This window comes from Lysinibacillus sp. CTST325 (genome assembly GCF_054665055.1).
Genome location: NZ_BAAFHO010000001.1, coordinates 865,072 through 921,402, shown reverse-complemented (window position 1 = coordinate 921,402; position 56,331 = coordinate 865,072). Strand labels below are relative to the sequence as shown.

At 36.8% G+C, this 56,331-nt stretch carries 73 protein-coding genes (2 of these 73 cut by a window edge); 65 read left to right on the top strand and 8 right to left on the bottom strand.

Annotated features, from left to right (window positions below):
* The 44 genes from ACYQ73_RS04670 to ACYQ73_RS04455 form a co-directional block, all read left to right on the top strand.
* Positions 1 to 203: the 3' end of a YopX family protein gene (locus ACYQ73_RS04670; protein WP_460011368.1), read on the top strand. 229 nt of this gene lie to the left of the window's left edge; 203 of the gene's 432 nt are visible here — the last part of the coding sequence; the start codon falls outside the window, past its left edge; it ends in the stop codon at positions 201 to 203.
* Entirely contained in the window at positions 200 to 706 is a 507-nt protein-coding gene (gene ssb, locus ACYQ73_RS04665; RefSeq protein WP_460011367.1) for a single-stranded DNA-binding protein, read from the top strand. Before ACYQ73_RS04670 ends, ssb begins: the two co-directional genes overlap by 4 nt.
* A gap of 193 nt (positions 707 to 899) precedes the next feature.
* Positions 900 to 1,025 (top strand): hypothetical protein, encoded by a 126-nt coding sequence (locus ACYQ73_RS04660; RefSeq protein WP_460011366.1) that lies wholly within the window; start codon positions 900 to 902, stop codon positions 1,023 to 1,025.
* Positions 1,025 to 1,633: a dUTP diphosphatase gene (locus ACYQ73_RS04655; protein WP_460011365.1), complete on the top strand. Its 609-nt coding sequence runs from the start codon at positions 1,025 to 1,027 to the stop codon at positions 1,631 to 1,633. Before ACYQ73_RS04660 ends, ACYQ73_RS04655 begins: the two co-directional genes overlap by 1 nt.
* Before the next feature lie 8 nt (positions 1,634 to 1,641).
* Positions 1,642 to 1,821: a hypothetical protein gene (locus ACYQ73_RS04650; RefSeq protein ID WP_460011364.1), complete on the top strand. Its 180-nt coding sequence runs from the start codon at positions 1,642 to 1,644 to the stop codon at positions 1,819 to 1,821.
* Positions 1,822 to 1,891: 70 nt separating this feature from the next.
* Positions 1,892 to 2,173 (top strand): hypothetical protein, encoded by a 282-nt coding sequence (locus ACYQ73_RS04645; RefSeq protein WP_460011363.1) that lies wholly within the window; start codon positions 1,892 to 1,894, stop codon positions 2,171 to 2,173.
* Positions 2,174 to 2,183: 10 nt separating this feature from the next.
* Positions 2,184 to 2,606, top strand: a complete 423-nt coding sequence (locus ACYQ73_RS04640; RefSeq protein WP_460011362.1) for a RusA family crossover junction endodeoxyribonuclease — start codon at positions 2,184 to 2,186, stop codon at positions 2,604 to 2,606.
* A 239-nt stretch (positions 2,607 to 2,845) separates the two neighbouring features.
* On the top strand, positions 2,846 to 3,016 hold the full coding sequence (locus ACYQ73_RS04635) for a hypothetical protein (RefSeq protein WP_460011361.1): 171 nt from the start codon (positions 2,846 to 2,848) through the stop codon (positions 3,014 to 3,016).
* A gap of 1 nt (position 3,017) precedes the next feature.
* Entirely contained in the window at positions 3,018 to 3,350 is a 333-nt protein-coding gene (locus ACYQ73_RS04630; protein ID WP_460011360.1) for a hypothetical protein, read from the top strand.
* Positions 3,351 to 3,549: 199 nt separating this feature from the next.
* Positions 3,550 to 4,038: a sigma-70 family RNA polymerase sigma factor gene (locus ACYQ73_RS04625; protein ID WP_460011359.1), complete on the top strand. Its 489-nt coding sequence runs from the start codon at positions 3,550 to 3,552 to the stop codon at positions 4,036 to 4,038.
* A gap of 560 nt (positions 4,039 to 4,598) precedes the next feature.
* On the top strand, positions 4,599 to 5,174 hold the full coding sequence (locus tag ACYQ73_RS04620) for a hypothetical protein (RefSeq protein ID WP_460011358.1): 576 nt from the start codon (positions 4,599 to 4,601) through the stop codon (positions 5,172 to 5,174).
* Positions 5,175 to 5,311: 137 nt separating this feature from the next.
* Positions 5,312 to 6,211 carry a terminase small subunit gene (locus ACYQ73_RS04615; RefSeq protein ID WP_460011357.1) on the top strand — a complete coding sequence of 300 codons (900 nt, stop codon included), beginning with the start codon at positions 5,312 to 5,314 and terminating at the stop codon, positions 6,209 to 6,211.
* The gene (gene terL / locus ACYQ73_RS04610; protein WP_460011356.1) at positions 6,208 to 7,638 is read left to right on the top strand and encodes a phage terminase large subunit; all 1,431 of its coding nucleotides are present in this window, start codon (positions 6,208 to 6,210) and stop codon (positions 7,636 to 7,638) included. The genes ACYQ73_RS04615 and terL overlap by 4 nt, the downstream gene beginning before the upstream one ends.
* A 19-nt stretch (positions 7,639 to 7,657) precedes the next feature.
* Complete coding sequence (locus tag ACYQ73_RS04605) at positions 7,658 to 9,163, top strand: phage portal protein (protein ID WP_460011355.1); 1,506 nt, start codon at positions 7,658 to 7,660, stop codon at positions 9,161 to 9,163.
* A complete protein-coding gene (locus ACYQ73_RS04600; RefSeq protein WP_460011354.1) occupies positions 9,150 to 10,178 on the top strand; it encodes a minor capsid protein in 1,029 nt (342 codons plus the stop codon). The genes ACYQ73_RS04605 and ACYQ73_RS04600 overlap by 14 nt, the downstream gene beginning before the upstream one ends.
* Positions 10,178 to 10,516 carry a hypothetical protein gene (locus ACYQ73_RS04595; RefSeq protein ID WP_460011353.1) on the top strand — a complete coding sequence of 113 codons (339 nt, stop codon included), beginning with the start codon at positions 10,178 to 10,180 and terminating at the stop codon, positions 10,514 to 10,516. The genes ACYQ73_RS04600 and ACYQ73_RS04595 overlap by 1 nt, the downstream gene beginning before the upstream one ends.
* 93 nt (positions 10,517 to 10,609) lie before the next feature.
* A complete protein-coding gene (locus ACYQ73_RS04590; protein WP_460011352.1) occupies positions 10,610 to 11,218 on the top strand; it encodes a phage scaffolding protein in 609 nt (202 codons plus the stop codon).
* 21 nt (positions 11,219 to 11,239) lie between these two features.
* The gene (locus ACYQ73_RS04585; protein WP_460011351.1) at positions 11,240 to 12,325 is read left to right on the top strand and encodes a phage coat protein; all 1,086 of its coding nucleotides are present in this window, start codon (positions 11,240 to 11,242) and stop codon (positions 12,323 to 12,325) included.
* Between the two features lie 15 nt (positions 12,326 to 12,340).
* Positions 12,341 to 12,736, top strand: a complete 396-nt coding sequence (locus ACYQ73_RS04580; protein WP_460011350.1) for a hypothetical protein — start codon at positions 12,341 to 12,343, stop codon at positions 12,734 to 12,736.
* The gene (locus ACYQ73_RS04575) at positions 12,730 to 13,092 is read left to right on the top strand and encodes a hypothetical protein (RefSeq protein ID WP_460011349.1); all 363 of its coding nucleotides are present in this window, start codon (positions 12,730 to 12,732) and stop codon (positions 13,090 to 13,092) included. Before ACYQ73_RS04580 ends, ACYQ73_RS04575 begins: the two co-directional genes overlap by 7 nt.
* Positions 13,092 to 13,595, top strand: a complete 504-nt coding sequence (locus ACYQ73_RS04570; RefSeq protein ID WP_460011348.1) for an HK97 gp10 family phage protein — start codon at positions 13,092 to 13,094, stop codon at positions 13,593 to 13,595. The genes ACYQ73_RS04575 and ACYQ73_RS04570 overlap by 1 nt, the downstream gene beginning before the upstream one ends.
* Complete coding sequence (locus ACYQ73_RS04565) at positions 13,585 to 14,007, top strand: phage tail terminator family protein (protein ID WP_460011347.1); 423 nt, start codon at positions 13,585 to 13,587, stop codon at positions 14,005 to 14,007. The genes ACYQ73_RS04570 and ACYQ73_RS04565 overlap by 11 nt, the downstream gene beginning before the upstream one ends.
* Before the next feature lie 5 nt (positions 14,008 to 14,012).
* Positions 14,013 to 14,204, top strand: coding sequence for a hypothetical protein (locus ACYQ73_RS04560; RefSeq protein ID WP_460011346.1), 192 nt, complete (start codon positions 14,013 to 14,015; stop codon positions 14,202 to 14,204).
* Between the two features lies 1 nt (position 14,205).
* On the top strand, positions 14,206 to 15,528 hold the full coding sequence (locus tag ACYQ73_RS04555; RefSeq protein WP_460011345.1) for a phage tail sheath family protein: 1,323 nt from the start codon (positions 14,206 to 14,208) through the stop codon (positions 15,526 to 15,528).
* 14 nt (positions 15,529 to 15,542) lie between these two features.
* Positions 15,543 to 16,058, top strand: a complete 516-nt coding sequence (locus ACYQ73_RS04550; RefSeq protein WP_460011344.1) for a phage tail tube protein — start codon at positions 15,543 to 15,545, stop codon at positions 16,056 to 16,058.
* Positions 16,059 to 16,111: 53 nt separating this feature from the next.
* Positions 16,112 to 16,342 carry a hypothetical protein gene (locus tag ACYQ73_RS04545; protein WP_460011343.1) on the top strand — a complete coding sequence of 77 codons (231 nt, stop codon included), beginning with the start codon at positions 16,112 to 16,114 and terminating at the stop codon, positions 16,340 to 16,342.
* A gap of 4 nt (positions 16,343 to 16,346) precedes the next feature.
* Complete coding sequence (locus ACYQ73_RS04540; RefSeq protein WP_460011342.1) at positions 16,347 to 16,778, top strand: phage tail assembly chaperone; 432 nt, start codon at positions 16,347 to 16,349, stop codon at positions 16,776 to 16,778.
* Between the two features lie 41 nt (positions 16,779 to 16,819).
* Positions 16,820 to 16,978: a hypothetical protein gene (locus ACYQ73_RS04535; RefSeq protein ID WP_460011341.1), complete on the top strand. Its 159-nt coding sequence runs from the start codon at positions 16,820 to 16,822 to the stop codon at positions 16,976 to 16,978.
* A 74-nt stretch (positions 16,979 to 17,052) separates the two neighbouring features.
* A complete protein-coding gene (locus tag ACYQ73_RS04530; RefSeq protein ID WP_460011340.1) occupies positions 17,053 to 17,616 on the top strand; it encodes a DUF4352 domain-containing protein in 564 nt (187 codons plus the stop codon).
* A 57-nt stretch (positions 17,617 to 17,673) separates the two neighbouring features.
* Entirely contained in the window at positions 17,674 to 19,932 is a 2,259-nt protein-coding gene (locus ACYQ73_RS04525; RefSeq protein ID WP_460011339.1) for a tape measure protein, read from the top strand.
* Complete coding sequence (locus ACYQ73_RS04520; RefSeq protein ID WP_460011338.1) at positions 19,925 to 20,605, top strand: LysM peptidoglycan-binding domain-containing protein; 681 nt, start codon at positions 19,925 to 19,927, stop codon at positions 20,603 to 20,605. Before ACYQ73_RS04525 ends, ACYQ73_RS04520 begins: the two co-directional genes overlap by 8 nt.
* The gene (locus tag ACYQ73_RS04515; RefSeq protein ID WP_460011337.1) at positions 20,598 to 21,560 is read left to right on the top strand and encodes an XkdQ/YqbQ family protein; all 963 of its coding nucleotides are present in this window, start codon (positions 20,598 to 20,600) and stop codon (positions 21,558 to 21,560) included. Before ACYQ73_RS04520 ends, ACYQ73_RS04515 begins: the two co-directional genes overlap by 8 nt.
* Position 21,561: 1 nt before the next feature.
* Positions 21,562 to 21,822: a DUF2577 domain-containing protein gene (locus ACYQ73_RS04510; protein ID WP_460011336.1), complete on the top strand. Its 261-nt coding sequence runs from the start codon at positions 21,562 to 21,564 to the stop codon at positions 21,820 to 21,822.
* A complete protein-coding gene (locus ACYQ73_RS04505) occupies positions 21,822 to 22,229 on the top strand; it encodes a DUF2634 domain-containing protein (RefSeq protein WP_460011335.1) in 408 nt (135 codons plus the stop codon). The genes ACYQ73_RS04510 and ACYQ73_RS04505 overlap by 1 nt, the downstream gene beginning before the upstream one ends.
* Positions 22,229 to 23,284: a baseplate J/gp47 family protein gene (locus ACYQ73_RS04500; protein ID WP_460011334.1), complete on the top strand. Its 1,056-nt coding sequence runs from the start codon at positions 22,229 to 22,231 to the stop codon at positions 23,282 to 23,284. The genes ACYQ73_RS04505 and ACYQ73_RS04500 overlap by 1 nt, the downstream gene beginning before the upstream one ends.
* Positions 23,277 to 23,933, top strand: coding sequence for a putative phage tail protein (locus ACYQ73_RS04495; protein WP_460011333.1), 657 nt, complete (start codon positions 23,277 to 23,279; stop codon positions 23,931 to 23,933). Before ACYQ73_RS04500 ends, ACYQ73_RS04495 begins: the two co-directional genes overlap by 8 nt.
* Positions 23,934 to 23,944: 11 nt before the next feature.
* Positions 23,945 to 24,247 carry a hypothetical protein gene (locus ACYQ73_RS04490; protein WP_460011332.1) on the top strand — a complete coding sequence of 101 codons (303 nt, stop codon included), beginning with the start codon at positions 23,945 to 23,947 and terminating at the stop codon, positions 24,245 to 24,247.
* Positions 24,248 to 24,886 carry a hypothetical protein gene (locus tag ACYQ73_RS04485; protein ID WP_460011331.1) on the top strand — a complete coding sequence of 213 codons (639 nt, stop codon included), beginning with the start codon at positions 24,248 to 24,250 and terminating at the stop codon, positions 24,884 to 24,886.
* 1 nt (position 24,887) lies between these two features.
* Positions 24,888 to 27,320, top strand: a complete 2,433-nt coding sequence (locus ACYQ73_RS04480; RefSeq protein ID WP_460011330.1) for an Ig-like domain-containing protein — start codon at positions 24,888 to 24,890, stop codon at positions 27,318 to 27,320.
* A complete protein-coding gene (locus ACYQ73_RS04475) occupies positions 27,320 to 27,535 on the top strand; it encodes a hypothetical protein (RefSeq protein ID WP_460011329.1) in 216 nt (71 codons plus the stop codon). Before ACYQ73_RS04480 ends, ACYQ73_RS04475 begins: the two co-directional genes overlap by 1 nt.
* Positions 27,535 to 27,690 (top strand): XkdX family protein, encoded by a 156-nt coding sequence (locus ACYQ73_RS04470; protein ID WP_460011328.1) that lies wholly within the window; start codon positions 27,535 to 27,537, stop codon positions 27,688 to 27,690. The genes ACYQ73_RS04475 and ACYQ73_RS04470 overlap by 1 nt, the downstream gene beginning before the upstream one ends.
* 128 nt (positions 27,691 to 27,818) lie before the next feature.
* Positions 27,819 to 28,142 carry a hypothetical protein gene (locus ACYQ73_RS04465; RefSeq protein WP_460011327.1) on the top strand — a complete coding sequence of 108 codons (324 nt, stop codon included), beginning with the start codon at positions 27,819 to 27,821 and terminating at the stop codon, positions 28,140 to 28,142.
* Positions 28,142 to 28,408: a hypothetical protein gene (locus ACYQ73_RS04460; RefSeq protein WP_460011326.1), complete on the top strand. Its 267-nt coding sequence runs from the start codon at positions 28,142 to 28,144 to the stop codon at positions 28,406 to 28,408. The genes ACYQ73_RS04465 and ACYQ73_RS04460 overlap by 1 nt, the downstream gene beginning before the upstream one ends.
* Positions 28,409 to 28,410: 2 nt before the next feature.
* The gene (locus ACYQ73_RS04455) at positions 28,411 to 29,142 is read left to right on the top strand and encodes a M15 family metallopeptidase (RefSeq protein ID WP_460011325.1); all 732 of its coding nucleotides are present in this window, start codon (positions 28,411 to 28,413) and stop codon (positions 29,140 to 29,142) included.
* Between the two features lie 18 nt (positions 29,143 to 29,160).
* On the opposite strand, the gene ACYQ73_RS04450 is transcribed toward ACYQ73_RS04455, so the two are convergent.
* Complete coding sequence (locus ACYQ73_RS04450; protein ID WP_460011324.1) at positions 29,161 to 29,364, bottom strand: hypothetical protein; 204 nt, start codon at positions 29,362 to 29,364, stop codon at positions 29,161 to 29,163.
* 232 nt (positions 29,365 to 29,596) lie between these two features.
* Positions 29,597 to 29,743: a hypothetical protein gene (locus ACYQ73_RS04445; protein ID WP_460011323.1), complete on the bottom strand. Its 147-nt coding sequence runs from the start codon at positions 29,741 to 29,743 to the stop codon at positions 29,597 to 29,599.
* Positions 29,744 to 29,908: 165 nt separating this feature from the next.
* On the opposite strand from ACYQ73_RS04445, the gene ACYQ73_RS04440 reads away from it, so the two are divergent.
* Positions 29,909 to 30,184 (top strand): YolD-like family protein, encoded by a 276-nt coding sequence (locus ACYQ73_RS04440; RefSeq protein ID WP_460011322.1) that lies wholly within the window; start codon positions 29,909 to 29,911, stop codon positions 30,182 to 30,184.
* Positions 30,174 to 30,542, top strand: a complete 369-nt coding sequence (locus ACYQ73_RS04435; protein ID WP_460011321.1) for a DUF1827 family protein — start codon at positions 30,174 to 30,176, stop codon at positions 30,540 to 30,542. Before ACYQ73_RS04440 ends, ACYQ73_RS04435 begins: the two co-directional genes overlap by 11 nt.
* Before the next feature lie 712 nt (positions 30,543 to 31,254).
* Here ACYQ73_RS04435 and ACYQ73_RS04430 read toward each other — a convergent pair.
* Positions 31,255 to 32,994, bottom strand: a complete 1,740-nt coding sequence (locus ACYQ73_RS04430; protein WP_460011320.1) for a B12-binding domain-containing radical SAM protein — start codon at positions 32,992 to 32,994, stop codon at positions 31,255 to 31,257.
* Positions 32,995 to 33,205: 211 nt separating this feature from the next.
* Between ACYQ73_RS04430 and ACYQ73_RS04425 the strand changes: the two genes are divergently transcribed.
* Entirely contained in the window at positions 33,206 to 34,672 is a 1,467-nt protein-coding gene (locus tag ACYQ73_RS04425) for a PAS domain-containing sensor histidine kinase (protein WP_460011319.1), read from the top strand.
* Between the two features lie 122 nt (positions 34,673 to 34,794).
* Entirely contained in the window at positions 34,795 to 35,241 is a 447-nt protein-coding gene (locus ACYQ73_RS04420; protein WP_460011318.1) for a MarR family winged helix-turn-helix transcriptional regulator, read from the top strand.
* Between the two features lie 354 nt (positions 35,242 to 35,595).
* On the opposite strand, the gene ACYQ73_RS04415 is transcribed toward ACYQ73_RS04420, so the two are convergent.
* The 3 genes from ACYQ73_RS04415 to ACYQ73_RS04405 form a co-directional block, all read right to left on the bottom strand.
* Positions 35,596 to 36,282 (bottom strand): hypothetical protein, encoded by a 687-nt coding sequence (locus ACYQ73_RS04415; protein WP_460011317.1) that lies wholly within the window; start codon positions 36,280 to 36,282, stop codon positions 35,596 to 35,598.
* Between the two features lie 64 nt (positions 36,283 to 36,346).
* On the bottom strand, positions 36,347 to 36,961 hold the full coding sequence (locus ACYQ73_RS04410) for a CPBP family intramembrane glutamic endopeptidase (protein WP_460011316.1): 615 nt from the start codon (positions 36,959 to 36,961) through the stop codon (positions 36,347 to 36,349).
* Positions 36,962 to 37,042: 81 nt separating this feature from the next.
* Positions 37,043 to 37,231 carry a YkvS family protein gene (locus ACYQ73_RS04405; RefSeq protein ID WP_460011315.1) on the bottom strand — a complete coding sequence of 63 codons (189 nt, stop codon included), beginning with the start codon at positions 37,229 to 37,231 and terminating at the stop codon, positions 37,043 to 37,045.
* A gap of 121 nt (positions 37,232 to 37,352) precedes the next feature.
* On the opposite strand from ACYQ73_RS04405, the gene ACYQ73_RS04400 reads away from it, so the two are divergent.
* From ACYQ73_RS04400 to ACYQ73_RS04390, 3 genes are all read left to right on the top strand, one after another.
* On the top strand, positions 37,353 to 37,541 hold the full coding sequence (locus ACYQ73_RS04400; protein WP_460011314.1) for a hypothetical protein: 189 nt from the start codon (positions 37,353 to 37,355) through the stop codon (positions 37,539 to 37,541).
* Between the two features lie 92 nt (positions 37,542 to 37,633).
* Entirely contained in the window at positions 37,634 to 37,810 is a 177-nt protein-coding gene (locus ACYQ73_RS04395; protein WP_132357797.1) for an aspartyl-phosphate phosphatase Spo0E family protein, read from the top strand.
* A 323-nt stretch (positions 37,811 to 38,133) separates the two neighbouring features.
* Complete coding sequence (locus tag ACYQ73_RS04390; protein WP_460011313.1) at positions 38,134 to 39,000, top strand: NAD(P)-dependent oxidoreductase; 867 nt, start codon at positions 38,134 to 38,136, stop codon at positions 38,998 to 39,000.
* Positions 39,001 to 39,138: 138 nt separating this feature from the next.
* Here ACYQ73_RS04390 and ACYQ73_RS04385 read toward each other — a convergent pair whose 3' ends face one another.
* Complete coding sequence (locus ACYQ73_RS04385) at positions 39,139 to 39,531, bottom strand: DoxX family protein (RefSeq protein WP_460011312.1); 393 nt, start codon at positions 39,529 to 39,531, stop codon at positions 39,139 to 39,141.
* 161 nt (positions 39,532 to 39,692) lie between these two features.
* On the opposite strand from ACYQ73_RS04385, the gene ACYQ73_RS04380 reads away from it, so the two are divergent.
* From ACYQ73_RS04380 to ACYQ73_RS04345, 8 genes are all read left to right on the top strand, one after another.
* Positions 39,693 to 40,010, top strand: a complete 318-nt coding sequence (locus ACYQ73_RS04380) for a winged helix-turn-helix transcriptional regulator (protein WP_460011311.1) — start codon at positions 39,693 to 39,695, stop codon at positions 40,008 to 40,010.
* Between the two features lie 180 nt (positions 40,011 to 40,190).
* Positions 40,191 to 40,367, top strand: coding sequence for a hypothetical protein (locus tag ACYQ73_RS04375; RefSeq protein WP_460011310.1), 177 nt, complete (start codon positions 40,191 to 40,193; stop codon positions 40,365 to 40,367).
* A gap of 604 nt (positions 40,368 to 40,971) precedes the next feature.
* A complete protein-coding gene (locus ACYQ73_RS04370) occupies positions 40,972 to 42,297 on the top strand; it encodes an MFS transporter (protein WP_460011309.1) in 1,326 nt (441 codons plus the stop codon).
* Between the two features lie 180 nt (positions 42,298 to 42,477).
* Complete coding sequence (locus ACYQ73_RS04365) at positions 42,478 to 43,380, top strand: chemotaxis protein (RefSeq protein WP_370076896.1); 903 nt, start codon at positions 42,478 to 42,480, stop codon at positions 43,378 to 43,380.
* Between the two features lie 101 nt (positions 43,381 to 43,481).
* Positions 43,482 to 43,613 carry a hypothetical protein gene (locus tag ACYQ73_RS04360; protein ID WP_460011308.1) on the top strand — a complete coding sequence of 44 codons (132 nt, stop codon included), beginning with the start codon at positions 43,482 to 43,484 and terminating at the stop codon, positions 43,611 to 43,613.
* A 423-nt stretch (positions 43,614 to 44,036) separates the two neighbouring features.
* Positions 44,037 to 45,590, top strand: coding sequence for a Ppx/GppA phosphatase family protein (locus ACYQ73_RS04355; RefSeq protein ID WP_460011307.1), 1,554 nt, complete (start codon positions 44,037 to 44,039; stop codon positions 45,588 to 45,590).
* On the top strand, positions 45,580 to 47,736 hold the full coding sequence (locus tag ACYQ73_RS04350; RefSeq protein WP_460011306.1) for an RNA degradosome polyphosphate kinase: 2,157 nt from the start codon (positions 45,580 to 45,582) through the stop codon (positions 47,734 to 47,736). Before ACYQ73_RS04355 ends, ACYQ73_RS04350 begins: the two co-directional genes overlap by 11 nt.
* Before the next feature lie 29 nt (positions 47,737 to 47,765).
* On the top strand, positions 47,766 to 49,769 hold the full coding sequence (locus ACYQ73_RS04345; protein ID WP_460011305.1) for an EAL domain-containing protein: 2,004 nt from the start codon (positions 47,766 to 47,768) through the stop codon (positions 49,767 to 49,769).
* A gap of 268 nt (positions 49,770 to 50,037) precedes the next feature.
* Here ACYQ73_RS04345 and ACYQ73_RS04340 read toward each other — a convergent pair whose 3' ends face one another.
* Positions 50,038 to 50,652 carry a TetR/AcrR family transcriptional regulator gene (locus ACYQ73_RS04340; protein ID WP_460011304.1) on the bottom strand — a complete coding sequence of 205 codons (615 nt, stop codon included), beginning with the start codon at positions 50,650 to 50,652 and terminating at the stop codon, positions 50,038 to 50,040.
* Positions 50,653 to 50,875: 223 nt separating this feature from the next.
* Between ACYQ73_RS04340 and ACYQ73_RS04335 the strand changes: the two genes are divergently transcribed.
* The 6 genes from ACYQ73_RS04335 to ACYQ73_RS04310 form a co-directional block, all read left to right on the top strand.
* Positions 50,876 to 51,769 carry an NAD(P)-dependent oxidoreductase gene (locus ACYQ73_RS04335; protein ID WP_460011303.1) on the top strand — a complete coding sequence of 298 codons (894 nt, stop codon included), beginning with the start codon at positions 50,876 to 50,878 and terminating at the stop codon, positions 51,767 to 51,769.
* A 14-nt stretch (positions 51,770 to 51,783) separates the two neighbouring features.
* Positions 51,784 to 53,304, top strand: a complete 1,521-nt coding sequence (locus ACYQ73_RS04330) for a CoA-acylating methylmalonate-semialdehyde dehydrogenase (protein WP_460011302.1) — start codon at positions 51,784 to 51,786, stop codon at positions 53,302 to 53,304.
* 84 nt (positions 53,305 to 53,388) lie between these two features.
* Positions 53,389 to 54,150, top strand: coding sequence for a 3-hydroxybutyrate dehydrogenase (locus tag ACYQ73_RS04325; protein ID WP_460011301.1), 762 nt, complete (start codon positions 53,389 to 53,391; stop codon positions 54,148 to 54,150).
* Between the two features lie 16 nt (positions 54,151 to 54,166).
* The gene (locus ACYQ73_RS04320) at positions 54,167 to 55,351 is read left to right on the top strand and encodes an iron-containing alcohol dehydrogenase (protein ID WP_460011300.1); all 1,185 of its coding nucleotides are present in this window, start codon (positions 54,167 to 54,169) and stop codon (positions 55,349 to 55,351) included.
* A 140-nt stretch (positions 55,352 to 55,491) separates the two neighbouring features.
* Positions 55,492 to 55,944, top strand: coding sequence for an HIT family protein (locus ACYQ73_RS04315; protein ID WP_460011299.1), 453 nt, complete (start codon positions 55,492 to 55,494; stop codon positions 55,942 to 55,944).
* Positions 55,937 to 56,331, top strand: partial view of a protein phosphatase 2C domain-containing protein gene (locus tag ACYQ73_RS04310; protein WP_460011298.1) — the beginning only. 430 nt of this gene lie beyond the right edge of the window; 395 of the gene's 825 nt are visible here — the first part of the coding sequence; its start codon is at positions 55,937 to 55,939; the stop codon falls past the right edge of the window. The genes ACYQ73_RS04315 and ACYQ73_RS04310 overlap by 8 nt, the downstream gene beginning before the upstream one ends.

Here is a 56,331-nt window from a genome sequence, read left to right as displayed (position 1 = left end):
AGATTTATGAGAGGGATATTGTAAAAGTTGAAATACCTGTCGTTTCAGTTAATGAGGATTTTATTGGTCGAGTTGAAATGTTCGAAGGTCGATGGTGGATTGATAATGGATGTGACGCTATTCCTTTATGGTCAGAGACTAATGAAATTTCAGTATTAGGTAACATATTCGAAAATCTTGAATTGCTGGAGGTTTTAATATGATTAACCGTGTCGTGTTAGTTGGCCGACTTACAAAAGATCCTGATTTACGGTTTACTCCGAACGGCATCGCATCATGTCGCTTCACAGTGGCGGTCAATCGTACATTCAACAAAGAGGGTGAAGAAAAACAAGCTGATTTTATCCAGTGCGTTGCATGGCGTAAAAATGCTGAGAATCTAGCGAACTTCATGAAGAAAGCCAGCTTAATAGGTTTGGAGGGCAAAATCCAAACCGGCAGCTATGAAGGGCAGGATGGCAAGCGTGTATACACTACTGATGTTGTAGCCGACAGCATTCAGTTTTTAGAACCACGTTCAAACGGCACAGGAGGCTCACAGGGCGCATCAAACTACGAATCTAGTACAAATACAGGTGGACCAAATCAAGGGGCTCCACAAGGGCAGAATTACGGTAATAATCAACCAAGTTATACAAGGGTCGACGAAGATACGTTTGCAAATACGAAGGCACCGAATGTATCAGAGGATGATTTGCCTTTCTAAATAAAAATCGAGGTGATACACATGGCGACATTAAGAAAAATCACCAAGGCTAGGACATCACGAGAATTAGATCGATTGATTGCTGATGATATGGAGAGAGGTTGGAATGTTGCAAGTAAAGTTAATCATTTTCCTTATCATTCAAGACCATATCAAATATTAATGACATTCTGTACAGAGAGGGATTGAGGTTATGAAAAAAGGCAGCGAGATGTTTACGAAAGTCAAAATACTCAAGTTACGTGGTGAAAAACCTACTGTTATTGAATTTAATGGTGAACGTTATGTAAAAGATAATCGAAATGTTGGAGGTAAATAATGATCTTAACAGAACTTTTTAAAACACAAGCAGAACTAGACGAGCACATCATGCAGGAGCATCCAGAGTTACGAGGGCAGAACAATCTTGACTGGAAGCTATTAGCGCTACAGGTTGAACTAGGTGAATGCGCAAATGAATGGCGAGGGTTTAAAAAGTGGAGTAAGGACCAGGAGCCAAGGACAAAAATTGAGCATTTATGTGTGCAGTGTGATGGAGAAGGACAAATATCCTCCTTAAATCTCATCCTCCAAGAAATATATGAAGAATGTGAGGATTGCAAAGGCACTGGAAAAATCGGAGAATCAAATCCACTCCTTGAGGAATACGTTGACTGCTTGCATTTCATTTTGAGTATTGGGTTGGAGTTACAGGTTAGTTTTAATTCTGTTTATTCATCTACACCTTTTATCTTTGGTAATGATATTACGAAGACATTTATTCATCTAATTAGTGATGCATCTATGAAAACAGAAAATGAATTCTCCATATACGTAAATCATTTCATATATCTTGGAGAAATACTTGGCTTCACATGGGATCAAGTCGAAGAAGGTTACTATGCTAAGAATAAGGTCAATCACGCTAGACAAGCAAACGGTTATTGAGGTGCAACATGAACGAATACGCACTCTTCAAAGGTGAACAAATGGTAGCTGTAGGAACAGTAGAGGAAATAGCAGAAGAACGTGGAGTGAAACCTGGAACAATAAAATTCTACATGTCAAGGGTTTATCAAAGACGTGCTAAAAGTGAAGTAAATAATAGATTACAACTCATTAAACTTGAGGATTAAATACACGCTGCTGGTAGAACGGCATTAGGGTGTTTTATCAGCATACTGAGTGCTAACAGGAGGTTATAAAATGTCAGAAGAATTAAAGACGGGGTGGGTTTTGCAACTCAAAGAAGAATATCAAGAAAGTGGCTGTAGGTATCAGTATTACTGCGATGAAGCCGATGATCAATTAACAGACGACTTAACGCAAGCAGACTTATACATTGATAAAGAACAGTGCATAAAAGAAATGAAGGCGCATGAACAATTTATAAAGGCGAAATTCGGAGAAGATGCTATTTGTAATGTGGGCTACACAAACATGATGAAGCATTTTGAATTCGTGGAAGTAGAGTATTCGGATAGCTAGGAGGGCAAACATGAACGTACTCAAAATTGAAATACCTGGGGTCATACAACCTCAAGAAAGACCTCGATTTAGCAGACGTGGCAAGAAGGTAGTCACACATGATGCACCGAAGAGTAAGGACTTCAAAGACTTTGTAAAGCTCGTAGCATATCAATATAAGCCGTCAGAATTGATTACAGAGCCAATTAAACTAAAAGCTGATATTTATCTCATGCCACCAAAGAAATACCATACAGGGCCAAAGAGAAAGCTTATAGCGAGTGGTGAATTACGGCCCACGACAAAGCCTGATCTAGATAATTTGATTAAGGGTATTAAGGATGGGTGCAACAAGATTATTTGGCATGATGATTCACAAGTTGTTGAGATGACCGTGAGGAAGTTCTATTCAGAGCAACCCAGAGCTGAGGTGACGATTGAATGGGGTGCTTAACAGTTCGCAAGGAAGTTAAACAGCGTAGAGCAAGGTTAATCAATCAACAGGACCACATAGCTTTCCTGGAGTGCAAAGGGTGCCCGAAACGAAAAGCTTATGATCCTACCAAGAAATGCGGAAGATGCAAGACTTATAGGCAACTACGGAGTATCGGGAAAGAGCTTGAGCAGATTAGTAAGATTCGTAGATGGTCTAAGTGAACTTTAGAAAGAAATTGTGCAGGAAGGAGGATATTCATGGGGTGGCAATTAACATTTCATTTCGAAGGTTTTCCAAAAATAAGTATGTGTGGTTTTGTTACAGCGTTAAACGAAAAGAAAGCGATTGAAAAATTCAAATCAGATTACCCGAACTTAGCAAGCTGCATCATTACAGAAGTAATTCAATATGAGGAAGGGAGCAAGTGAAATGAATAAGCAAAAACATGTATTACACAATTTAAAAATCGGAGATATTATTCGATTTCCTAATGATGAATTTGATTATGTAGTACGTCATGTGGGGTTACGTTTTGTATTTGCTGGTTCTGATTGTGGTTGCGTATATACAGTGATTGATAAAAAGGAAGAAGTATTAGCGTCAACAACAATGCTATTTGATGAATTAGCTAACTTTACTGTAGAAGGTAATGCACAAAAACTAGAAATACTTTTAACTAATAGCGAACGTGAGTTATCAAAACGTTATCGAGATACGTTTAAGGACTTTAACTATTACAAAGGCAAAGTGATTCCAGCGTAAGCTACTGCACAATATGAGGAAAGTGCGCATTTAAAAACATTTGGCACTACAGGCGGTGAGCCGATGGTGACTGAGAAAACTGTTCAAAAATAAGTAAAAGAAAAAGCCGCAGCGTTTGCAGACGTTACAGCTCAGAATTGGTTATGCCCTTTGAATAATGGCTTAGTCAGATAAGTTATTATAACAGGAGGCTACCAATATGGGCAAACATGGGCAAAATGTTAAAGAAGTATGGTCAGAAGAAGATATTGATTATCTAGTGAAAAACTATCGCTTCTGGAAGAAAGAAATTATTCGTTTAGAAAGAGTTTTATATGGTGGATCAAGTTCAATGGGTTCATGGGGCGTAGCACAGTATGGAATAGATGCAGTAATGCCAAAAGGCAGTTCTATTCGAAGTGCTGAAGAACTCAAAAGAATGGATGTACGAGAGCGTGGTCAAATAGCACGACTAGAAAAGTTGCGTACTTATGTATACGCATTGGAAGTGGCATACAATCTTATTGAGGATGAACAACTTACAACGATTTATGATTGCTTACTTGATGGTATGACGTATAGACAAATTGCAGAGCATCTATCAACATCAAAGGATTATGTGAGATTAAAGAAACAAGTTATCTTTAGCCAAATTAGCCAAAATAGCCAAGTAAGTACTATTTTGACCTACGAAAAATTAGCAGTGTAAAATGGAGGGGAGGTCGGACAGGTAAATGTTTCTTCCCTTGGTATTTATAAAATCCTAAATATTAGGGAAAGACAGACCGACGACCGACCTGCGCCTCATAAACTTGTTCGAGGCAAGACATACACGGCCGGCCCATATTTTTTTAAGAGATTAGGTATCTTAATTAATATAAAAGGCTAAAAATTGCTGAAGGAGTGGTTTTTATGTGAACTTCGTCCACTTTCCGTAATTCAGTTAAACTTACTAAAACAAACTTACCCTTTTGGGACAAGTGCACGGAAATGCACTATAAAATAAAACACAATTCGCTTTACAATAATAACGTGGTGCAGCTCTACCACGGTTCTAAAAGTGAGCTAACTCGACAATTAAATATTTTTACTATGTAGAGCCTTACACCTAGCACGGTAAGGCTTTTTATTATGCTTTGAAAACTGCATCAAACAGCCAAAACCTTACGAAATGAGAGGGCAGAGTTTGGTGTGGTTTTGAAAGTGAAATTTGTAGAAAATTGTTCCAATTAAATTCTTTTAATCGTATTATTATCAATAGGTGATTTTATGAAAAAATGGGTTTTTGAATGGGCAATATTAATATGGACTAGTTTATTAGTGTTACTGATTACTGGTTGGGTAATGATTGAATTCTATGACTGGAAGGATACTATAGTCGCTGCAATTATAGCTTTTGTTGGTGCTGTTATTGGTGGTTCTATAACATTGATAGGTGTTAATTTAACAATTCATAACTCTAGGTTAGATGCAAAGCGTAAAGAAGCTAAGCTAGAATATATCAAGTTGCATCAGTTATCTAAGATGCTTGATAAATTATGCGCTGAAGTAAGCTTTAATCGAATGGAGGAGCGTTATGAAATTGGTGAGATTGTAAATAAGTTAATAAAAAGAATATCTGTAGAAAGCGATATTTTTTTAATTAGTTTAGAATCTATAGAAATACATAGCTTGATTATAGAATTTGATGAATATCTTGAATTTTTATCCGAAAGGTACTATTACGAAGGTGAAGTAGATGGAATGTCGGATCATGATATTTTCTTCGATATGTTAAAAAAATTCAAATTTCTGGAAGATGAAATTAAAACAAGAATTCTAGAGTTAAAAAAGTATTTAAACTAAACATCCTTCGGGGTGTTTTTATTTTGCCTTGAAAAGTGAGTATCGAGCAGATTCCTCCCCTTTGACTGCTGGGCAACGGTACTTACTTTTGAGAGTGAAATACATAACTGATATGTTGGAGGTGGTGTTTATGAGATATGGCTAATTGGGATGAAATGCAGAAAGAGTGGGAAACCACAAAGATTACACTTGCTGATCTTGCTGAGAAACATGAGATAAAGCTTGGTACATTGAAGAGCCGAAAAAGCCGTGAGAAATGGTCGAGGGATGCAACCAAAAAGGATGCAACCAAAACATCGAAGGTTGCAACCGTAAAAGAGGATGCACCCAAGGACGAAGTTGTCTATTTTACTGATGATGACGAAAGTGGCTTAAATGACAAGCAACGGCTATTTATTGCGTATTACGTGAAGTGTTGGAATGCTACAAAAGCATATCAGAAGGCTTATGGTTGTGATTATATAACTGCTAATGTAAATGGGCCGAGGTTGCTAGGAAATGCTAGTATTCGGGAAGAAGTCGTCAAAGCTCGGGATGCTTTAACAAATGAAGCATTACTCGATAAACGAACACTCATTCAAAAATGGATTGACATAGCATTCGCTGATATTACGGACTATGTTAAGTTCGGTAGGCAAGAAGAAGTTGTGTATAGAGAAGATGGTCAGCCTGAAATTGATATGAATGGCAACGTTAAGACGTACGCTTTCAACTATGTACATTTAAATGAATCAGCTGAGGTTGATGGAACGCTTATTACAGAGGTTAAGCAGGGCAAGGATGGCATTAGTGTTAAGCTTGCTGACAAGATGAAAGCACTTGAGTTCTTGTCGAAGCACATGGATTTACTTAATGAAAATGAACGTAAGCAGTTACAGAACGAACAGTTGAGATTCTCTAATGAAGGTAAACGCATCGAAATAGAACAATACCGAAAAGACAACGTGGTTGGCACAGAAGGTAATAAATACTCCTACATGACACCAGAACAACGTCGCGAAGCAATAGAACGATTGAAAGGGATGACGAAGCAATGAATGGAGAACAAGCAGAAATCGAACTACTAGACGCACTCATTGAAGAACGAAAATACCTTTCTCAGCAATCGTTTTGGGAGTACTGCAAGACGCGAGCGCCTGATTTCTACATTGATGGACGTATACACTTAGAAACTATTTGTGAGACGTTACAGGCATTGTATGAAGGTCGTTTGCTTAACGAGGAAGGCATACCATACGAAAACATGATCATGAACATCCCTCCTCGGCACGGTAAGTCACGTACACTCATTCATTTTTGCGAATGGGTGTTAGGTGATAGGCAACAGAATCGTATTATCACAGCATCTTATAACGAGGATTTAGCAACAGTATTCAGTCGCTATACTCGTGATGGAATAAGCGAAGAAAAGGTATATCCTCATGAAATCGTTTATAGTGATATATTTCCTAATGTGAAGGTCAAAAAGGGTGACTCCTCTTATCGTCAATGGGCGTTAGAAGGGCAACATTTCAATTATAAAGGTGCTGGTCTTGGTGGTTCAATTACAGGTAAGGGTGGTAATATCCTAATCGTTGATGATCCTATTAAGAACGCTGCTGAAGCTCAAAACGAAAATGCTTTAGATAAACAGTGGCAATGGTTCACTGACACATTTCTTTCTCGTCAGGAGCAAACAGATCGCTCAATTAAAATCGTTAATATGACGAGATGGAGTAAAAAGGACATTTGTGGTCGTATCCTTGATGGGAAACGTGCTAACGAATGGTATGTGTTAATGATGCCAGCGATGGACGATGAAGGAAATATGTTATGTCCTGAGTTGCTGAATAGAAAGAACTTTGATGCCTTAGCCGACTTTATGGACGAGGCTATTTTAAATGCCAACTATTATCAGCAACCACTAGACCTCAAGGGTCGATTGTACAAAGCGTTTAAGACTTATGACGGTGACTTACCTACATTTAAATCCATTCAAAACTACACGGATACAGCAGATACAGGGGATGATTACTTATGTAGCGTTGTATATGGTGTTACGTTTGATAACGAGGCTTACGTATTAGATGTGCTTTACACAAAAGATCCTATGGAAGAAACAGAGCCAGCTACAGCTAAAATGTTATACGACAACAAAGTAAACCATGCTTACATCGAATCAAACGGTGGTGGGCGTGGTTTTGCTCGTTCTGTAGAGAAAGAGTTGATGGAGAAACACAACAGCAACTACACATATATCGAGCCATTCCATCAATCAAATAACAAAATAGCTCGTATTTTATCTAACTCAACATGGGTGATGAATCACATTTACTTCCCGATTAACTGGAAAGATAAATGGCCGGATTACTACAAGGCGATGACAGAGTATCAGCGTGAGGGTAAAAACGCACACGATGACGCACCTGATGCTACTACTGGAGTTGCTGAATTTGTGGGTAGTGGAAGCCCTTATGATTTTTAAATAAAGTGAGGTGAATAGCGTGGCAGGATTTTTCCCGTTTCAGGGTGTTAGTACTGAAAGTGATAGATTGAAAGGCATTATTGAAGATGGTGCCAAGAAAGGTATTTCACATAAAAAGCAATTAGAGTTAGAAATAGCTCAATTTAAAACGTCAAGAGAACGTGAATGGATGCTCATTGGTGATAAGTACTTTGAAGGTGAACAGGATATTCTAACTCGTAAACGTAAAATACTAAATGACAAAGGCGAATTAGAGGAAGTGAACAACCTACCAAACAACAAACGCTTAGATAATCAATATGCTAAGTTAGTTGATCAAAAGGTAAATTACCTGTTAGCAAAGCCATTAACCATCAAAACAGAAAATAAAGAGTATCAAAAGGCATTAAAACTAGTGCTAAATAAACGTTTTCATAAGACTTTTCGATATCTAGGAGAAAACGTATTAAACCATGGCTTATCGTGGCTCTATCCATACTATAACGAGCTTGGACAGTTCACGTTTATGCGATTACCAGCATATGAAATCATTCCATTTTGGAAAGATAACGAAAAGACTATCTTAGATTATGCGGTTCGTGTCTATAGTGTTGAAGAATGGAAAGGCGATAAAAAAGAAATCATTGAAAAGGTTGAGATTTACACTCTAGAAGGAATCGAAAGATATATTTTAGATAGCGAAAAACTTGTTCCAGATGTCGAAAGAGGAGAGTTTGCTACTTACCTTACAGCTAAAACAGGTGACAAGGTTACAGGTCTCAATTGGGAACAAGTACCCCTTATTCCATTCAGATATAACAATCGTAATATTCCATTAATAAAGCGTGTAAAAAGCTTACAGGACGGCTTTAATGAAATTCTTTCAGACTTTAATAACAATATGCAAGAGGATGCTCGAAGCACTATTTTGATTATCCATAACTATGATGGACAAGATTTAGGGCAATTCCGTAAGAACCTTTCGCAATATGGAGCTATTAAAGTACGTACAACGGCAACAGGTAAAGATGGCAAGGTTGAGACTCTGCATATAGAGGTTAATAAAGATAACTATGAATCTATTCTTAAGCTTTTGAAAAAGGCTATTATCGAAAATGGACGAGGTTATGATGCTAAAGATGATCGTATGAGCAATAATCCTAATCAAATGAACCTTCAATCAATGTATTTAGATATTGATTTAGATGCGAATGGAATAGAAACTGAATTCCAAGCATCATTTGAGGAATTGCTTTGGTTTATCGATAAGCACCTCGAACATAAAAAGCTTGGAAAGTTCGAAGATATAGAAGTAGAGATCATTTTCAATCGCGATATTTTAGTCAATGAATCAGAGGTTATTGATAACATTAATAAATCAACAGATTTATCACATGAATCTCGAGTAGAACAGCATCCATATGTTACTGATGTGCCTTTGGAGTTAAAACGTAAAAAGAAAGAACAGCAAGAACAAATGAATATGTATGATAACTACGAAACCACTTTCCAACAAAAGCAAGGTGAGTTAAATGGCCAAGAGTAGAGATTATTGGCGAAAACGTTTCGAGATGTTGGAGCAAGCGCAGCATGAAAAGAGTGAAAGCTATTATAAAGACCTTGAAAAAGCTTATATCAAGACAATGCAAGAAATTGAAAAAGATATCGCTCGATGGTACCGACGTTTTGCCGATAACAATGAAATGACTCTTGAAGAGGCAAAACAGCAACTAAAGAGTGAGGAATTAGAAGAGTTCCGATGGACAGTCGAAGAATACATCGAATATGGCAAAAAGAATGCACTTAATCAGAAGTGGATGAAACAACTTGAAAATGCATCCTCTCGTGTCCATATAAGCCGTTTAGAGAGTTTGCAACTACAACTTCAACAACATGTAGAAGAACTGTATGGAGAGCAAATTGAAGGTTTTCAGAAGCTAACGAAAGATGTATATCAAACACAGTACTATCACACAGCATTTGAGGTGCAGAAATTTTTTGAAATTGGTTTTACTCTACAAGCACTTGATGAAACAAAGCTAACCAAAATAATTAGCAAACCTTGGACTGCTGATGGTCAGACATTTAGTCAAAAGATTTGGCGCGATCGTAATGTGTTGCTTGATACACTGCACACTGAATTAATTCAATCGATGGCTCGTGGCGAAGCTCCGGACCGTATGATTAGTTCAATAGCCAAAAAAATGAATACCTCACGTTCCAACGCTGCTCGTCTAGTTATGACCGAATCAGCGTTTTTTAGTGCTACTGCTCAAAAGGATGCATTTGGTGAACTAGATGTTGAAAAGTACGAGATTATCGCTACTTTGGACAGCCGAACAAGTAGTATTTGTCAATCAATGGACGGTAAGGTGTTTAAACTAGCTGATTTCATGCCTGGCGTTACTGCTAATCCTTTTCATCCGAGATGCAGAACTACTACAGCACCATGGTTTGAAGATGACTACAGCCAACGAATAGCTCGTGATAAGGACGGCGAGGTGTATTACATTAATTCGAACATTAAATATCCAGAGTGGGAAGCGAGGTTTGTTGCGTAATGAAATTCATTAAAATTAAACTTAAAAGTGAGTACGATATGAAAATCGAAAATATCGTATCTGTAACCGAAGAGGAAAAAGGGATACGTGTTCATACAGCGGAAGGGTGCGAGTTTTTTGCGCCATATGAAAATGTTTTGTATTATTCTAAATCTGCAGAGCGACAACTATCGTTAGATATAGACGAAGTTATTGACAGATTTTCTAAGAAAGTAGAAGAAAGTTTAAAAGAAATTCAGGATGAATCACCACAAATAACAATTAATTGTTCATTATCAAAAGATGATATTGAAGAATTAAAAAGCTATGGGGCATTAGAAATCAAAAAGCCTTCATAGCTTTTATTTTGGTCTTTTTAAAGGCTAGACCATAAAGAAGCGTACACCACCAACAGGCACAGACCTGTATAAAAATGTATGGAGGTTATGGAAATGGAATGGTTACGAGCATTATTACAAGAACAAGGTGTATCAGATGAACAAATTGAAAAAATCGTTGCAAGTGCAGCGAAGGAATCACCAAAGCATGTGATCCCTAAGGATAAATATAACGAGTTGTCGACTGCTAAGAATTTGCTTGAATCTCAATTACAGGACCGAGATGTCCAACTTACTGATTTACAAAAGCAAGTTAAAGGCAACGAGGAGCTAGAAAACACTATCAAAGAACTTCAACAGGCAAATAAAACGGCTACAGAAAAATATGAAGCTGACATGCATGCTCAAAAAATCGAGAGTGCAATTGATTTAGCTTTAACTGGTGCAAAGGCTCGAAATTTAACTGCTGCTAAAGCTTTGTTAGATCGTGAAGGATTATCTCTAGATAAAGATGGTAAAACGGTAATTGGTTTAGAGGACAAAGTAAAAGCCCTGATTGAAAGCGAAGATACAAAATTTATGTTTGCGTCTGATGAAACAGTTATCACAGGTACAACACCAGGAGGGCAGCCAGGTGGCGGAGGGAGTCCGATTGATACCTCAACAATGACTTACTCCCAATTAGTTGCCTATCAAGAGGCTAATCCCGAAGCAAAAATATAATTAAAAGGATGGTATAAATAAATGACAAAATTTGATGCTAAATCGTTTAATCCGCAGGCGTTCGGTCAATATGTAGACCGTATTCCAAATCTAAAACGAAATGAACTATTGAAATCTAAGGCACTGAAACCAAGTTCTGAAATTCGTAGTTTATTTAGTTCACAAACTACAACAGCTTATGGTCGTATTCCTATGTTCGGTAATTTAGACGGTGCAGCACTTAACTACGATGGTCAAACAGACATCACAGCTACAAGCACTGAAACATATGAGCGTGGTGTAGTTGTATACGGCCGTGCAAAAGCATGGATTGAAAAAGACTTCTCAGAAGATATTACAGGTGGTGTTGACTTCATGGACAATGTTGCTCAACAAGTAGCGCAATATTGGGAAGAAATCGATCAAGACGTGTTGTTATCGATTCTAAGTGGTGTTTTTGCGATGACAGGTGCTAAAAATCTTGAATTTGTAACAAATCACACATATGATATTACAACAAAAACAGGTGAAGACTCTCAAGGTAATCCACTTAACAAAGTTGGTCCAGCAACACTTAACAATGCTATGCAACAAGCATGTGGTCAAAACAAATCTAAATTTGCAATTGTTATCATGCATTCAGCAGTAGCAACGAATCTTGAAAACTTACGACTGTTTAAATATCTACAATACACAGATGCTGACGGTATTCAACGTGATCTATCAATTGGTACATGGAATGGCCGCATTGTATTAGTTGACGATTCAATGCCATTCGAAGAAGTAGCCGAGAGTGGTGGCAATCCAGCTCATACAAAATATACAACTTATGTACTTGGTGAAGGTTCATTTGATTACGAAGATATTGGCGCAAAAGAACCATATGAAATGGCTCGTGATCCAAAAACAAATGGTGGTCAAGATACGCTGTATAGCCGACAACGAAAAGTATTAGCACCATACGGCATCTCTTACGAAAAGAAAGTTCAAGCTACTTTATCACCAACAAATACTGAACTTGCGGACGGTAAGAACTGGGCATTAGTGAACAACGATGGTAATGGTGCTGCTCTTAAAACTATCGACCACAAAGCTATTCCGATTGCTCGTGTCATTTCTCAAGGATAAAGGATGGTGTAAGCCATGCTAGAAGATGTTAAGAAACGGTTGAAATCGCTTGGTATAAGCGTATCCAGTGAACCAAACAGCCAAGATGAATTATTACTGAACTTTTGCATCATCAAGGTAACTAATCATGTAAACAATCAAACAAATCTATCTGAAATTCCTCAAGGACTCCACGAAATTGCAGTGGATATGGTCGTTGGGGAATTTTTATATAACAAAAAGTCAATGGGTGCCTTATCTATAGACACATTAGATTTTGATTTGATTGCAAAACAGGTTCAAGACGGTGACACAAACACTGTCTTTGCTATCGAAGCAAATAGTACACCAGAAGCTCAATTCAATACCTTTATTGCCTATCTACAGCACAACGAAGTAGATTTTGTTCGTTATAGGGTGATGTTATGGTAAGCGCAAGACGTAAGGCATTAGAAAGGCTTTGGAGAGGGAATTGTACAGTAAAGGCGTGGCGAGAGGCAGAAGACCCAATTACTCATGTTACAAAACATGATGAAGTGACACTGTACAAGGACCTTAAGTGTAAGTTATCTCATGAAAAGCTAACGAGCGCTTCCTCAACAGGTGGGCCAGCTATAATTGCTGAACAAATCAAACTTTCATTAGGTAATGAATATGAAATACTACCCGGATGTAAAATCATTGTCACTCAGGATAAAGTAACTGAAAAGTATACTCGTTCTGGGAAACCAGGTATCTTTATGGATCATCAAGAAATTGTCCTAGAGTTATTTAAGGAGTATGCATAATGGGCAGAGGTGGACGTGTTGATTATCGGCAGCTGAAAGCATTCGAACGAAAGTTGGCGAAACTGGCTGAGTCAGATTATAAAAAGTTTTGTGAGGCTGCCGCCAAAGAATTGGCTGCTAGATTGCTTGCTAAAGTTATAAAACGCACTCCTGTTGGTATCTACGAAGATGGCACTACTGGCGGTACTTTAAGGCGTGGTTGGACTGCAAAAAGTCATCGCGAAGCTGAGTTAAGCACAACATTTGGCGGAGGAAATGGAGTAAAGAAATTTGCAGATTCATTAAAAACTAAAAAGGTTGGTAGTGTTTACGAAATAGAGATAATCAACCCAGTGGAATATGCGTCTTATGTAGAGTTCGGCCATAGAACAAGAAATCATGAAGGATGGGTTAACGGGAGATTCATGATGACAATTTCAGCAGATGAAGTAGAACAGCAAGCTCCTGTAATACTTGAGAAAAAGCTTTATACAATGCTAAAGGAGGCTTTCGATGGAGATTAATGATATTCAAAACGCTATATCCGTTAAGCTTCACGAAGCTTTCGGAGTAGATTACAAAAAGTATATAGATGAAGTTCCACAGGGGTTTAAGACTCCTGCTTTTTTAATTCAATTTTTAAACCTAGAACATATAAGACGAATCGGCAATCGGTGGAAGGTAACGACATTATTCAATGTGCAGTATTTTCCTAGAAACGGCTTGTCTGAGGCGTCTAATATGACATTGAAGGTACAACAAGCACTGAAAGAAATAACACTGTTAAATGGCTCGCTAATGCTTAGTACAGGAGCTAACAGCGAAGTTGTTGACGGTATAGGTCATAACTTTATTCATTTTAATTTCTTCTTACAGGAAATTGAAGAGAAGATTTTTATGGGTTCGCTAGAACAACACATAAAAACGAGAGGGTGAATGCGGTGGCTACAAAGAATGATGCTAATGAGGAAGAAGCGAAAAAGGCGCATGAATTTACAAAAGCACAAATCGTAAAAAGTAATAAATACATGGCTCGTCGAGATGCATTAAATGCATTATTGGAAGATGGTAAACAGTACTCATTCACCAAAGTGGATGGGATTTTAAAGAAATTCGATAAGGGAGGTAAATAAATTGGCATTAGGTGGAGGTCCATTTTTAACACAAAACAAAGTATTACCAGGTACGTATCACAATTTTATTAGTAAAGCCCGTGCATTTGTAAATCTAAGCGATCGTGGTTATGTAGGTCTGCCGATACCTCTAGATTGGGGCGTGGACGGTGATGTATTCGCAGTAACACAAGAAGATTTACAAAAAGATTCTCGTAAAATCTTTGGATATGATTACACTGATCCAAAACTAAAAGGTGTTCGTGATGTATTCAAAAATGCTATTACAGTATTTTTCTACAAGCTTGCTGTAGGTGCGGTAGCTGCTAAAAATGAATACGCAACAGCGAAGTACAAAGGTGTTCGAGGAAATGACATTACGATTGTTATTCAAGCAAATGTTGATGAACCAACGAAATTTGATGTTCAAACTCTATTAGCTAACGTATTGGTAGACGAACAAATTGCTGTTGCTAAAGCTACTGATTTAAAAGCTAATGATTTCGTTACATTTAAGCCAGATGCAACACTTACATTAACAGCTGGCACACCATTAGCTGGAGGTTCAAACGGTTCTGCTATCACAGGTGGAGCACACCAAGAGGCGTTAGACGCTTTAGAAGCTTACGGCTTCAATACGTTAGGTTGTTTATCTTCGGATAACCTAATTAAATCTTTATATATCGAATACACAAAACGTATTCGCGACCAAGTAGGTGGCAAGTTCCAACTCGTCGGGCATAAATTAGGAGCTGCTGATCACGAAGGAGTTATCGATGTTCCTAACAATGCTATTGGTGATAACGAAGAAGTATTCGGTGCAGTGTACTGGGCAACTGGAGCACAAGCTGGTGTGGCGGTTAATAAGTCTAATACGAACAAAAAATACGATGGAGAACATTCTCTTGATATGTCTGAAACAAAGACACAGGCTCAACTTACAGAGCTTTTAAAAGGCGGAAAATACGTATTCCATCGCGTCGGTGATGACATTCGAGTATTAGAAGATATTAATACTTTCACAACGTTCACAGTGGATAAAAATGAAGATTTCAGCATGAACCAAGTTATTCGTGTTCTGGATCAAATTGCAATCGATACAGCGCATCTATTCAATACCCGTTATCTAGGTCAGGTACCAAATGACCAAGACGGTCGTATTTCTTTATGGAATGATATCGGCGCACATCGAATGGAAATGCAACGTATTCGAGCGATTCAAAATTATAACAAAGATGATCTTACTGTAGAACAAGGAGAATCTAAGAAAGCTGTCGTGGTAAATGAAGTTGTGGACCCAACAGTAGCAATGTCACAACTTTATATCACAACGATGGTGGCCTAAGGGAGGTAATCATAATGAAATCAAACAAAATGCTAATTCCACTGGATATTCAGTATTTCGCTAATACAACCATGCATGCTCGTGATGCCATTCATGGTGCACAAGGGCGAGCGTATGTAACGATTGAAAATAATCGTTATCTATTTGCTCAGTTGATTAATTTAGAAGCCAACATGGAAAAAACTAAAACACAAGTACCAATCATGGGACGCATTAGTAAAGGTAATAAAGCAACAGGCGCTGAGTATTCAGGTAGTGCAACATTCTACTTCAATACATCGATATTCCGTAAGTTATTAAAACGTTACAAAGATACTGGTGAGGATGTTTACTTCGATATTCAAGTAACCAATGAGGATGGTTCATCAACGGTTGGTCGTCAAACAACTATCTTAATAGATTGTAATATGGACGGTGGCATCATCGCGGCATTAGACGCTGATGCAGATTACTTAGAAGATTCCATTGACTTTACGTTTGAGGATTGGGATATGCCTGAAGAATTCTCTACGCTTAAGGAAATGTTGTAAGAACGGAGCTCACGATGTGGGCTCTTTTTAAATTTAGAAAGTGAGGATTCATCATGAAAAAATCTATTATGCCGTTTGTAGGTCGACCGAAAGAAGGTCAATCGTTAAATGAACATTTTGCTGAGATATATAAAATGATAGGAAAACATTTTGAAAATCAAGCAGATATAATGGCTGGTGATGTAAATGAGCTAACAACCCAAGTTACATTAACGATTTACTTGAATCCTAACGAATATGTAACTATTGATAAAACAACAAATCAAATTGTGATTGGAGAGTAATAACATGTCAAATTTAACTGCATTTTTAGCACAAAACGCATTAAAACCCGAGAATGAGAAGGTTGTCGTATCGAAACGATTTATTAATCCTGAAACTAAAAAGCCAATGGAATGGGAAGTCGCTGCCATCACTTCTGATGAAGATGATCTACTACGAAAAGACAATACAAAACGCATGCCTGTACCAGGTAAAAAAGGTGTGCTAGTGCCAGAAACAAACTACACAGCATACTTAGCTGATTTAGCTGCTAAATGTACTGTATTCCCTAATCTACATGATGTGGAGCTACAGAAATCATACGGAGTAATGGGTGCTAAAGAATTATTGAAAAAAATGTTGTTACCAGGTGAGTATGACGAATTCTTAGCAACTGTACAAAAAATCAACGGTTTTGACGTTGGTATGGATGAATTAGTAGAAGAAGCAAAAAACTAATTGAGGACGGCGACTATGATGCAAATATCGCTTACTATTGTTTGCATAAATTACATAAGTGGCCGTCCGAATATGATGCTCTACCAAGGCATGAAAAAGCGTTTGTTATAGCCGCTGTACAAATAAAGCGTGAAGCTGATGAACAACAGGAGAAGGATGCTAAAAAACGTGGTAACGGCAAAGGACGAAGAAAACGATAAATAACCAATTATGCCAATTTGATATAGTGTTATCTCTTCATATTATGTATATTTGTGTATGAGGAGGGATATAGATGAAAAAAATTATCTATTTATCTACGCTATGTCTATTATTGGTAGGTTGTGGGAATGACACTACAAATAATCCATCTTCTGAAAAAGTTGATAAAGATAAAGTAGAAGAAAAAAGTCAAAAAGAAACGAAAGAAGAGCAAACAAATAAAGGATTCGATCTTAAACAAGTTGGCGAAAAATTCACCTTGAAAGATTGGGAAGTTACGTTAGAATCTTTTAAGTTTGATAAATCAGTTAGTGACGGTCAAATGTCATCTTCAGCTGATGAAGGTAATAAATTTTTATTACTGAATTTTAAAATAACTAATAATGGAACAGAAGCTGATAGTTTAATAAAGAATGGTGGTGGAACATCAATAAAGGCAGTTTATAACAATAAATATGATTATGATACTTCAGTTACTTTAATTGATGGTGATTTACATCACCAAAATATACGACCGTTATCGTCATCAGAAGGCTTTGTAGTTATAACTGTACCGGACACAGTGGTAGAAGGTAAGGAAAGCATAAATCTTTTCTTAGAGAATGAAAAAGACAAAGTTCAAATAAATATTCGATGACAACGAAAAGCATCCTTTTTTAGGGTGCTTTTTATTTTGCCAAAAGGATGTGATTTCTTGGCTACAATACGTACAGCGATTCAAATACAAGATCAATTGAGCCAACCAATGCGAGCGATGCATAACGCTGTTTCAATGATGGTAAATCAAATGGAAGCTATGCATGCGGCATCTGGACAAATGATGAATACGTCTAGTATTGGATTAGCGCGTAGAGAATTAGCAATGGCTGCAGACGCTATGAATAAAATTGAAGGTGAGGTTAATGGAGCAGCTACAGCACAACAGAGATTTACCAATAACATTAGGGATGGCACAAGTGCTACCGACGGATTATTAGGTAAAATCATGGGGATAGCAGCTGCATATTTAAGTTTTCAAACAGTTGGTAATATTTTTGCTTTATCCGATGAATTGACAAATACAACTGCACGACTAGATTTAATAAATGATAAATTACAAACAACAGACGAATTACAACAAATGATCTTCGATAGTGCTCAACGCTCTCGAGGTGCTTATTCAGATACAGCTGACATGGTTGCTAAATTAGCAATGAATGCTGGCGAAGCTTTCAAATCTAATACAGAAACTATAGCTTTCTCAGAATTATTAAACAAACAATTTGTTATAGCTGGAACAAATATCGAAGGTGTTCAATCGGCAACGTTACAACTAACGCAAGCAATGGGAAGTGGTGTATTACGTGGTGAAGAGTTGAACGCTGTGTTTGAAGCTACTCCTAACGTAATTCGAAATATCGCTGACTATTTAGGTGTTTCTATTGGCCAGATAAGAAAAATGGCTAGTGATGGAATGATAACTGCTGACATAGTAAAAGCATCTATGTTTGCTGCTGCTGATGATATTAATAAAAAATTCGAAAGTATGCCAATGACATGGGCTCAATTATGGACAAGTTTCAAAAATGAAGCACTATGGGCATTTCAAGGTGTATTAGTCAAATTAAATGAAATCGCTAATAGTGATAGATTCAAACAGATGATACAAAATTCAATTACTGCTTTAAAACAAATGGCTGATGTAGCTATATTCGCAATGGATATTTTGGCAGCTGGAGGAAGTTTTATTTATGATAATTGGTCTTTGATTGCACCTGTATTATGGGGCGTAACAGCCGCAATAGTAGCGTACGGGGCTGCTCTTTTGATAACAAAAGCCGCAGAGATTGCTTCTACTATTTGGTTAGGACTCAAGACGCTGGCTCTCGGACTAATGACAGCATCTAGTTGGGCTGGTGTGCAAGCGACAATGGGTTTAACAGCTGCTCAATGGGGATTAAATGCTGCATTAATGGCAAATCCAATATTCATTATTATTATGGCTATTATTGTTCTTATAGGGATAATTTATATCGCTGTTGCTGCAATAAATCACTTTGCAGGAACATCGATAAGCGCTACCGGAATAATTGCTGGCGCTTTTATGGTTTTAGGAGCAGTGATTTATAATGTAGTAGCTTATATGTGGAATATGTGGGCTTCCTATGTAGAGTTTTTTGTTAATGTGTGGAAACATCCGATGTATTCAGTGAAAAGATTGTTTTACAATTTAGCCTCAAATGTATTGGATTCAATAATTGCGATGACAAGCGGTTGGGATGGTTTCGCTACGAATTTTGTAAATGCAATGATAAGTGCGGTTAATGGGGCAATTAAAGCTTGGAATTGGTTTGTTGATTTGTTACCAGCAGATGTTGCCGCAAAGGTGGGTATAGGAAAAGGTACCGAGTTCTCCCATAGAACTTCTATCACAAGTGATTTGAAAAATGCGAAAGGTGCGTTGAAAGGTTTGATTGGAGAAGCTCCTGCGGATTACTGGGAAGCACCTAAAATGGAGATGAAGTCTTTAGGCGCCGCTTATGATACAGGTTACAACTGGGGAGCTAATTTATTTAGTAGTGATAAAAATGTCGATAAGAGTAATTCTAGCAAAGCAATTGAAGATGCAATGAAAAATGCTGGCGCGGGTGCTGGAAAAGGTACTGGTAAAGATGCTAAAGGCCTAGGAGACAAGTTAGATAAAGGAAACCGTAACGGTGGTAAAACAGCTGGCAATACAGCAAAAATGGCTAAGTCGATGGAAGGTTCGGGTGAAGATTTAAAATATCTACGTGATATCGCTGAAAGAGAAGCAATCAATCGTTATACTACCGCTGAGATTAAAATAGATGCTCGAAGTGAAAATCATATCAACAATGAAATGGATATTGATGGTGTCATCGATCGATTTACTGAAAAAGCTGAAGAGGCAGCACAAATGTTAGCAGAAGGAGGTCCAACAGAAGATGTATAACTTTTTTGTAGACGGTGTACAGTTTCCTGTTGCACCTGCTGAACTTAACACAAAAATCAATGGACGGAACGAAACTGTTGTGTTGATGAATGAAGGTGAAGTAAACGTAATAAAGAAACCAGGGCTAACGGATATTGACTTTGAGGTATTACTCCCAAACGTCAAATATCCGTTTGCTATTTATCCGAATGGTTTTCAACCAGCTACATTTTATCTCGAAAAACTCGAAAAATTAAAAATTTCAGATAAGCCTTTTCAGTTTATTGTTAACCGCATGATGCCTAACGGGAATCTGCTTTTTGACACTAACATGACAATGACCATAGAAGATTATGAGATTAAGGAATCTGTTGATTATGGCTTTGATGTGATGGTAAATATCCAGTTGAAACAATATCGAGCATACGGCAATAAACGAATTGTCATACAGCCCACTACGAAGCCTAGTAGTACATCTAACACTACAACCACACAAAAGGCTGTAGTAGAGCAAAAACGTCCTACAACAGGCAAAGAGAAGCCGAAAACACATACTGTAGTCAAAGGTGATACTTTGTGGGCAATTGCTAAAAAATATTTAGGTGATGGCTCGAAACATACAGAATTAGCAAAGTTGAATAACATTAGCAATCCAAACGTTCTAAAAGTTGGGCAGGTGATTAAACTTGGCTAAATCAAAGCTATTCATTATGAGTAGAGGGCGTATCTTTGAATGTGCTGTTGAAGAAGGTGTTGAGTGGGAAACCCATCGAAAAGGAACCCCAGGTAAATTGACATTCAACATTGTTAAAGATGAAGTACTTGGTTTTTACGAGGGTGATGCCGTTCGTTTTGATTACGATGGCCATAAGATATTTTTCGGATTTGTCTTCACAAAAAAGCGTAATGACAACCGTATTATAAGCGTTACTTGCTATGACCAATTACGATACTTTAAAAACAAAGACACCTATGTATATGCCAAAAAAACAGCTGCTCAAGTGTTACAAATGATCGCAAAGGATTTCAAACTTCAGACCGGCATTGTTGCTAATACAAAGCATGTCATAGCTTCTAGAGTTGAAGACAATCAAGAACTGTTTACTATTATGGATAACGCTTTATCAGATACAACTCTAAGCTCTGGTGATTTATATGTGCTGTATGATGACTATGGCTCATTAAATTTACGTAATATCAAAATGCTTAAATCTGATTTGTTGATTGATATGGATTCTGGTGAATCGTTCGAATATACAACATCCATTGATGAAAACACCTATAACAAGATCAAATTAGTTCGTGAAAATAAGAAGACAGGTAAACGCGAAATTTATATTGCTCAAGATAGTTCCAAAATCAATGAGTGGGGCGTCTTGCAAATGACTGATAAACTCGATGAAAAAGCGAATGGTAAAGCAAAAGCTGATAGTTTGTTGAAACTTTATAATCAGAAATCTCGCAAGTTACACATTAATAAAGCGTTCGGTGATCCAAAGATTCGCGGAGGGAGCCAAGTTGCTGTTCAATTGTATCTTGGTGACATAACGGTAGCTAATTTTATGATGGTCGAAACGGTAAAACATACCTTTAATGAGTCTTCCCATCACATGGACTTAAAACTAATTGGCGGTGATTTCATTGCGTGATATGACCGACATTTTAAACCTTATTAAAAAGATTGCAATAGACGCTGTAAACTCACAAAAACTTACTGATATCGTTTATGGCACTGTCATTAGTACAAGTCCTCTGAAGGTCCAAATTGATCAAAAATTAATTCTAGAAGAAGCACATTTAATGTTGACCAGTGTTGTTAAAGATTATGGCTTAATACAAGGCGACAAAGTAACAATGATCCGTGCTCACGGAGGTCAACAATATTTAATTATCGATAAAGAGGTGGTTTGATGATTCCAAATCAAAGTTTGAATGACGAGTTAGTGATAGATTTTGAGGAAGAAGTACAACCAACTCGAACTTATCGTATGGATCATGTAAGAAATAGAATTGTAGGCTATACGGATGGTAAGGAAGCGATGGAACAAGCAATTTACAAAGCGATGGGTACTGAGCGTTATGAAAATATTATTTATAGTTGGAACTTTGGAGCTGAAATAGCGAAGTTATTCGGAAAACCTATTCCTTATGTGTACAGCGAATTACAACGCATTACTAAAGAATGCTTACTAATTGATAACCGTATAAACGAGCTATCAGATTTTAATTTCAGTCACAAAAAGAATAAGGTTTTTATGTCCTTTACCGCACATACCGTTTATGGAGAAATCTCAATAGAAAGAGAGGTGGATATTTGATGTTTGAGCAAATTACCCATGAAAACATATTGGATAACACTTTAAATGAAGTTAAAAATGATGTAGACAAACGAGAAGGATCCATTATCTTTGATGCCATATCACCACATGCGAAACAATTGTATGAATTGTATTTCTCGATGGACGGTATGATACAAGAAATGTTCGGTGATACCGCGTCTCGTGAATTTTTAATTAAATTATGCAAAGATAGGGGCATTGCACCAGAATCGGCTACAAAAGCGATTAGAAAGGGCGAATTTAACATTAACGTCCCTATAGGCGCTCGTTTTAGTTTAGATACTTTAGACTATGTAGTTACTGAAAAAATAAGTGAAGGTATCTTTAAATTGAAGTGTGAAACTGCAGGGATTTTAGGTAATTATGATTTTGGGAATTTAATTCCTATAGATTACATTGATGGTCTTCAGATAGCCGTTTTAGCCGAAGTTTTAATACCTGGGGAAGATGAAGAACCTACAGAAGATTTAAGGAAACGCTATTTAGAAAGCTTTGATGCACTTGCATTCGGTGGTAATCGAAAAGATTATAAGGATAAGGTGCATAGTCTACAAGGAGTAGGCGGCGTTAAAATGTATCGGGTAAGAGAAGGTATTTATAACGTTAAGATAGTTGTTATGGATGCTCAATATCAAACACCATCTTCTGTAATGTTAGATAATCTTCAAACTGCTATTGATCCAGAAGTTAATCAAGGAGAAGGACTAGGTATTGCACCAATTGGTCACGTGGTGAAGGTTGTTGGTGTTACCAAAACACTAGTTGATTTAACATTCAATATCACGTTTGATGTCGGCTATGATTGGGCGGTAAGTGAATTAGATTTCCAAGCAATGGTCGATGATTATTTCTTAGAATTAAAAAAAGATTGGGAAGATAATTCACAACTAGTCGTTAGAATCGCTCAAATTGAATCACGAGCTCTAGGAATTGATGGGGTAATAGATATACGTGATACATTGATTAATGGTGTCGCCGATAATCTAATACTTGATGAAAATACGATTCCGGCAAGAGGTGTCGTCAGTGAATGATTATTTAGATAAAGAGATTGATTTATACCCTTTACTACCACCAACAGTTAATGAATTTAAAGAGTTTCAGGAAATTACTCGAGTTGAAAGTGCTAATTTTAACAAAGTTCGTTTGCAGTTAATCGATATTTTTAAATTTCGGTTTGTTCATGAAACAAATGAAAAAGGTGTGCTTTTGTGGGAAAAGATGCTGAAGTTGAAGCGTCGAACAACAGATACGTTGGAGGAAAGAAAAAATCGTATATTAACAAAAATTAATAACAAATTGCCTTATACAATGCGAACGTTAAAACAATTGTTAAATTCTTTATGCGGTGAAGAAAATTATAATGTGTTACTTAATCCACATACTTTTGAGTTACACTTTGAATTTTATAGCAAAATTACAGATGTCCATCATTTGAAGAAAACATTAGAAGATATGATTCCTTTGAATTTATGGTTACATTTTCTTTATGTAATTAATGTACCAGCAATTAGAGTTAGTGCTCGTAATCATGTTTATCCAGTTGTTTACCCTGTAACGAATCAAGCAATTACAACTGACAATAGTATTGGTGTAAGTAGTGAATCTAAGATTGATATTCCTTCAAAATCGCACGGTTACAAAGTCATTTATCCAGTTACGGGTATGGCATTTTCTTATTAAGAGGTGAAAATATGAAAGTCCACGAAAGATTAATAAAATTATTGTTTCAAACGCTACTTTCCAATGTGCGAAAGGGGCGTTTTTTAATTGATGGTATTGAACGTGACATTGATATTTTCCGAACTGAACAGCTAGGGAATATCATACGGGTTATGTTTTATTTAGATGACTACAGCGGAGCAGTAACACATGCAGCATTACTGGATAGAGACAATGCTATCTTAGTGAGTGGTCCAACGAATTTTTATAAAGAAAATGATGGCTTTATGTATGTTTTTGATATTCCCATCATTGCAGAGGGAGTGGTAGCGTAGATGGCTATTGAAAAATATGAAAGAATAAATTTTCTAGATCATATCTTACGTATTGATGAAAAAGGAAAATTTATTCCTGTGATTGACCCAAATACGGGAACCCAAAAAATTGAGCCTGTCACTGGATTACCTGTTTGGGAAGCATTGCAAGAGGGTACTCGACACAATCAGAAAGTTATGAACCATCTCGATAAAAACATCGAATTTAACAGGAATAATATAATTTCGTTAGAAGCAACTATACGTCGTATACAAATACAACTTGAATTAGATGGTCGTGTACCAGGGAACTCAGGAACATTTGCAGATCCTTTGGATGGTAGTACAAACAAAATCAAGCTAGACAAAGCTATGACTTATATTCCACTAGCTATTGCGATCGGTACAACAGAATTTAAGGTGGCTAATGTTGAAGGATTTACACCATTTACACAAGTCACTATTTTTGATGATGTGGCAAAAGAGGACGTTGTTATCACCGAGGTAGGTGCTGACACTATAAAAGTACAAGCTCTTAAAAATAACTATAAAAAAGGCGCTAAAGTGGCGCGTAGTAATGTTGTTATTGATACTGTCAACGCTGAAATGGGTATTGGCGATTGGCAAACATATAAAGTTGAATTAGTGGAGGTGGTTTAGGTTGGTTAAATATTATTATGATAAGTTTACTTCTAGTGAACATAAAGTATATAACGACGACGCACCGTGGGAATATCTTAATACTAGTAAAGGGAAATTCGAAGGTGGCTATAAAAACTATACGTTCAATGGTATCACTAACACATACACACCAACAGATGCATGGAACTATTCTGATTGGGTTCCGGTAGACGGTGTCGCCTATGATAAGAATGATGACAATTACCTTTTTAGGTTTATAACAACCCAAAGTGGTCAAGCTAGCGACGAACTTAACTACGTATTACACCAAAAAGTAAGGACGAAAAATACGTCATCTATAGCGTACCAAAAAGGCACATTAGTACAAAGTAACATTGCGGCAGAAGACGGCACATATCCGGCAAACGGACGTCATACAGACGGCTATTGGTACGTTAAAGTTGCAATTGTGAATACTGCGCCGTCGCAACCTGGATCCTTTACACAGCCGTCAGATTCACTCGAGATTGGCGATTCAAAAGTATTTACAGTTGGAGTGTCGGTTGATGCTGAGGGCAATCTATCTAAATACATTTGGGAAGTCTCTGTTAATAACGCTGCATACTCAAAAGTTGGAGAAACGACAACACCGAACTTTACGTATACAATCCCTACTGCAACAAGCTTAAAAATGCGTGTCAAGGCTGTTGATACAGGTGGGTTAGAAAGTGCGTATCGTGAGAGTAGTCAATATACAGTTACAAAGCCAAAGTATTATTGGAGTAAATATAATGTTAATACGAATGTAACATACAACGAACCTTCGTGGGGTTCTGAACATGGTAGTTATGATTCAGTATTTGCGGGCAAAGCTAAAAGTTACAGTTGGAACTCGAGTACAGGGAAATTCGTGTTAAGTAGTAGTGTATATTCAAGTAGTGAAATGGTGTCTGACGGCGCGTACGCATACGCAATTTTTGGAACGGAATTATATAGATACAAATGGAATTATGGTAGCTATCCTGCTAGTAATCCTGGTGGTAAGTATGCTGCATACAAAGACTCTGCAAATGCTACTACTAATACAACGTATAGCAGGGGTTCACTAGTACAATCTAACATCCAGGCAGAAGAAGGGGCTTACCCAACAGATGGACGACATACGGATGGTTACTGGTATGTGCGTGGCAGTCGTGTAAGTCAAACTATTGCACCACCATCGCCATTTACAGAGCCGGTATCAGGCAAGAAATTTAAGCCTAATGAAGTAGCTAATATTGCATTTGGTGCTTCTAGCGCTCCTAACTTGTCTCTTTATGAAGTAGATTTCAGATACAATATAACAGGAGCATGGGCATCACTTGCATACAACAACGCACTAACTCGTAGTTTGACAATTACAACTGATAAGGCATTAAAAACACTAGAGTTACGAGTGCGCGCAAAGAATACGAGTAATGTGTATTCTGACTATGTATATTCAGAGGCTTTCACAATCGAGCATAATGTAGCGCCTACCGTCTCATTGACTAGCCCAGCTGAAAATGAAACACTGTACGAAAATGATATTTTAAAAATCAGTGGAACGGCATCTGATCCTGATGCAGACCAGTCAGTTACCGTTTATTATCAGATTAATAGTGAACAACGAAAAGTTTTAGCTACTAACCTAAGTCAAACGCAAATTTCACTCTCTAAGCAGTTAAAATTTAGTGGCGGTAAGTTATATGATGGTGACAACGTTTTAACTGGAAATTTAGCTGATGGAGTAGCGCACAAATTAAAGGTATGGGCAACTGACAGTGAAGGGGCTTCATCTATTATCGTTGAACGAACGTTTTATGTCGTGCCTAATAGGGTTCCTCTTTTATCAGTTGATACTGTTGTGCCTGGTGGTGTCATTAATAATGACAAATTTAAAATCAGTGGAACGGCATCTGATCCTGATGCAAATTCAACTGTTAAAGTTACAAGACGTATCAATAACGCTGATGCAGTTGAGATTTACAGTGGTACAGGAGGAGTATGGGAATTTGATATTTCGCTTGGTCAACTAAAAGTCGGTGAGAATGTCATTGTCGTTGAGGTAATCGATAATTACGGTGCCAAGACTAGCAAGACAATAAAACTTAATAAAAACGCTGTGAACACGCCTACTTTGCAATCTGTAGCTCGCTACAAAATCGAGCCACCAAAGGGATCTGCAAAAGGCGTTTTATTATGGGTTCAACGAGATAAGGAACTTGATTTAACTGTTGAGTTATCGATGACATTGAAAGGTGAGCAGGAACAATATGTTTTATTAGAAGTAGACCTGAAAAACATAGTACCAGTTACAGACAAGATTGTTGAAGATGAATATTACCATGAAACTGTTGAACCAAAGGATAATATTATTCTTAAATTAACAACAACTAGAGCTAACATTAACATTGATCATAAAATTTATTTAATCATGGGGGTGGTTGAATAATGTATAGACGTAGAAGATTGCCTGATGGCTCATGGAGTGACCTTGAAAAAATAGGTTCAATACCAACTACTGAAGAACAAATCCTTTCTTTAGGTGAAGAGTTAGCTCAAGAGAAAGTAAAAAGCATTCAAAAAGACCTCTTGATTAACAGTCTTGGTTCACAGCTCTCGCAATTAAAACTAGATGTCATCTCAATGAAAGGTGGTGGAGAGTGATGAATTTTTGGCAAATTGCTTTTATCTCGAAATGGGTAACTGCAGCACAATTACGGATTGCAGTAAAAACCGAAGCTAATCCGTTTGGCGAGATTACGCCAGAGGAGTACAAAGAAATCACAAAGCAAGATTTTGAAACGCAAGCTAAGGCTTAGCGTTATTTTTTATGTGTTTTTAGCACTGTGAGAGCAATCGAGATGGGCAACGGTACGTGGTACTGATTCTCGATGCTTCTCATAGCGTTGTTTATTTTAACTAAATAGGGCAAAGGATTGGTGATTGGATGGATGTAGCTACAGCTGGGCAAATAGCTACTAGTCAAGCAGTTTGGGCTATTGTGGCTTTACTGCTTGGCGGTGCTTTTTTTAAAAAACTTTATAACGATAGTTCATCGAGGGAAAATCGCTTAATTGAACAGGAACAACAGTATCGTGAAGAATCAAAAGAGCGCGAAAAACAATTGATGCAGCATTTAACACGTTCTAATGAATCTCACGAAAGAACTGCAGCTGCTATGGAAGGTATGAATAAAAGTTTAACTTCACTTGAAGGACGAATGGATCGCATGGAAAAACACACTTACAAACATGAAAAGGATGATGAATAATGGATTTAACAAACATTTTTATGATTGCAATGGTTATGGTGGCTATTGTTTTAGCGGTAGCAGAGGTATTTAAAAACACATTCAATATTAATACTCAATACATGCCAATCACATCGGTTGTGATTGGTATTTTTGTTGGCTTGATTTGTTGGCCGTTAGCGGATTATCCAGTGTACATCATGTTAATGTCTGGATTTATTGCAGGGTTAACAGCATCCGGGACGTTCGATTTATTAAAGGCTTCCAAAAAGGTTGGTGAATTGTAATGGTGAGCGTAACAGAAACATGTCGAGATTTAAACGAATTAACTCCAGCTGCACAATTAGCATGTCGTCTTTTATTCCAAGAGTGTTATAAAGCAGGCATAGTTGATATTTTTATCACTGAAACATACAGGTCGCAAGCACGCCAAAACTATTTATATGAGCAAGGACGTACACGCCCAGGTTCAAAAGTGACTTGGACGCTTTCTAGCAACCATACTTCACGTAGAGCTTGGGATATTGCAGTAGCACCTCCTAAAGATTTATACAATATATCTACTTTATCAAAAGTAGGAGCTATTGCTAAAAAGCTTGGTATCACTTGGGGAGGTTATTGGCCGATAAGTAGCTATGACGCTCCACACTTTGAGGTTCCTACTAATTGGAAAGCTCCTACAGGCTACAAGTTAGAGGGTACAGTTATTGTCCCAAGCAATAGCAAAATAAAAGTTCAACTTATTGTTAACGACAAAGGGCAAGCTGTGGAAGGTGTGAACGATGGTAAGTTGTCCCGTGTACAATCAGGAACATTTACAACACAGTCTCAGGCAAACTCTGCTAAACAAGCATTAGGTAAGTATAAGATTGCAAATGCGGATTATGTACGAGTAGTTCAAGATGGTGGTAAATGGAGATTTATTACTGGAACATATGCAACGCAGGTAGTAGCTAATAATGCCATTACTGAAATGAAACGTCTTGGCATTTTATCATATGCCGAGGTAATTCAAGCCTAAAGTGAGAGACCAAGATAGCTAAATGCCATCTTGGTCAATTTTCATGTCATTTAATACTTGCTTACGATCCAATATCAATTCCATAAATTCATCTAAATCTTCCTCCAAAGCATGATTTTTAATATAGCTACGTGCTCTAGATCGTGCGCTGATGTATTTTGCACGCTCTTTATTCTTTTCTTGCCAGCGTTTATTTGCTTCGGTCTGAGAATTTTTCTCCAAATTTAACCCTTCCTTCTTTTGAAATACACTACGATGTTTAATATCACTAATATTAAGCAAAGTGAATAAATGATAATCATGGAGTAATCAAAAAACTTTGGTTCTTTCCAGTTAACCATATCTGTTAATACATACAAGGCAAACGCCAATGCCACAACGTATCCTATATTTTTCATAATGAGATGGATATGATAAGATTATAGGGAAGGAGGCGTTAACCTCCTTCTACAAGTTATTTGCGACGTTTCTTCTTTGCGGGAGGGCGTCGCTTTTGTTTTTTCTTACTTTTCATATCGCTTATGTTTTTCGCTGAACTTGTAAGTAAGTTTGCGATTGTTGCGATAGCTACTAGGTAAGCTAGAATCTTATCGTAATCCATTCTGTTCACCTCCTTTCTATACTTTAATTATACTAGTACTAGTATCGAAAGTCAACACTTTCCTTCAATTATTTCCATTAAAATCAAATGTTTTTATTGCATAAAGCGAACATTAGTTCTATAATATGTACAAACAAACGTTCTGTTTATAAAAGGAGAGATAACATGGCTACTAAGACAAAAACACCAACAAAGAAAAGAGAACCTAAACATATAGATCGTGATGAGTTTGAATTAGAAGAAATCGCATACGCATTAACTGAAGCGATGCAAGAATCAAAGGATAAAGTATTTTTTGTATACAAACAAGATGAACCATTAACAGGTATGGTCACAAAAATGGATGCAAACACAAAATTAATACACATCAAGGACAAATATATGGATATTCACAAAGTACATTTCCTAGACATCCTACAGGTGTCTAATATTGAGTATTAAAAAAGGGGCGAGAGCAGTGCCAATCAAATTTAAAAATCCGTTTTCGAAACAACGAATATTTAGAGATGTAACAAAAGAAAGACCAGATGCAGTTAGGGCTGTATTAAGTACATCACCAGCGGATGTACTAATAAAGATATACGAGTGTGGAGAATCTATAATTATACATAGCAAAAACGATAATACAAACTGCGCGAGTATTTCAAACAGTCGAGGATATGGTTATGTCCAAGAATGGGAAATCGTTTATATGTTAGAACATATTATAAAGAAAAGTAATGACGAAGTAGTAATGAATGTCAGTCCAAATGGCGTTATTTATTTACGTGCTAAAGAGGATTTCGAGCATGTGAATTAAAGAAAAAAGTCACTCATTTGAAAAACAATGAGTGACTTTTTTCTATTATATAGTCAAATAATAATTACATTTTCAAAAAAAGTATAAAAGCTAATTATCAACGCCCCCTAATTTGCCCCCTATTGTAAACTTAAATAAATTTAATAAAATATTTATAATAGATTAATAGAGTGATTAGATTACCTAAATGCACTGAAATTCATTTACAAATTCCGCGCTATAAAACGGGTAATTATTGGGTAAATTACTAGGAGATAAAAAAAGAGCTAATTTAGCTCTTTTTTTATTCCGATTAACTCTAAAGCTTATTGAAATCCGTATATGAAAACTGAGAAATTTAGAGATTACCTCGGTAGAAAATCTATGCATAAAAAGGGTCTAAGATTGTTTAATTGACTAAAAAACTGACGTTGCCACAAAATTGTCGAAAAATTTTAAATTGTTTTTCCTGGTTATTGCGGTTGATTGATAGGTAATATTTACAATATTAGTATGTTGGTGGATTGAGAATTTCGTACTAAACTTTTTTAGGATAATTGTAATGGCTCATAGACTGTGTGTTGATCGTCATAAAGTTATGGTTTTTACTGACAATGAGCTCGATTAAAAATGTGATTATTTGGTTTTATTTTAGGTTACAGAAAAATTTATGAGATCTTGATGGATGAAAAAACGCTAGTCCTAAATTTTATTAAAGGACTAGCGTTTCTTATTATATAGAGTGGATTGTTGCAAAGTATGGTGTTTGACCGTGACGGAAGTAAGTTAATAGATAGCCGTTTTTTGGTACAATTTTGCCTTTTGAGAAATTCGGGTAATCTATATGATGTGGAATAATGAGCGTATGTTTAAACAACTCTTTTTCAGATAGATTGAAGCTGGCGAATTCCTCACCTGCAATTGCAGGGTTTTCACGTAAGGCAGTATAAAGTGCTTTCTGTTGCTCCTCTGTAGGGCGCTCCTTCCACCATAATTTGCGTGGCTGGAACTGCTGTGCCGTTAAATAATCTAGTTGCATTAGGCTTTGAATGATATTTAAATTAGCACCCTCTACAGTTTCTAAAAACATTAATAAACGACGGAATAAATCCTCGAGCTGATGGCCGATACGAGACCAACCTTTTGTTTCCCAATAAGTACCGAAGTTTTGGAAGAAATCAAATGGTGTTTCAAACACTTCAGTTACTAAGTATTCAATCGTATGATCCATACGGTGATCGTTCCAATATTTTTCAAGTACATCTTCTGCATGTTTAATACGAACTATATCATCAAACGTTAAGACATTGTTTGAGAAAATCTCGTAAGGAGATTGGTCCACATACGTATAGCCGAATTTTTCAGCCTCTAGACGAAGGCCTGTCCCGCGCAGAAGTTTTAGGAAGCCAAGCTGTAATTCTTCTGGTCGCATTGCGAAAACATCATTAAAGGTTTGACGGAAGCTTGCATAATCCTCTTCTGGTAAACCAGCGATCAAATCTAAATGTTGATCAATCTTTCCACCTTCTTTGACCATCGTCACGGTACGCGTTAGTTTTTCAAAGTTTTGACGGCGCTTCACAAGAGTATTTGTTAAATCATTCGTTGACTGAACACCAATTTCAAAACGGAAAAGACCTTTTGGTGCGTTATCATTTAAAAACTGGATAACTTCAGGACGCATAATATCTGCAGTAATTTCAAATTGGAATACGACCCCTGGCTTATGTTCATCGATTAAAAACTGGAACATTTCCATGGCATAGCTGCGGCTTATATTAAATGTACGGTCAACAAATTTAATCGTACGGGCACCATTGTCCATCAAGAATCGAATATCTTCTTTTATTTTCTCTCGGTTGAAATAACGAACACCTACTTCAATAGAAGATAAACAAAATTGACAGCTAAATGGACAGCCTCGACTTGTTTCGATATATTGAATTCGTTTGCTTAGATGAGGGCGGTCCTCCTCAAAACGAAATGGACTTGGCAAGTCACGTAAATCTATTTTAGGTGCTTGTGCGTGAATGCGAACTTTACCATCTTCTAGGTAGCAAATCCCTGGAACATCCTCCAATGCAAGTTCACCATGTAAATGGCGTAGTAACTGTTTAAAGGAAGTTTCTCCTTCACCCATAACAATGAAATCAACCTCTTCAATTCTACGTAACCAATGGTGAGCATCGTAAGAAACTTCAGGTCCCCCGAGCAAAATTTTAACATTTGGACAGACAGTTTTTAACATCTTGATGACGTGAATAGTTTCTTCGATATTCCAAATATAGCAACTAAATCCTACAATATCAGGTTTTTTTTGAAACAAATCTGATACAATATTAAAAGCGGGATCTTTAATTGTATATTCTGCAATGATTGGATTAAATTCTGGTAAAGCAGCACCTTTTAAATAACGTAGTGCTAAATTTGTGTGAATATACTTTGCGTTTAAAGTAGTTAAAATAGTATTCATGCAATAATCTTCCTTTCAATTTCTAATTGTAACAGTCAAGTAGCTGTCATACAATATAATCCTTTTTACCTATTTATTTTGTGAACAGTTCGTGAAATAATTTTAAATACTTAAATTTACTAAATTTTGTAATAATAGAATCGTGCAGTCATAAAGTATAGTAAAGGCTCAAAATTCGATTAAGAGGTTTTTTACTCTTTTGAAAGGTTCGGTGAGAAAGTTGAAGCAAAATGATATTAATCAATGTTTTGAAAATCTTATGACAAGTACTTCGTCACCAACACTTATTCTTAATAAAGCAGGGAAAATTTTGAACGTGAATGAGGCTGCTGTTAAACTTTTTAACCTCAATTCAACGTATATTGGCTATTTAACTATGGACGAGCCATCTAATTTAAATTGGGCGAAGTTCGTTAAACAATTAGAAAGCGATTTAAGATCAGAAGAAATCTTCAATATTCAAACAGCAGGTAATGAGTATGAAATGATGTCCTTCAAATGTTTTTATGATCCGAATGCAGAAGAAATTGTTGCGCAAATTACAACGTTAAATAATGACATGGCTCATGAATTATATGTTAGTCAAGAGCAGGAGAGGTCACAATCTTTCAATGCTTATGATCACTTACCATACGCTGTTATTATAAGTGACGCTAGCGGGATAATTCTTGGGCTAAATAAGTATGCTGAAATGTATTTAAAAATAGAAAAATCACAGCTTCTTCATAAGGCACATCAACACATATTTGATATATTTACATTAAAGAAAGGTCAAATAACAACATACCTTTCTAAACTGATGGGTGAAAAGCATGCAAGTATTCATGTAATTGATGAGACGCCAGTTATGACCCCTTGTTATTATGAAATTTCAAGTATCTTTGATGAATATAACAATATTATTGTCACAGTCATTAATGATGAAACAGAAAAGAAGCAACTTCAACATAAAGTTGAACATCAACAAGCTTTAAATGTTGTCGGTCAAATGGCCGCAAGTATTGCCCATGAGATTCGTAATCCATTAACTTCTTTAAAGGGCTTTACCGAATTGTTAAAGCTAAATGCTGATGAAGAGTCATGCATGTATTTATCTGTCATCGATAGTGAACTCCAACGTATGGAACAAATTTTATCCGAGCTTTTAGTATTGTCCAAGCCAACAAGTACGAAAGTGGAATTATTAGAGCTAGATCAAATTGTGAAGCAAGTGATTGAGTTTATGCTTCCAGATGCGCTTATGAAAAATATTATGATTCAATACATTTCTCCTTCTACACAAGTATACATTGGTGGTAATGAGAATCGCTTAAAGCAAGTATTCATGAATCTTATTAAAAATGCGATGGAATCCATGAATAATGGTGGAACGATCACAGTAGAAATGAATGTTATTGACTGTGCGATTGTAGAATTACTGATTAAAGACGAAGGTGTCGGTATGGACAGTGCTACCCTTCAAAACTTATTCCAACCTTTTTATACGACGAAATCAACAGGGACAGGACTAGGCCTTGCTTTCGTGAAAAAGGTGATTGAAGAGCATGAAGGTGTAATAGGTGTGAATAGTGAATTACAGAAGGGGACATGCTTCCACTTACAATTTCCGATTTACACATTTAATCAGATGGATACAATCGATGTTTCCGCGAAAGATTCTGCTTATTTAGTAACATAAGAAGAGTCAAAATGGTAACTTAAACCACCGCGAAAGGCTTAAAATCAAATATTGCTTTTGACAATGCTTTTCTAATATCGCTATAATGGCATGTATATAACGCGAATTGAAAGGAAAAGGATATGACGTCAGAAGACATAAAGCAATCTTTAAAATTATATATAGTATTATCACGTGCGCATAAAGCGATTAATGAGACGACCCATCAATTTTTTCAAGAGAATGGATTAAACCCTACTGAATTTGCTGTATTAGAGCTTCTTTATCATAAAGGAAGACAGCCATTACAGCAAATTGGCAATAAAATTTTGCTAGCTAGTGGGTCTATTACGTATGTCATTGACAAACTTGAAAAAAGAGGGTATTTATTGCGTGTCTCTTGTCCATCGGATCGCCGTGTTACCTATGCAGAAATTACGGACAAAGGTGAAGCCTTTATGGGAGAACTATTTCCAAAACATGAACAGCATTTACATGAATTGATGAGTGTATTATCTGTTGAAGAAAAAGGCCAAGCTATCACTTTATTAAAAAAATTAGGCCTGTCTATTAAAGATTTATCTTATTAAAAAGAGTTGTCTCAATGAGTTTGAGGCAACTTTTTTTATGGAGCGCAAGGATAAGGGTGAATCTTATCTTTATTTTAAATTGTACTCCCAATAATAATTCTAGAATGCCCCTTTGAAGCAATAGCGTTATAGATAAGGCAGGAACGAGCCTAAGTATCCTGTGCAGTTTTAACGCCCTCGTGAACGCTCCTATCAGCAATCGCCTAGCCGGAACGAAAATCAGCCTTAGATTATGCTATAAACCCCTTTAACTTCTTACAGCCGATTCAGGACGCAATTATGCCGATGCATAATTGATAATAAATAAAAAAGACTATAGAGCAAACAAGTTTGTCTACAGTCTTTTTTGAATCATTATTTTTTAGAAATAGTTGCTGCCATTTTAAGCATAGCATCTGTTAAATCTAATTCGTCGTTATCGTGAATTGTTAGTTTTGTAATTAAACCGTCTTTTTCAAAAACAACGCCGATTACTTTTTCTTTATCTGCTTCAAAATGTACAACATAACCCTCAATGTTTTTAACATCTTTAAATGCAGCTAAATCTTCAGAAGATAAAGATGATGTATCACCAACAGCATTCATATAATCTTGCATAGATGTTTTTGCATCTTCGTAGCTTGTTTGTGATGCATCAATAGATTCGATACGCATAAATACGTTAGCATTGTCATTAGAAACTAACATGTCTTTACCTGGTTCTTCTTGTGTAAGTGTAAATCCAGGTAGTTGGTGCACTTTATAGTCTTGATCAGCACTTTTAGATTCCGTTGCTTTTTCAGTCTTGTCTACACCTTTTTGTACATATTTAACTTCTTGTTCTTTTTTAGTTGTATTGTCTTTATTTGTTTCATTTGATGTAGGCGTTTCTTGCGATTCATCTACAGTTGTATCCTTAGATGATGGTTGCTGCTGTTCAGTCGGTGTATTTGATGGCTCATTTTTTTGAGCATCAGAATCCTTTGTTTCAGAAGTATTACATCCTACGACTAAAACAGCTGTTAGTAATAATGCAGGCACAGATAATAATTTTTTTTGCATGAAAAGCCCTCCCTTTCTTAATTAAACGCTAGTAATGATAAAATGTTTCCAATTTTTAATGTTATCATGTTAAAGGTAACACTAAAAATAATAGTAGTACAAAAACTACATGGGTTACAATAATAAGTGGCATACTTTTACGCCATTCATATAACAAGCCCCAAATAAGGCCGGTTACAAGTGCTGCGATCATACCAAGCATAAAACCGCTTAATGCAATAGAGATGGCGCATAAAATCGCAGTTACAATAACAGCAAAAATAGGACGCATAAAGCGTTTCAGCTGTTGTTGAACATAGCCACGCCAAAAGATCTCTTCACCGATTGCAACAATGAATACGAGTAAAATATAGTGCCAAATATTTTGTGGTCCATAATTTGCTAAAAATTTTTGTACTGACTGTACTAATGAATCATTAATGTATGGTGCAAGCCAATAGCCAAAGCGTATAATACCGTATGTTATTGTACCGTACCCAATACCGAAAAGTAAAAATTTCCAGGTAGGTAATTGATCTTCAATTTTACCAGCCAAAATGGCAATGGCAATACATACAAGTAAAGTAAATGCATATAGGTACCAAAATACAGCTTGGTTAGCAAAGGTATATGCAAGCATGCCATAAACGAATAATAAAGAAAGGAGCAATATTATTGTTTGTTTCGAATTTGTAAGCATTATTCGACCTCCATGCTTTTAATATTATCAAAAAAAAAGCCCCTTATCATCTATAAAGACAAATAGGGACTATTCAGACTATTAAGCCTCGTTTGTATATAAAATTTTGTAACGTTTATGGTTGACGACCGTTTTTTCTTCAATTTCAAGAGAATCGAAATTCTTCATGTATGTTAAATCAACGATCACCGAATTTTCATTTACTTTTTCTACTATACCTTGTAAGCCATCTTTAAACTCGATAATATTTCCAACTTCAGCTATTTTCACAGACAGTCAGCTCCTTCATCGACTAATAATATACAGTTTGCATGAAAAAATGGAAAACGTAAAGCCCTTTTTGAATAATTCATAATTTATTACACAAAATACGAAGAAGTGAGGAATAAAAATGGAAAATTACGAAAATATGCTTAAACAATTACAAAATGGGGAATTAAAAAGTATAGAGATAGAAAAGGACCAATTTTATGAGTTTCGAGAAGTACTTGTAAAACATCCTTTATTTAAACATTTTAGAGGTGAGGCCAAACAAAATGGACGCGTAATCTATACTTATCAAGAAGTTGCAAGAAGCTGATTTGTCGAACATTGTCGTAAGTTAATGCTGTAAGAAATGAAATATAAATGTATAATAATGGTATGATTATTTGTGTGTGGAGGGTTGTATGAATGGTCAATCTACTCTTGAAACAAATGGAGCAAACTCGTGAGATGATGATTCGCTCAGGTGTAGAGAACGGATTACAAAATGCAAAAACCATTCAACTGAGTCGCAGATTAGATCAGTTAATGAATACTTATTATAGACAGACAGCATTTGAAGAAGAAGAAGATCAAGAAGATTGAAAGAATGTTCCTTCAGAGTATAAACTTTTTAAATAATATGTTTAAAAAGCATTAGTTGGGGAATACTTATTTTGAACACAGCAACATTCTCATTTCCCCCTTTAGAGCAGTGATACCCCATCACTTGCTCTCTTTTTTTTCTTTATTCTAGGCATAATTGATTTAACTTCTTTCAGCGGGTGTCCAACACAAAAGGCATTTCGTATAAGTTAATAAGAAGAGTTTGAATTATCACACTTATTCGACTACACTGGAAGATGAAAATAAGTGCTAAAGATTGGTTACGTAAATCGATAGCCTGGATAACAGAGGAGTATGTACATATGGGAAAAGAGAGTATTGCATTTATCGGCACTGGCGTTATGGGTGCTAGTATTGTAAAGCATTTATTAAAAAATGGTCATGAGGTGACAGTTTATACACGTACAAAGGAGAAAGCGGAGCCGCTTTTGGCGTTAGGTGCAACTTGGGCAAGTACGCCGGCAGAAGCATTTAAAAATAAGGACATTGCCTTTACGATGGTTGGATATCCTGCAGATGTAGAGGAAATTTATTTTGGAGATAACGGGTTATTTCAAACAGCTGAATCCGGCAATATCGTTATTGATATGACCACTTCCGAACCAACATTGGCGAAGAAAATTTTTGAGCATGCCCAAAAGCTTGGAGTAGAAGCGCTAGATGCACCTGTTTCTGGAGGAGATATTGGTGCTCAAAATGGGACATTATCGATTATGGTTGGAGGTAGTCAATTTACATTTAATAAAGTTTTATCAGTCATGAAACATTTTGGTGAAAATATTGTTTATCAAGGTGAAGCTGGTGCAGGACAGCATGCTAAAATGTGTAATCAGATCGTTATTGCTTCTGGAATGATTGGTGTGTGTGAGTCACTTGCTTACGGTTTAAAGGCTGGACTTGATTTACCAACAGTATTGCAATCTATTTCGTCTGGTGCAGCAGGCTCTTGGTCGTTAAGTAATTTAGCACCCCGTATAATCAAAGAAGATTACGCACCAGGTTTTTATATAAAGCATTTTGTAAAGGATATGAAAATTGCTTTAGATGAATCTAAAAAAATGGGGATTACATTACCAGGTCTAGCACTTGCTTATGATATGTATGAAAAGCTAGTGGAAGCGGGCTATGGTGAAAATGGTACACAGGCTCTTTTAAAGGCTTATCAATAAAACACTGACTATAGAGAGTGAAGAATTCTAATTTTAGAAAACCCGAAGTATCATCTTATGAAAGGATGGGTACTTCGGGTTTTATATTTGATAAAGAAGCAGCTCACTAACACACAGAAAATAGTAAACTATGAAACATTACTCTTTATCAAAAAGTTTTGCGTCTAAAGAAAAACTAGATGCTCCTGCAAGTGCAAAGTATAAAGCAATTGCAGCTAAAGCTAAATCAAATTCATATCCAGCTAAGCCGTTTTCGCCGATAAAGCCAACACTAAGCTTCGCCGTAAAAATGGCAACAATCATAGTCACTGTCAATAAAGCGCCAAAAAGTCTTGTGCCTAAACCTAGAATAATTGCAACACCACCGACTAGTTCTATAATGGCAACGATATAAGCCATAAAGCCTGGAATACCAATGGCATCAAAATAATCAGCTGTGAAGCCGATACCACCTTGAAACTTTTGAAATCCGTGAGCGGCAAAAATAAAGCCAAGCACCACGCGTAAAATAGTTGAACCGATATTTTGCATAGTTTAATAAACTCCTTTTGTTTTTTCTTTGCTTACATTTCGTAACTTAGTTTATTTTTAAAAACAACTTTTGTCAAGTAACTTAATTTTATTTTTGAAAATGATTTTCGAAAAAATGATATACTGTTATATAAGAACGAAGTACTTAGGAGGCAGGTAAATTGGATCAAAAAAAAATTTGCCCACGATTTGAAAAGGCGCTAAAAATATTAAATCATAGCTGGAACACCCTGCTTATTTATCAGTTATTAGAAGGTCCTCAACGATACTCAACAATGAAAAAACAAATGGGTATTAGCAGTCGCGTGTTAACGGAGAGATTAAAAGAATTAGAGATAGAGAATATTGTGAAACGCACTGTTATTCCATCGACACCTGTAGTGATTGAATACGAGTTAACAGAAAAAGGACATGAACTTGCGCCGGTCCTAAAAGCAATTGAAAAATGGTCTTCTATGTGGGTGAATATAGAAGAATAGTAAAAAGGATATCCAAGCGAGGGGGCTTGGATATCTTTAGAGTGTTAAAAAATGGTTAAGGTTTCCGTTAAGAAAGTAGGGCTCTCTTCTGCACAACGAGGGGTTGGTTTCCGTTCCGACTGGTCGCTTTGTTGCTGACGCTTCGCTTTCGCACAGAGCAGAGCTTCCTGGGGGCGTCCGATGAGCCGCTTCACTCGCGATGCTCGCTCCAGGGTCTCGGGGCAACAGGATGTTGGTCACGAAGGCGTTATCACAGGATGTGATGCTTTTAGCCTTTGTTCCTCTATATCGCTAATCCCCGAGGAGTCGCCCAGTCTACACTCCAACCAATCCCTTCACGAAGCATATATCTTCTAGTATAAACACTAATTAATAATGATAAGACAATACTTCAGCACTGTTTTTTATGTGCGAAAGCGTAGTGCTAACTTAACGATATCAGCCACAAAGTGGAGTATACGGCTCGACTCTCCTCACAGGAAAGCGAGTAGCATGGATAGACATTTTATTTTTGGACAATGTTTTTTCAATAACATAAGGATATCCAAGTGAGGGGACTTGGATATCTTTTTTTACTTTGAAGATGGAGGAGATACTGTTTTCTTATCAAGTTTTAGTTGTGCACAGCTAAGGCTAATTATTTTAGAGTGTCAGCTAAATGAAAATAATTGTATATTGTAAATAGTGTTAATTTTCTTTAAATAAAAGGTATTTTTTATTACATGAGGGAATTTATTTAACTTCTTTCAGCAGAAGTCTCCCGCCTATATGGGTGGTGAGATGTATGCAGTTTTAAGTTACTTTTCAGTGGGTGTCCAAATATCCGCTGAAAGAAGTTAAAGCCTCCGGCGGATGTCACGGAATCGGAAAAGAGTTCTTTGTGCGAGCACAAAGCCGATTCCGGACGCAATTATGCCGAGGCATAATTGATCATATAATAGAGAATGGGGAGGAGGGTTTTATGAAGCGGAATTCAGTAGGAGACGCACAGCATCGGAGTCAGTTAGCACTTTATTTATCGCTGCCAATTTTATCGTGGGCATTTTATGATTTTGCCAATACAATATTTTCTTCAAATATTAATACTATATTTTTCCCGTTTTATATGGATGAAGTTTTAGGGACGAATGAGGTAATGCAGCAGGTGGCAAGCACGTTTATTTCTTATGCGAATGCCATTGCTAGCTTTTTCCTCGTCGTTTTTTCGCCACTCTTTGGTGTATGGATTGATAATACGGGCTATAAAAAGAGATTTATAGTGTGGTTTGCATCGATCTCCATCTTCTTCACCTTTATGATGGGGGTTTTTGCGAATCTACAGACGACAACAAATTATTCAGGTGTGCCACTTAGTTTATTTTTAGTTGTAGTTAGCTTTATCGTCGCAAAATTTTTCTTTAATTCAAGTCTAGTGTTCTATGATTCAATGATGAGTGATTTAGGAACAAAAGAAGAAATGCCCCTTATTTCTGGCTATGGGGTAGCGATTGGTTATCTTGGTACAATTCTTGGACTACTTGTTTATTTGTATGTAGGAAACAGTGGATTCCATCGAGCATTTATTCCAACTGCAATTTTATATTTGTTATTTTCTTTGCCATTATTTTTTATTAATAGAGATACACCAATTCCAAGGTCTCAGCGCAAGCCTATTAAATTTCTAGATGGTTATAAGGAAATTGTTCAAACCTTTAAAGACATGAAGCAATATAAAACTATTTTCACCTTTATGATTGCTTATTTCTTTTTAAATGATGCCATTGCAACAACCATTGCAATGATGGCTGTATATGCAACAACGATTGTCGGCTTTACGTCGGGTCAATTTATCGTGCTTTATTTAGTGTCTACAGTTTCAACTATTATTGGCTCTTTTGCATTTGGTTATATTACAAAAGCAATTGGAGCCAAACGTGCGATTACCGTGGTGGCGCTATTAATGATTGTTGCTTTAACATTTGCTGTCTTTGCAACAGAGCAATGGATGTTCTGGCTTGCAGGTAGTATGTTTGGCGTATCACTAGGATCCATGTGGGTAACATCTAGAACATATATTATTGAATTGTCTCCAGAAGAAAAAAGGGGTCAGTTTTTTGGCTTATTTGCATTCTCAGGTAAAGTATCCTCCATTATTGGGCCGGCAGTCTACGGAACGGTCACATTATGGATGAAAGATTACGGGACGCTAGCAAGTCGTGTTGCATTATCGACATTAATTGTGATGACGATAATTGGCCTATTGATACATTTGAAAATTAATGGCTCGAAAGTTAGAGATGACATTTGAAAAAACGTATGCAACCCCAGGCGAGCGCCCTGTCGGAATGGAAATCAACCCAATGTTATGATGATACCCCATGTTCATGATAAAATTGGAAAAAGCAAGTAGGAGAAATGTATTGCCTATGATACAATTGAATTATAAATAGAATTAAATTGAAGTTGAGGAGAAAGGAGCGGGGTTGCTTTGGAACATAAAGGTATATTGTTAGAAAGTGGCACAAATGAGCTAGAAATTGTTGAATTTGAAGTAGCAAACAATAAATTTGGTATTAACGTTATTAAAGTAAAGGAAATTATTCAACCGATTCCAGTAACATTTATTCCACACGCGCACCCGCATGTAGAAGGGATCATTCAATTACGAGGCGAGGTTTTACCAGTAGTTGATATGCTCCGAGTATTGGGTATTCAAAATGCAGAGCGTAGTCCTCAGCAAAAATATATTGTAGCTGAGTTTAATAAACAGCGCGTAGTATTCCATGTAGATAATGTAACGCAGATCCACCGTATTTCATGGAATCAAATCGAGAAACCTTCTGATATGTATCAAGGAGGAACATCACAAGTAATTGGTGTTATTAAGCAAAATGAACAGATGATTTTATTACTTGATTTCGAAAGAATTATGGTAGATATAAATCCAGATTCTGGTATTAGTGTAGAATCCGTTAAAAAGCTCGGTAAACGTGAGCGCTCTGAAAAACGAATTTTAATTGCGGAAGATTCACCATTACTACGTAAGCTCTTATTCGATACTATGAATGAGGCAGGTTATGCGAATGTTGAATTCTTTGAAAATGGCCGTGATGCTTATGAATATCTCGAATCCATCGTCAAAGGTGGTAACGAAGTAGCCGAGCATATTCAATTAGTTGTGACGGACATTGAAATGCCACAAATGGATGGGCATCATTTAACACGTAAAATAAAAGAGCATCCAGATCTCCAAAAGCTTCCTGTTATTATTTTCTCAAGCTTAATTACGGATGATCTTCGTCATAAAGGTGACCAAGTAGGTGCAGAGGATCAAATTAGTAAGCCTGAAATTGCGGAGCTTATTTTACGAATAGATCAACTTATCTTATAAAATTAAGTTTTATCAGGGTGTAACAATAGAGATAAAGGTACTTCACAATATTAATAATGGGTATCCTGAATATTCATAATATCAATTATGCCTCGGCATAATTGCGTCCGGAATCGGCTTTGTGCTTAGGCCTGCACGAGGGCCGACACGATGTCGGTCATTTCGGTAATGCCACAGGACGTGGCGTTTTTACCGATGCAGGTCAGTTAGCCGTTATCGCATGGATGCGATGATTTTAGGCTAACATCCTCTAAGAACTCTTTCCGATTTCCGTGACATCCGCCGGAGGCTTTAGGTCACTCAGTCGTTGCCACAGGACGTGGCGTTCTTAGACTGAGTTCCTATATTTCAGCGGATGTTTGGATACCCACTGAAAAGTAACTTAAATTCGCATTCATCTCACCATCTATAGAGGTGGGGGCTCCTGCTGAAAGAAGTTAAAGAAAGTCGGATGCCGCTTTTAGGCTCCGGCTTTTTTGTATAGATAAATGATGCTAGGAACAAAATAATAAGGGTCAATTTGTTGGGAGGTCTATACAACTTTGACGTAAGTATCCGGACACTGGCAAGCTAAGATCTCGCAGGTTTGTATCTACAAACCAAGGGGCTAAACGATCAGCAAGTAGTATGAATGTATGCGTTAAGGAAGTGATAATTTGAATGAATTAAAAACTGCTATCATCGATATTGGCTCCAACACCATCCGATTAGTATTGTATCAATACGATAAAGAAGAGGGACTTCGTGAGATTGGAAATATTAAAACGGTTGCACGTTTACGTACATATTTACAGCCCTCTGGTGAAATGTCTGAAGAAGGTATTCAAGTATTAACAGAAACATTATTGACTTTTAAAGCAATGCTCGATGATTTTGAAGTGACTGATGTTAAAGCTGCTGCAACAGCTGCGATCCGTCAGGCAACAAATAGAGCAGAAATTATTACCTTAATGAAAGAACAGACAGGCATTCAAATAGAGCTTTTATCTGAAGAAGAAGAGGCCTATTATGGCTTTGTTGCTGTAGCGCATTCAATAGGCACGAAGTCCGCTGTAACTATCGATATTGGTGGTGGTAGTACAGAAATAACGCTTTTTGAAAATAAAGAACTACAGAAATCTTATAGTTTTCCTTTTGGTACAGTTTCTTTAAAGCAACGTTTTGTAAAGGGCGAGATTATGAATGGTAGTGAAAAAAAGGAACTCATTGCATTTGTTAAAGAACGGTTCAAATCACTTCCGTGGATTCAGGATATCGGTTTACCGATTATCGCCATTGGTGGTAGTGCTCGAAATATTGCCCAAATTCATCAACAAAAACATGCATATCCAATAGCAAGTGTACATGGCTACGAAATGACTAAGGAAAATTTAGTTGAGCTCAGTATGTTTTTAGGTAGTTTAAGTTTTAATGAATTGAAACAGTTAGATGGGCTTTCGGCAGATCGTGCGGACATCATCGCTCCTGCACTAGAGGTTTTCAATGTGTTAATGGAGGTTGTCGGCAGTAAGTTGTTCCAGATAACAAAAAAGGGTTTGCGAGAAGGGCTCATTATACAGCGTATTTTGCAAACAGATAAAAGTGCGTTTGATAAGAACAATGTGTTTGAGGGAAACGCTAAAAGATTGGCTCGTCAGTATGGTCGAACTGAAAAAGAAGTGGACTATTTGACGCGTTTAACGGATCAATTGTACCGTGAATGCTGCCACCTCGGTTATTTACAACATAATCCAAAAGATTTGCATTTATTGGCGAAAGCGGCGAAGGTTTTTAATATAGGGGAGTATATTGAGTTAAGTTCGGCGAGCCAGCATACCTTTTATTTAATTGCGAACCAATCTATCGATGGGCTAAATCATAAAGAGCGTGTGAAATTAGCACTCTTAGCCTCGTATAAAAATAAAGATTATTATCAGCGATTCGCAGCTCCTTTTACAGAATGGATGAGTCGTGAGGAGTATCGTAAAATACGAGACTTTGGCGCACTTTTAAAATTTGTCTATGCGTTAAATGTATCTAAAAGAAAGATTGTACGTACCATTAAGATGCAAACAAAAGAGGATTATGTTCAGCTTAACATCTATGTGAAACACAATGCGGCCGCTGAAAAATATCAAGCAAATCGACATGAAAAACATCTAGAACGCGCACTAAAAATACCTATAAAAATAAACTTTATTGAAGAAGGGTTGAGCAATTATGACAACTGAAGTGACGAAGAATCAGTTAAGCGAAGGGGATTTAACAGAAGCACAAGGTCGTTTACTAGAGGAAATCGCTAAGCCGCAATACTATAATAATCGTGAATTAAGCTGGTTAGCCTTCAACGAACGAGTTTTAGAGGAAGCAGAGGATGTCAACAATCCTCTGCTAGAACGATTGAAATTTTTGGCAATATTTAGTTCGAATCTAGATGAATTTTTTATGGTGCGTGTTGCAGGTCTACAAGATCAGGTACGTGCAGGTTTCCATAAGCCTGAAAATAAATCAGGCTTAACACCAAAAGAACAATTAGCAAAAATTGCAGAGCGAACTCAGGCATTAGTGCGCCGACAAACTGAAGTTTATAGACATTTAATATATGATTTATTACCACAACATAATGTACATATTGCAGACATGAAAGACTTAAATAATACACAGAAAGCATTCGTCAATGAAATGTTTGCAGAAACCATCTTCCCTGTTTTAACACCCGTAGCTGTAGATGCGTATCGTCCCTTCCCAACTTTGCTTGGTAAAACTTTAAATTTACTTGTTTTATTAGAGCAAGATGAAACCGACTTAGAAAATCGTGAAAAGGTAGCGATCGTACAAGTTCCATCTGTCTTAGATCGTTATATTAAAGTACCATCAGCAGATGGAGAGACAGTTATTGTCTTATTAGAAGACGTGATTGTAGCGCATATCGAAAAGCTCTTTTATGGTTACAGTGTTAAATCAGCACAGGCTTTCCGTTTGACACGTAATGCGGATTTAACGATTCATGAGGAAGGTGCACGAGATTTACTTGTAGAAATTGAAAAAGAGCTAAAAAAACGTAAATGGGGTGTAGGGAGCCGTCTAGAAGTTCGTGAGGGTGAGATGAGCGAGGAAGTTCTTACATACTTACTAGAAGAATTTGAAATTGAAGAAACAGATGTTTTTCATATAGATGGACCGCTAGATTTAACATTTATGTTCTCGTTTGTAAAAGGTATATCTGTTGGTCGAGAACATTTAGAATATGAAAGCTTTATTCCGCAGCCACCATTAGATTTGCAATCGGATGAAAATATTTTTGAAAAAGCTCTACAACAAGATATATTTTTCCATCACCCATATGAGTCGTTTGCGCCAATTGTAGATTTTATCTCAGAAGCGGCCGTTAATCCGAACGTTTTAGCAATTAAGCAAACATTATATCGTGTTAGTGGTAACTCACCCATTATACAAGCATTAAAGTTCGCGGCGGAAAATGGTAAACAGGTAACAGTGTTAGTTGAATTGAAGGCACGTTTTGATGAAGAAAATAATGTGCATTGGGCAAAGCAACTTGAGCAAGCTGGCTGCCTGGTCATTTACGGTATGAATAACTTAAAAACACACTCGAAAATAACGCTTGTTGTAAGTCGTCGAAATGGAAAAATTGAGCGTTTTGTACATCTTGGAACAGGAAATTATAATGATGCAACTGCTAAAATTTATACAGATATGGGTATAATAACAACAGATAAGGAATTTGGCATTGATGCAACTAACTTCTTTAACTATTTAAGCGGTTATACAGAAAAGCCAATTTTTAATCATTTAGTCGTGGCGCCATTTGATATTCGAGACGAATTTATTAGGTTAATGGATGAGGAAATTGCTTGTCATAAGAAGTATGGGAATGGTTTTATTCGAGCTAAAATGAATTCACTAACGGACAAAGACTTAATGATGAAGCTATATGAGGCGTCTATTGCAGGTGTGAAAGTAGAGCTGATCATTCGTGGTATTTGTTGCATTAGACCAGGTATCCCTGGAATTAGTGAAAACATAACAGTAACGAGTATTGTTGGTCGTTTCCTTGAGCATTCTCGTATTTATTGGTTCCATCATAATGGGGAAAATAAAGTCTACTTATCTTCAGCAGATATGATGACTCGTAATATGATTAAACGTGTGGAAATTTTATTCCCTGTATATGCAAGCGATGCAAAAGCTCGTATTATTAACATCATGAATACACAACTTGAGGATACAGCAAAAGCTCGTATTCAAGACTCCAATGGAAAATATCATTATAAAGAGTTTGACCGTGGTGAAGATCCGATTAATAGTCAGGAAATTTTCCTAAAGGATGCATTAAAACCTACGCTAGACGAAGAATAAAGCAAACACGCTACTTAGTGAGGGATATAATGAAAAAATATAAAGAGAGTGTAGCGCAATTTGCAGGCTATCATCAATTCATACAACTCAACCCATTTGATGCAATCGTATGTTTGAGAAAAGTTGATACAAAAGCATTTGAAGTCGTTCATTTTAACGAAAAGCTACCGTCATTTATTAAGCTACAAGATGTGAAAGCCACCAACGCAGAGCAATTTTTTACGGAGCAATGTTGGCTGCAATTATCAAATATATTACAACAGGAATTAAATATAGACCAAAGTCTAAAGGAAAGTACGGAGCACACAGTAAAAACATTTGTTGTTCGTGTACAACCTTTAGAAAAATCAGTTATAGCAGTTATTCTACGGGAGAAACAGAATGAGATAGAACCGTATTTGCAATTTGTGGAACAACACGTAAGTCCGGTACTAACAACTGATTTACAAGGTCGCATTATTCACCAAAACGTTGTTGCCACTTCTCTATTGTCAAAAGAACATCAAAGCTTGATAGGTCAAAATATTTTTTCATTATTAGAGAGTAAGTATATCAACGAATTTAAATTATTATTCGCAAAAACTATTGAGGGCTCAGCATTTGGTATGCCCCAATGTATGTTTAAAGGTCAATTGCTAAGTAAAGAACCTTTTTATTTAAGAACGCATCCAACGTACTTTCATGGTGAAATTATAGGTGTACATTTATTTGTGAAAGATGCCACTTCATTTATGAATGATCATGAGGCCTTTTATTACCTAGCATTAATGGATGAATTAACGGGTATTTGGAATCGTAAGGCTTTTAAGGAGCATTGGCTTCAGCATTTAAATGGTAAAAAGCATAATAAGCAAGCGGCTATTATTTTAGTGGATATTGATCGCTTTAAAAAGTTTAATGAATCCCTTGGTGAAAGTAAGGGTGATGAACTTATGCGAATGTTTAGTCATAGACTTCGCGAGCTCTGTTACTCCAAATGCTCGCTTTATCGTTATAATAGCGATGAATTTATTTTTGTTCTAAAAGATGCAACCATCAACAAAATTGAACATACCGCTAATGCTATTTTAGACGCATTAAAACAGCCATTCATGATTGATGGGCAGGAATATTTTATTAGCGTGTCAATTGGTATTTCACTCAGTCCAGCAGATGGCAAGGATTTAGAAACACTTGTACGTAAAGCAGATAAAGCATTGTTTTCTGTAAAAGAGCATGGGCGCTCACACTACCGTTACTATCGTGAAGATATGACAACTATTTTTCCAAATGAAGCGCTAATGGAGGCCCATTTACGTCGTGCTATCGAATTTAATGAGCTAAGTATTCATTTACAGCCGCAAATGGATTTAACGAATAACAGCATCAATAGCTTTGAGGCGTTATTACGATGGAATAATCGGAAATTTGGCTTTGTGTCTCCTGCACAGTTTATACCTATTGCGGAGGCATCAGGCTTAATAATTGAAATCGGTGATTGGATTATTGACGAGGTATGTCGCTATCAAAAAGAGTGGCAGATGAAGGGCTATCGACCAGTGCGAATTGCCATCAATATTTCACCAAAACAATTTAGAAAAGAAAACTTTGCTCGGAAAATTAAAACTGCCTTGAAAAAGTATAATGTGCCACCTGAATTATTAGAGGTGGAAATTACCGAAAGCTCCATGACTAATGTTCATGAAACATTTTCAATTTTAACTGAATTAAAGCAACTAGGTGTTTATGTTTCAGTTGATGATTTTGGAACAGGCTATTCATCTTTAAGCTATTTAAAGCGTTATCCGATAGACATCATAAAAATTGATCAATCATTTATAGCTGATATTACGAAAGATGATAAAAATGAGGCAATTATTAAGGCCATTATTTCAATGTCCCATAACTTGGGATTAGAGGTCATTGCTGAAGGAATCGAGGAACCATCACAGGTGGATTTCCTAAAACGTCATAGTTGCCAAAAAGGCCAAGGCTTTTTATATAACAAGCCATTACCTGTAGAAACGATTGTTAATAAATATTTTGTCAGCTAATGAAAACAAATCAAGTAGCACTTCATCGTGAATTGGATGAAGTGCTACTTTTTTTAAAGTTTGGGGAAGGGGGGATCTAAGCGAAATGCAGGTACAACCTGATCAAAAAAGGACTTGACCCGATCACATCTCCGGTCAACTCGATCAAATAGTGGCTTTACCTGGGCAGTTCTTCTGGCAACCTGAGTGAACGGAGATACAACCGGATCAGAAAAGTTCTTTACCCAAACATAAGCAGTTCCACCTGAGCAAGCATGTCTAAAATGAGCTATTTATTTTCTACTTTCAATCCATCTAACACAATAGCAGTAAATTGCGCCATTTCTGCAGCTAAATTGAAATCTTCATTGTGGATTAACCAATCATAGACATTTGCACGCATACAACGTTGAATAATTGCTTGAATTTGATTAACCTCTATATCGTGACGAAACTCCCCAAGTTGAATACCTTCTTCGATATAACTGTTCATAATTTGGAAAATCATTCTTTGTGGATTTATTAAATAATGATCTTGTTCCACTTGATTTGTCATCGCAGCAGTATACACAGTTCGTAACAAATCTTTTCCAACAACAGTTGTTAAATACTTCATTTGTTCTTGATACAGCAATAAAATTTTTTTACTTGCAGGCAATGTCCGATCAATATTTTTTTCCACAGAGCCATAAAAACTATCTAGCTCTTTAAATTTTTCTAAAATAACATCGTACTTGGATGGGAAGTGTGTGTAAAATGTTCCTTTTGATACATTACAGGCTTTAGTAATTTGCTCAATAGATACATGCTCGAATCCATGTATATTGAATAAATCTAATGATGCTTTGAGTAATTTTTCTCGTGTTTCTAATGCCTTTTTTTGACGGCTAGTCAATGAATTCATATTGGACAATCCCTTCAAGTTAAAGTATTTTACATATTTTTTATAGAAAAATTCTGAAAATATAAAATGTTTTGATTGACGTAATGGATTTGATTTGATTATCATTTAATTGACCGTAGTCAATGACTTTGGTCAATTAATAAATCACGTTATTAATGTTACGATAAAAGAGTAGGGTTTGGCTAGTGTTCATTGGATTTTCAAGGAACGGGGGAGGTCAATAATGACGGAGAAACTAGGTTTTATCGGCTTAGGCAATATGGGGTTACCGATGTCAGTAAATTTATTAAAGGCTGGCTATAAGGTATATGGCTTTGATACTAATTCACAAGCAGTGGAGCAATTTAAAAAAGAAGGTGGAGTTGGGCTTGCAACAGCAAAGGAAGTTGCTGAGCAAAGCGATATTATTATGACGAGCTTGCCGACACCACAAGTAGTGGAACAAGTATATAGATCTGAACAGGGTATAATGCATCATGCTAAGAAAGGAAGTTTATTAATAGACTTTAGTACAGTAAATCCCGAATTGAATGATTCCTTACATAAGGAAGCACAATCATTGGGATTACGATATCTTGGGGCACCTGTTAGTGGAGGTGTTGTAGGTGCTATTAATGCGACACTTACGATAATGGTTGGTGGTGAAGAGGAGGATTATCAAAGTGGCTCCGGAATATTCCGAATAGTAGGAAAGAATATTTATCATCTTGGTACGTCTTCAAGTGTAGGTACACGTATAAAATTACTCAATAATTTAATGATTGGATTTTATACAGAGGCAGTCGCTGAAACAATCGTGCTTGGAGAAAAGATGGGTATTCATGCAGATACATTGTTTGAAGTGTTAAGTAATAGTTACGGTCAAAGCCGTATTTATGAACGTAATTTTTTAGAATACATGAAAAACGACAACTATCAGCCAGGTTTTTCTACAAATCTATTATTAAAAGATTTGAAGCTAGCGAAAAATATGGCAGAAGAAGCAGGGGTACCACTTCGAATCGGGAATAAATTAGTGGATCTTTATAGTGATATTTCTCAGCAAGGCTATGGAGAAAATGATATGTCGGCTGCTTATTTAAGTTTAAAAGAAACATGTAAAATTGAACAATTTTAAAGGAGGACAATAAATTGACAACAGCACAAGAGGTTAAAACTTTAACACACTTTATTGGTGGGGAACTAGTAGAAGGGAAAAGCGGACGCTTCGGTTCAGTATTTAATCCAACGACGGGTGAGGTCATTGCCAAGGTGCCACTTGCCACTGCAGAAGAAACTCGGGAGGCAATCGATAAGGCACAGGCAGCATTTCCACAATGGAGAGATACGTCAGTAGCTAAACGTGCTGAGATTGTCTTAAAGTTCCGTAATCTTATAACTGAAAATATGGAGGAGCTTTTACAAATTATTTGTACAGAAAGCGGTAAAACCATTGAGGATGCGAAAGGCGAAATTACACGTGGTATAGAGTCTGTTGACTTAGCAATCAATGCACCTCATTTAATGAAGGGGGAGTATTCAGTCAATGTTGGTGGTGACATTAATGCTTACTCTGCTAAATACCCATTAGGTGTTGTAGCGGCTATTTCGCCATTTAATTTCCCAATCATGGTACCTTTAGCGCAAACAAGTATGGCAATTGCTGTGGGCAATGCCGTTATTTTAAAAGCTTCCGAACGTGTTCCTATGACTGCTTTATTTGTTAGCGAGCTTTGGAAAAAGGCTGGGTTACCGGATGGTATTTGGACGGTAGTAAATGGAGATAAAGATGCAGTTAATGAATTATTAGAAAACCCGAGTGTGGAAGCAATTTCATTTGTAGGGTCGACACCAGTTGCCAAATATATTTATGAAACAGGCTCGAAATACGGTAAACGTGTCACAGCACTTGGTGGAGGAAAAAACAATATGGTTGTTATGCCTGATGCAGATCTTGATCAGGTAGCAAATGCATTTATCGGCGCAGCTTATGGAGCGGCCTCTCAACGTTGTATGGCTATTTCTACGATTATGCCTGTTGGAAAGGATACAGCAGATCGCCTTGTTGAAATATTAAAGGAAAAAATCACAAACTTGAAGGTAGGCTCATATACAAATCCAGAGACAGATTTTGGCCCTGTCATTTCACAGCAATCGAAGGAAGCGATTATTGCTGCGATCAATCGAGGAGAGTCTGAAGGGGCAACAGTTGTTTGTGATGGTCGTGAACTTGATATTGTCAAAGAGTCAAAAGGATTCTTTGTAGGGCCAACATTGCTAGATAACGTAAAACCAGGCATGGAAATTTATGAACAAGAAATATTTGGTCCAGCACGAAATGTTGTACGTGTTGATTCATTGGACGAAGCCATCCAACTTATTAATAAGCATGAGCTTGGAAATGGGGTAACAATCTTTACGAATGACGGTTTAGCAGCTCGTAAATTTACAACAGAAATCGATGTTGGAATGGTTGGCGTGAATGTACCAATTCCAATCCCAGTAGGCTACCATAACTTTGCTGGATTTAAAGGTTCTCGTTTTGGAGAAGGTCATATGTTTGGTCCTGATCAAGCACGCTTCTTCACAAAAACAAAAACAATATCAGAGCGTTGGATGACAGGGCATGCTTCAACAGCATCTACGTTTGCATTCCCAAGCAATAACGACTAATACAAATGAAGAGCTGTATTCTTTTACAGCTCTTTTTAAATGGCTCAAATCATAGATAGGATTCATTATTCCAGGAGGGATTGCGTGAAAGGAAAAACAGTTTTTATTACTGGAGCAGCCCGTGGTATCGGGTTATCCATGGCGCTAGCGTTTGCTGAGCAGGGAGCGAACGTCGTGATAACAGATATGAATGAACAGCTTTTAGCGGAGGCAATTCAACACTATCCACAATTAACTGCATACACATGTGATGTTACGAATGAACAGGCAATACGTGATGCGATTGACTTTACTATTAAAAAGTTTAAGACAATAGATATTTTAATTAACAACGCAGGGTTTCAGCATGTTTCTCTTATAGAGGATTTCGCGACGGAAATCTTCGAATCCATGCAAAAAGTGATGCTTGTTGCACCTTTTGTAGCAATGAAATATGTCTTACCACATATGAAGCAAAATAAGTTTGGACGCATTATAAATATGGCATCTATTAATGGCGTTATTGGGTTTGCGGGTAAGGCTGGCTATAATGCGGCCAAACATGGACTTGTCGGTCTCACGAAAGTGGCGGCACTAGAGGTTGCAACTGAGGGGATAACCGTGAATGCCATTTGTCCAGGCTATGTCGATACAGAATTAGTGCGTAATCAATTTACGGATTTGGCAAAAACAAGGGGAATTCAAGTAGAGGAAGTGCTTGAGCAGGTACTTTACCCACTCGTTCCTCAAAAACGCTTACTAGATGTATCGGAAGTTACAGGACTTGCGCTTTATTTAGCTAGTGATATCGCAAAGGGTATAACAGGTCAAGCAATACTTTTGGATGGCGGTTATACAGCACAATAGCTTAGGAGGATGAAATATGATTCAAACAAAAACAATTTATACGGTTCATTCGCCAGGAACGATCGTTTATGGACGAGATTCTTTTGAAGAAGTAGGCGACTATGCGAAAAAATTGGGGACTAAGGCTCTTATCATTAGTGATCCGATAATGGATAGCTTAGGCTTTGTTAATCAATGTAGTACTTTATTAAGAGCTAGTGGTTTGGAAGCGATTTCATTTTTAGGCGTAACAACGGAACCAATAGATACGTATGTAGCAGAGGGGCTCCATATTTTAAAATCTGAGGGCTGCGATATTATTATTTCCGTCGGTGGTGGGAGCTGTATCGATACAGGAAAAGCAATCGCAGTAGTTGCAACGAATGGTGGCTACATTGGTGATTATATGAAAATGGCAAAAATTGCAGAGCAAACACCGATCCCACATATCGCTATACCGACAACAGCAGGAACAGGCTCAGAAGCCACGGATGCAACAGTCATTACGAATACGGAAAATGACGTGAAAATGATGATAAAGCAACCTGCATTTATGCCAAACATAGCAATCGTAGATCCGATTTTAACGGTTACTTCTCCACCCTCCATCACTGCAGCGACTGGTATCGATGCATTAAGTCATGCCATCGAAAGTTATTTATCTCGATTAGCACATCCTTATTCGAATGTGCTGGCACTATCAGCCATGGAGTTAATCGTAAATAATATTTTAAAAACTTATGAGCAAGGTAATGATATTGAAGCTCGGGAAGCGATGTCACTAGGCTCAATGCAAGCCGGTCTTTCATTTTCAAATGCTTCTGTTGCTTTAGTACATGGCATGTCTCGTCCAATTGGAGCGTTATTCCATGTGCCCCACGGTATTTCAAATGCCATGCTTTTGCCAGCAGTATTAGAATTTTCAAAGGACGCTTGTGTCGATCGACTAGCGGATTTAGGTAAATTTTTTAATAAAGATAATGAGCAGTTATCTCAAGAGGAGCTTGCCGATTTAGCTATTGTTTCGATAAAGGGAATGTGCAAGAAGATGGATATAGGAAATTTAAAACAGTGGGGAATTGAAGAACAAGCCTTTTACGCAGCTATTCCAAAAATGACAGCTGATGCAATTGCTAGCGGTAGCCCTGGAAATAATCCTAAGGTTCCGACACAGGAAGAGCTAATGGAGCTTTATAAAATTGCCTATCATTATGAGTTTTAGGAATTTGAAAAGAAACTGTCTAAAATAGAGGTACAAATTATTGTAATTTGTATCTCTATTTTTATTAGTTTAGGAAAATATTCAAATGTATTAATAGTTGTGTTATAATTTTGAAAATTTAAACAAAGAGGTGGATGTTAATGGAAGAATGTTTTATTTGCAATAAACACACAGGCAACATTCAAACTTCAGGGGTCATGATTTATGAAGACGAATATGTTTATGTTGGGCATATAGATAGGAATGGAGCACCCAATTATTTAGGTCATATCATGATAGATTTAAAAAGACATGTCCCTACTCTCGGAGATATGACTCTAGAAGAGGCAAAAGCATTTGGCGTTATTATGGCTAGAGTTAGTAAGGCAATAATGGAGTGTGAAAAGGCAGAGCATATCTATTCATTGGTTTCTGGAAATTCAGTACCACATTTGCATATGCATTTAATTCCTCGATATCCTAACACCCCTAAACAGTATTGGGGACCGAATGATGTTTATGATTGGGAAGATGCTCCAATGGGTGACAATAGCGAAGTAGTTAAACTTTGTACACGTATTAGAGCATATCTGGAGAATAATGCATATGAGTGATTCTATAGAAGATTTTAGTTGGATAGGTAGTCAAGATAACTTCATAGATCACCCAAATCTTTATCAAATTAATCATGTTATTGTTGGACGATATGGTGGTAATTCCGATGCAGGCCAATATAAAAACGAAGATGGCTGTTTAGTATGGCTCGATGAAAAGCAAGATTGGGAATTTTCTATTTTACTAGATGCGCATAATACATCTGAGAGCGCTCAAATCATTATTGAGCAATTTTTTTATTATAAAGATGAAATTAAACATTTATTATCATTACCAACAAACCATCAAACCTTTAAAAGACTTGAAGAGAAGATTTTAACGATATTTCAATCCGAAGAGTTCTTATCTGTTTGCAGGAATATTACTGGAGAAACTGCATGCTTAAT

Bases quoted from the DNA above. Each gene is read 5' to 3' on its own strand.
- ACYQ73_RS04625 (WP_460011359.1), top strand. From the start codon at position 3,550: ATGGGCAAACATGGGCAAAATGTTAAAGAAGTATGGTCAGAAGAAGAT.
- ACYQ73_RS04510 (WP_460011336.1), top strand. From the start codon at position 21,562: ATGACCGACATTTTAAACCTTATTAAAAAGATTGCAATAGACGCTGTA.
- ACYQ73_RS04650 (WP_460011364.1), top strand. From the start codon at position 1,642: ATGAACGAATACGCACTCTTCAAAGGTGAACAAATGGTAGCTGTAGGA.
- ACYQ73_RS04530 (WP_460011340.1), top strand. From the start codon at position 17,053: ATGAAAAAAATTATCTATTTATCTACGCTATGTCTATTATTGGTAGGT.
- ACYQ73_RS04565 (WP_460011347.1), top strand. From the start codon at position 13,585: ATGGAGATTAATGATATTCAAAACGCTATATCCGTTAAGCTTCACGAA.
- ACYQ73_RS04395 (WP_132357797.1), top strand. From the start codon at position 37,634: ATGGTCAATCTACTCTTGAAACAAATGGAGCAAACTCGTGAGATGATG.
- ACYQ73_RS04375 (WP_460011310.1), top strand. From the start codon at position 40,191: ATGAGCCGCTTCACTCGCGATGCTCGCTCCAGGGTCTCGGGGCAACAG.
- ACYQ73_RS04635 (WP_460011361.1), top strand. From the start codon at position 2,846: ATGGGGTGGCAATTAACATTTCATTTCGAAGGTTTTCCAAAAATAAGT.
- ACYQ73_RS04640 (WP_460011362.1), top strand. From the start codon at position 2,184: ATGAACGTACTCAAAATTGAAATACCTGGGGTCATACAACCTCAAGAA.
- ACYQ73_RS04410 (WP_460011316.1), bottom strand. From the start codon at position 36,961: ATGCTTACAAATTCGAAACAAACAATAATATTGCTCCTTTCTTTATTA.
- ACYQ73_RS04490 (WP_460011332.1), top strand. From the start codon at position 23,945: ATGAAAGTCCACGAAAGATTAATAAAATTATTGTTTCAAACGCTACTT.
- ACYQ73_RS04660 (WP_460011366.1), top strand. From the start codon at position 900: ATGAAAAAAGGCAGCGAGATGTTTACGAAAGTCAAAATACTCAAGTTA.
- ACYQ73_RS04620 (WP_460011358.1), top strand. From the start codon at position 4,599: ATGAAAAAATGGGTTTTTGAATGGGCAATATTAATATGGACTAGTTTA.
- ACYQ73_RS04440 (WP_460011322.1), top strand. From the start codon at position 29,909: ATGGCTACTAAGACAAAAACACCAACAAAGAAAAGAGAACCTAAACAT.
- ACYQ73_RS04540 (WP_460011342.1), top strand. From the start codon at position 16,347: ATGTCAAATTTAACTGCATTTTTAGCACAAAACGCATTAAAACCCGAG.
- ACYQ73_RS04500 (WP_460011334.1), top strand. From the start codon at position 22,229: ATGTTTGAGCAAATTACCCATGAAAACATATTGGATAACACTTTAAAT.
- ACYQ73_RS04570 (WP_460011348.1), top strand. From the start codon at position 13,092: ATGGGCAGAGGTGGACGTGTTGATTATCGGCAGCTGAAAGCATTCGAA.
- ACYQ73_RS04350 (WP_460011306.1), top strand. From the start codon at position 45,580: ATGACAACTGAAGTGACGAAGAATCAGTTAAGCGAAGGGGATTTAACA.
- ACYQ73_RS04460 (WP_460011326.1), top strand. From the start codon at position 28,142: ATGGATTTAACAAACATTTTTATGATTGCAATGGTTATGGTGGCTATT.
- ACYQ73_RS04575 (WP_460011349.1), top strand. From the start codon at position 12,730: ATGGTAAGCGCAAGACGTAAGGCATTAGAAAGGCTTTGGAGAGGGAAT.
- ACYQ73_RS04520 (WP_460011338.1), top strand. From the start codon at position 19,925: ATGTATAACTTTTTTGTAGACGGTGTACAGTTTCCTGTTGCACCTGCT.
- ACYQ73_RS04340 (WP_460011304.1), bottom strand. From the start codon at position 50,652: ATGAATTCATTGACTAGCCGTCAAAAAAAGGCATTAGAAACACGAGAA.
- ACYQ73_RS04545 (WP_460011343.1), top strand. From the start codon at position 16,112: ATGAAAAAATCTATTATGCCGTTTGTAGGTCGACCGAAAGAAGGTCAA.
- ACYQ73_RS04485 (WP_460011331.1), top strand. From the start codon at position 24,248: ATGGCTATTGAAAAATATGAAAGAATAAATTTTCTAGATCATATCTTA.
- ACYQ73_RS04465 (WP_460011327.1), top strand. From the start codon at position 27,819: ATGGATGTAGCTACAGCTGGGCAAATAGCTACTAGTCAAGCAGTTTGG.
- ACYQ73_RS04585 (WP_460011351.1), top strand. From the start codon at position 11,240: ATGACAAAATTTGATGCTAAATCGTTTAATCCGCAGGCGTTCGGTCAA.
- ACYQ73_RS04400 (WP_460011314.1), top strand. From the start codon at position 37,353: ATGGAAAATTACGAAAATATGCTTAAACAATTACAAAATGGGGAATTA.
- ACYQ73_RS04600 (WP_460011354.1), top strand. From the start codon at position 9,150: ATGGCCAAGAGTAGAGATTATTGGCGAAAACGTTTCGAGATGTTGGAG.
- ACYQ73_RS04445 (WP_460011323.1), bottom strand. From the start codon at position 29,743: ATGGATTACGATAAGATTCTAGCTTACCTAGTAGCTATCGCAACAATC.
- ACYQ73_RS04655 (WP_460011365.1), top strand. From the start codon at position 1,025: ATGATCTTAACAGAACTTTTTAAAACACAAGCAGAACTAGACGAGCAC.
- ACYQ73_RS04420 (WP_460011318.1), top strand. From the start codon at position 34,795: ATGACGTCAGAAGACATAAAGCAATCTTTAAAATTATATATAGTATTA.
- ACYQ73_RS04580 (WP_460011350.1), top strand. From the start codon at position 12,341: ATGCTAGAAGATGTTAAGAAACGGTTGAAATCGCTTGGTATAAGCGTA.
- ACYQ73_RS04370 (WP_460011309.1), top strand. From the start codon at position 40,972: ATGAAGCGGAATTCAGTAGGAGACGCACAGCATCGGAGTCAGTTAGCA.
- ACYQ73_RS04475 (WP_460011329.1), top strand. From the start codon at position 27,320: ATGTATAGACGTAGAAGATTGCCTGATGGCTCATGGAGTGACCTTGAA.
- ACYQ73_RS04345 (WP_460011305.1), top strand. From the start codon at position 47,766: ATGAAAAAATATAAAGAGAGTGTAGCGCAATTTGCAGGCTATCATCAA.
- ACYQ73_RS04505 (WP_460011335.1), top strand. From the start codon at position 21,822: ATGATTCCAAATCAAAGTTTGAATGACGAGTTAGTGATAGATTTTGAG.
- ACYQ73_RS04315 (WP_460011299.1), top strand. From the start codon at position 55,492: ATGGAAGAATGTTTTATTTGCAATAAACACACAGGCAACATTCAAACT.
- ACYQ73_RS04550 (WP_460011344.1), top strand. From the start codon at position 15,543: ATGAAATCAAACAAAATGCTAATTCCACTGGATATTCAGTATTTCGCT.
- ACYQ73_RS04430 (WP_460011320.1), bottom strand. From the start codon at position 32,994: ATGAATACTATTTTAACTACTTTAAACGCAAAGTATATTCACACAAAT.
- ACYQ73_RS04630 (WP_460011360.1), top strand. From the start codon at position 3,018: ATGAATAAGCAAAAACATGTATTACACAATTTAAAAATCGGAGATATT.
- ACYQ73_RS04645 (WP_460011363.1), top strand. From the start codon at position 1,892: ATGTCAGAAGAATTAAAGACGGGGTGGGTTTTGCAACTCAAAGAAGAA.
- ACYQ73_RS04385 (WP_460011312.1), bottom strand. From the start codon at position 39,531: ATGCAAAATATCGGTTCAACTATTTTACGCGTGGTGCTTGGCTTTATT.
- ACYQ73_RS04615 (WP_460011357.1), top strand. From the start codon at position 5,312: ATGGCTAATTGGGATGAAATGCAGAAAGAGTGGGAAACCACAAAGATT.
- terL (WP_460011356.1), top strand. From the start codon at position 6,208: ATGAATGGAGAACAAGCAGAAATCGAACTACTAGACGCACTCATTGAA.
- ACYQ73_RS04320 (WP_460011300.1), top strand. From the start codon at position 54,167: ATGATTCAAACAAAAACAATTTATACGGTTCATTCGCCAGGAACGATC.
- ACYQ73_RS04415 (WP_460011317.1), bottom strand. From the start codon at position 36,282: ATGCAAAAAAAATTATTATCTGTGCCTGCATTATTACTAACAGCTGTT.
- ACYQ73_RS04470 (WP_460011328.1), top strand. From the start codon at position 27,535: ATGAATTTTTGGCAAATTGCTTTTATCTCGAAATGGGTAACTGCAGCA.
- ACYQ73_RS04390 (WP_460011313.1), top strand. From the start codon at position 38,134: ATGGGAAAAGAGAGTATTGCATTTATCGGCACTGGCGTTATGGGTGCT.
- ACYQ73_RS04335 (WP_460011303.1), top strand. From the start codon at position 50,876: ATGACGGAGAAACTAGGTTTTATCGGCTTAGGCAATATGGGGTTACCG.
- ssb (WP_460011367.1), top strand. From the start codon at position 200: ATGATTAACCGTGTCGTGTTAGTTGGCCGACTTACAAAAGATCCTGAT.
- ACYQ73_RS04595 (WP_460011353.1), top strand. From the start codon at position 10,178: ATGAAATTCATTAAAATTAAACTTAAAAGTGAGTACGATATGAAAATC.
- ACYQ73_RS04590 (WP_460011352.1), top strand. From the start codon at position 10,610: ATGGAATGGTTACGAGCATTATTACAAGAACAAGGTGTATCAGATGAA.